Annotated in this window: 46 protein-coding genes, 1 other RNA gene and 1 pseudogene; 21 read left to right on the top strand and 27 right to left on the bottom strand. The window is 37.1% G+C overall.

The genetic code is table 11. The annotated features are described in order from the left end of the window. Positions 1-480 precede the first annotated feature (480 nt). Positions 481-1,389 (top strand): hypothetical protein, encoded by a 909-nt coding sequence (locus ACK2M2_RS07705; protein WP_180005995.1) that lies wholly within the window; start codon positions 481-483, stop codon positions 1,387-1,389. A gap of 57 nt (positions 1,390-1,446) precedes the next feature. Here the strand turns inward: ACK2M2_RS07705 and ACK2M2_RS07700 are convergent, their stop codons facing one another. The 4 genes from ACK2M2_RS07700 to ssrA form a co-directional block, all read right to left on the bottom strand. Then, positions 1,447-4,428 (bottom strand): type III restriction-modification system endonuclease, encoded by a 2,982-nt coding sequence (locus ACK2M2_RS07700; RefSeq protein WP_419347208.1) that lies wholly within the window; start codon positions 4,426-4,428, stop codon positions 1,447-1,449. 2 nt (positions 4,429-4,430) lie between these two features. Further along, complete coding sequence (locus tag ACK2M2_RS07695) at positions 4,431-6,401, bottom strand: site-specific DNA-methyltransferase (RefSeq protein ID WP_419347206.1); 1,971 nt, start codon at positions 6,399-6,401, stop codon at positions 4,431-4,433. 153 nt (positions 6,402-6,554) lie between these two features. After that, positions 6,555-7,757: a tyrosine-type recombinase/integrase gene (locus tag ACK2M2_RS07690; RefSeq protein WP_419347204.1), complete on the bottom strand. Its 1,203-nt coding sequence runs from the start codon at positions 7,755-7,757 to the stop codon at positions 6,555-6,557. 170 nt (positions 7,758-7,927) lie between these two features. Further along, positions 7,928-8,286: a transfer-messenger RNA gene (gene ssrA / locus ACK2M2_RS07685) on the bottom strand. A gap of 129 nt (positions 8,287-8,415) precedes the next feature. Here ssrA and glpK point away from each other — a divergent pair. Then, entirely contained in the window at positions 8,416-9,900 is a 1,485-nt protein-coding gene (gene glpK, locus ACK2M2_RS07680; protein ID WP_419347203.1) for a glycerol kinase GlpK, read from the top strand. Between the two features lie 98 nt (positions 9,901-9,998). Here the strand turns inward: glpK and ACK2M2_RS07675 are convergent, their stop codons facing one another. The 3 genes from ACK2M2_RS07675 to ACK2M2_RS07665 all read right to left on the bottom strand — a co-directional run bounded on the left by ACK2M2_RS07675 (position 9,999) and on the right by ACK2M2_RS07665 (position 13,550). Then, positions 9,999-11,522 carry a DHA2 family efflux MFS transporter permease subunit gene (locus tag ACK2M2_RS07675; RefSeq protein ID WP_419347200.1) on the bottom strand — a complete coding sequence of 508 codons (1,524 nt, stop codon included), beginning with the start codon at positions 11,520-11,522 and terminating at the stop codon, positions 9,999-10,001. Positions 11,523-11,526: 4 nt separating this feature from the next. Continuing rightward, positions 11,527-12,675 carry an HlyD family efflux transporter periplasmic adaptor subunit gene (locus tag ACK2M2_RS07670; RefSeq protein ID WP_419347198.1) on the bottom strand — a complete coding sequence of 383 codons (1,149 nt, stop codon included), beginning with the start codon at positions 12,673-12,675 and terminating at the stop codon, positions 11,527-11,529. A 335-nt stretch (positions 12,676-13,010) separates the two neighbouring features. After that, the gene (locus tag ACK2M2_RS07665; RefSeq protein WP_419347195.1) at positions 13,011-13,550 is read right to left on the bottom strand and encodes a thioesterase family protein; all 540 of its coding nucleotides are present in this window, start codon (positions 13,548-13,550) and stop codon (positions 13,011-13,013) included. A gap of 119 nt (positions 13,551-13,669) precedes the next feature. Between ACK2M2_RS07665 and hemB the strand changes: the two genes are divergently transcribed. Both hemB and thiO read left to right on the top strand, forming a co-directional pair. Next, positions 13,670-14,683 (top strand): porphobilinogen synthase, encoded by a 1,014-nt coding sequence (gene hemB / locus ACK2M2_RS07660; RefSeq protein WP_419347192.1) that lies wholly within the window; start codon positions 13,670-13,672, stop codon positions 14,681-14,683. A gap of 454 nt (positions 14,684-15,137) precedes the next feature. Continuing rightward, entirely contained in the window at positions 15,138-16,238 is a 1,101-nt protein-coding gene (gene thiO / locus ACK2M2_RS07655) for a glycine oxidase ThiO (RefSeq protein ID WP_409511638.1), read from the top strand. Between the two features lie 69 nt (positions 16,239-16,307). On the opposite strand, the gene ACK2M2_RS07650 is transcribed toward thiO, so the two are convergent. Both ACK2M2_RS07650 and ACK2M2_RS07645 read right to left on the bottom strand, forming a co-directional pair. Next, positions 16,308-17,213: a TIGR01777 family oxidoreductase gene (locus ACK2M2_RS07650; protein ID WP_419347189.1), complete on the bottom strand. Its 906-nt coding sequence runs from the start codon at positions 17,211-17,213 to the stop codon at positions 16,308-16,310. 149 nt (positions 17,214-17,362) lie between these two features. Then, complete coding sequence (locus tag ACK2M2_RS07645; protein WP_419347186.1) at positions 17,363-17,812, bottom strand: ABZJ_00895 family protein; 450 nt, start codon at positions 17,810-17,812, stop codon at positions 17,363-17,365. Between the two features lie 406 nt (positions 17,813-18,218). Here ACK2M2_RS07645 and ACK2M2_RS07640 point away from each other — a divergent pair, with 406 nt between their 5' ends. The 4 genes from ACK2M2_RS07640 (at position 18,219) to ACK2M2_RS07625 (ending at position 24,595) form a co-directional block, all read left to right on the top strand. Beyond that, positions 18,219-18,860 carry a hypothetical protein gene (locus ACK2M2_RS07640; protein WP_419347184.1) on the top strand — a complete coding sequence of 214 codons (642 nt, stop codon included), beginning with the start codon at positions 18,219-18,221 and terminating at the stop codon, positions 18,858-18,860. A 356-nt stretch (positions 18,861-19,216) separates the two neighbouring features. Beyond that, on the top strand, positions 19,217-19,612 hold the full coding sequence (locus ACK2M2_RS07635; RefSeq protein WP_419347181.1) for an SMI1/KNR4 family protein: 396 nt from the start codon (positions 19,217-19,219) through the stop codon (positions 19,610-19,612). A 123-nt stretch (positions 19,613-19,735) separates the two neighbouring features. Then, positions 19,736-20,989: an exonuclease SbcCD subunit D C-terminal domain-containing protein gene (locus ACK2M2_RS07630; RefSeq protein ID WP_419347179.1), complete on the top strand. Its 1,254-nt coding sequence runs from the start codon at positions 19,736-19,738 to the stop codon at positions 20,987-20,989. Between the two features lie 9 nt (positions 20,990-20,998). Continuing rightward, positions 20,999-24,595, top strand: a complete 3,597-nt coding sequence (locus ACK2M2_RS07625; protein WP_419347177.1) for an AAA family ATPase — start codon at positions 20,999-21,001, stop codon at positions 24,593-24,595. Between the two features lie 667 nt (positions 24,596-25,262). Here ACK2M2_RS07625 and ACK2M2_RS07620 read toward each other — a convergent pair. The 3 genes from ACK2M2_RS07620 to ACK2M2_RS07610 form a co-directional block, all read right to left on the bottom strand. Then, positions 25,263-26,021 (bottom strand): hypothetical protein, encoded by a 759-nt coding sequence (locus tag ACK2M2_RS07620; RefSeq protein ID WP_419347175.1) that lies wholly within the window; start codon positions 26,019-26,021, stop codon positions 25,263-25,265. A 242-nt stretch (positions 26,022-26,263) separates the two neighbouring features. Next, the gene (locus tag ACK2M2_RS07615; RefSeq protein ID WP_419347173.1) at positions 26,264-27,085 is read right to left on the bottom strand and encodes a thioesterase family protein; all 822 of its coding nucleotides are present in this window, start codon (positions 27,083-27,085) and stop codon (positions 26,264-26,266) included. A gap of 149 nt (positions 27,086-27,234) precedes the next feature. Then, on the bottom strand, positions 27,235-27,924 hold the full coding sequence (locus ACK2M2_RS07610; protein WP_419347170.1) for a YggS family pyridoxal phosphate-dependent enzyme: 690 nt from the start codon (positions 27,922-27,924) through the stop codon (positions 27,235-27,237). A 120-nt stretch (positions 27,925-28,044) separates the two neighbouring features. Between ACK2M2_RS07610 and ACK2M2_RS07605 the strand changes: the two genes are divergently transcribed. Both ACK2M2_RS07605 and ACK2M2_RS07600 read left to right on the top strand, forming a co-directional pair. Beyond that, the gene (locus ACK2M2_RS07605; protein ID WP_409511648.1) at positions 28,045-29,082 is read left to right on the top strand and encodes a type IV pilus twitching motility protein PilT; all 1,038 of its coding nucleotides are present in this window, start codon (positions 28,045-28,047) and stop codon (positions 29,080-29,082) included. Between the two features lie 28 nt (positions 29,083-29,110). Next, on the top strand, positions 29,111-30,229 hold the full coding sequence (locus ACK2M2_RS07600; RefSeq protein WP_409511649.1) for a PilT/PilU family type 4a pilus ATPase: 1,119 nt from the start codon (positions 29,111-29,113) through the stop codon (positions 30,227-30,229). A gap of 84 nt (positions 30,230-30,313) precedes the next feature. Here ACK2M2_RS07600 and fur read toward each other — a convergent pair whose 3' ends face one another. Then, complete coding sequence (gene fur / locus ACK2M2_RS07595; RefSeq protein WP_409511650.1) at positions 30,314-30,751, bottom strand: ferric iron uptake transcriptional regulator; 438 nt, start codon at positions 30,749-30,751, stop codon at positions 30,314-30,316. 112 nt (positions 30,752-30,863) lie between these two features. On the opposite strand from fur, the gene ACK2M2_RS07590 reads away from it, so the two are divergent. After that, on the top strand, positions 30,864-31,262 hold the full coding sequence (locus ACK2M2_RS07590) for an outer membrane protein assembly factor BamE (protein WP_419347167.1): 399 nt from the start codon (positions 30,864-30,866) through the stop codon (positions 31,260-31,262). Between the two features lie 42 nt (positions 31,263-31,304). Here the strand turns inward: ACK2M2_RS07590 and ACK2M2_RS07585 are convergent, their stop codons facing one another. From ACK2M2_RS07585 to ACK2M2_RS07545, 9 genes are all read right to left on the bottom strand, one after another. After that, positions 31,305-31,622 (bottom strand): RnfH family protein, encoded by a 318-nt coding sequence (locus ACK2M2_RS07585; protein ID WP_409511652.1) that lies wholly within the window; start codon positions 31,620-31,622, stop codon positions 31,305-31,307. 26 nt (positions 31,623-31,648) lie between these two features. Continuing rightward, positions 31,649-32,731 (bottom strand): hypothetical protein, encoded by a 1,083-nt coding sequence (locus tag ACK2M2_RS07580; protein WP_419347310.1) that lies wholly within the window; start codon positions 32,729-32,731, stop codon positions 31,649-31,651. 280 nt (positions 32,732-33,011) lie between these two features. Next, complete coding sequence (locus ACK2M2_RS07575; protein WP_409511653.1) at positions 33,012-33,467, bottom strand: bacteriohemerythrin; 456 nt, start codon at positions 33,465-33,467, stop codon at positions 33,012-33,014. A 364-nt stretch (positions 33,468-33,831) separates the two neighbouring features. Then, on the bottom strand, positions 33,832-34,680 hold the full coding sequence (locus tag ACK2M2_RS07570) for a class II glutamine amidotransferase (protein WP_409511654.1): 849 nt from the start codon (positions 34,678-34,680) through the stop codon (positions 33,832-33,834). A 172-nt stretch (positions 34,681-34,852) separates the two neighbouring features. Beyond that, complete coding sequence (gene argB / locus ACK2M2_RS07565) at positions 34,853-35,752, bottom strand: acetylglutamate kinase (protein WP_409511655.1); 900 nt, start codon at positions 35,750-35,752, stop codon at positions 34,853-34,855. 94 nt (positions 35,753-35,846) lie between these two features. Further along, positions 35,847-37,304: a phosphomannomutase/phosphoglucomutase gene (locus ACK2M2_RS07560; RefSeq protein ID WP_409511656.1), complete on the bottom strand. Its 1,458-nt coding sequence runs from the start codon at positions 37,302-37,304 to the stop codon at positions 35,847-35,849. Positions 37,305-37,641: 337 nt separating this feature from the next. Further along, entirely contained in the window at positions 37,642-38,094 is a 453-nt protein-coding gene (gene dut / locus ACK2M2_RS07555) for a dUTP diphosphatase (protein WP_419347164.1), read from the bottom strand. A gap of 91 nt (positions 38,095-38,185) precedes the next feature. Beyond that, positions 38,186-40,225: a UvrD-helicase domain-containing protein gene (locus tag ACK2M2_RS07550; protein WP_409511658.1), complete on the bottom strand. Its 2,040-nt coding sequence runs from the start codon at positions 40,223-40,225 to the stop codon at positions 38,186-38,188. Between the two features lie 284 nt (positions 40,226-40,509). Next, positions 40,510-41,142, bottom strand: a complete 633-nt coding sequence (locus ACK2M2_RS07545; RefSeq protein WP_409511659.1) for an OmpA family protein — start codon at positions 41,140-41,142, stop codon at positions 40,510-40,512. A gap of 242 nt (positions 41,143-41,384) precedes the next feature. On the opposite strand from ACK2M2_RS07545, the gene ACK2M2_RS07540 reads away from it, so the two are divergent. From ACK2M2_RS07540 to minE, 5 genes and pseudogenes are all read left to right on the top strand, one after another. Further along, positions 41,385-42,308 (top strand): acyltransferase, encoded by a 924-nt coding sequence (locus ACK2M2_RS07540; protein WP_409511660.1) that lies wholly within the window; start codon positions 41,385-41,387, stop codon positions 42,306-42,308. Positions 42,309-42,437: 129 nt separating this feature from the next. Beyond that, positions 42,438-43,406, top strand: a pseudogene (locus tag ACK2M2_RS07535) (preprotein translocase subunit SecA); the annotation flags it as partial. Between the two features lie 125 nt (positions 43,407-43,531). Beyond that, a complete protein-coding gene (gene minC / locus ACK2M2_RS07530) occupies positions 43,532-44,254 on the top strand; it encodes a septum site-determining protein MinC (protein ID WP_409511661.1) in 723 nt (240 codons plus the stop codon). Positions 44,255-44,320: 66 nt separating this feature from the next. Further along, positions 44,321-45,133, top strand: a complete 813-nt coding sequence (minD, locus tag ACK2M2_RS07525; RefSeq protein ID WP_409511662.1) for a septum site-determining protein MinD — start codon at positions 44,321-44,323, stop codon at positions 45,131-45,133. A gap of 2 nt (positions 45,134-45,135) precedes the next feature. Beyond that, the gene (gene minE / locus ACK2M2_RS07520) at positions 45,136-45,408 is read left to right on the top strand and encodes a cell division topological specificity factor MinE (protein ID WP_409511663.1); all 273 of its coding nucleotides are present in this window, start codon (positions 45,136-45,138) and stop codon (positions 45,406-45,408) included. Between the two features lie 142 nt (positions 45,409-45,550). Here minE and ACK2M2_RS07515 read toward each other — a convergent pair whose 3' ends face one another. Then, positions 45,551-45,697: a hypothetical protein gene (locus ACK2M2_RS07515; RefSeq protein ID WP_409511664.1), complete on the bottom strand. Its 147-nt coding sequence runs from the start codon at positions 45,695-45,697 to the stop codon at positions 45,551-45,553. Between ACK2M2_RS07515 and ACK2M2_RS07510 the strand changes: the two genes are divergently transcribed. After that, on the top strand, positions 45,696-45,983 hold the full coding sequence (locus ACK2M2_RS07510) for a PA4642 family protein (protein WP_409511665.1): 288 nt from the start codon (positions 45,696-45,698) through the stop codon (positions 45,981-45,983). The genes ACK2M2_RS07515 and ACK2M2_RS07510 overlap by 2 nt on opposite strands. Before the next feature lie 76 nt (positions 45,984-46,059). Here the strand turns inward: ACK2M2_RS07510 and ACK2M2_RS07505 are convergent, their stop codons facing one another. Continuing rightward, positions 46,060-49,212 (bottom strand): DNA translocase FtsK, encoded by a 3,153-nt coding sequence (locus ACK2M2_RS07505; RefSeq protein WP_419347156.1) that lies wholly within the window; start codon positions 49,210-49,212, stop codon positions 46,060-46,062. Positions 49,213-49,487: 275 nt separating this feature from the next. Here ACK2M2_RS07505 and trxB point away from each other — a divergent pair, with 275 nt between their 5' ends. From trxB to ACK2M2_RS07485, 4 genes are all read left to right on the top strand, one after another. Beyond that, a complete protein-coding gene (gene trxB / locus ACK2M2_RS07500; protein ID WP_419347153.1) occupies positions 49,488-50,441 on the top strand; it encodes a thioredoxin-disulfide reductase in 954 nt (317 codons plus the stop codon). Between the two features lie 125 nt (positions 50,442-50,566). Further along, entirely contained in the window at positions 50,567-52,117 is a 1,551-nt protein-coding gene (locus tag ACK2M2_RS07495; protein WP_419347151.1) for a class I SAM-dependent methyltransferase, read from the top strand. Between the two features lie 112 nt (positions 52,118-52,229). Further along, the gene (gene aat / locus ACK2M2_RS07490) at positions 52,230-52,961 is read left to right on the top strand and encodes a leucyl/phenylalanyl-tRNA--protein transferase (protein WP_419347148.1); all 732 of its coding nucleotides are present in this window, start codon (positions 52,230-52,232) and stop codon (positions 52,959-52,961) included. A 24-nt stretch (positions 52,962-52,985) separates the two neighbouring features. Then, a complete protein-coding gene (locus ACK2M2_RS07485) occupies positions 52,986-53,801 on the top strand; it encodes an arginyltransferase (protein WP_419347145.1) in 816 nt (271 codons plus the stop codon). A 42-nt stretch (positions 53,802-53,843) separates the two neighbouring features. Here ACK2M2_RS07485 and rimI read toward each other — a convergent pair whose 3' ends face one another. The 3 genes from rimI to ACK2M2_RS07470 form a co-directional block, all read right to left on the bottom strand. Further along, on the bottom strand, positions 53,844-54,302 hold the full coding sequence (rimI, locus tag ACK2M2_RS07480) for a ribosomal protein S18-alanine N-acetyltransferase (protein WP_409511671.1): 459 nt from the start codon (positions 54,300-54,302) through the stop codon (positions 53,844-53,846). Between the two features lie 110 nt (positions 54,303-54,412). After that, positions 54,413-55,294 carry a metal-dependent hydrolase gene (locus ACK2M2_RS07475; RefSeq protein WP_419347142.1) on the bottom strand — a complete coding sequence of 294 codons (882 nt, stop codon included), beginning with the start codon at positions 55,292-55,294 and terminating at the stop codon, positions 54,413-54,415. A 1,603-nt stretch (positions 55,295-56,897) separates the two neighbouring features. Continuing rightward, the coding region (locus ACK2M2_RS07470; protein ID WP_419347139.1) for an elongation factor Tu at positions 56,898-57,671 on the bottom strand (774 nt) is incomplete at its 5' end.

The raw sequence follows: 57,671 nt of genomic DNA, 5'->3' as shown, positions 1-57,671 counted from the left end.
CATATGAGAATATGTTCGGCAATATGTTAGAAGAAGGTTAGTGGAATGCTTGGTCGCATTCCTATGTTTGGGCTTGGTCGCTCAAACTAGACCATGATTGATAAAGCATAAGTATTCTGAAGTTTGGTCACTGAAGAAATGCTGCTTATGCGGAGTTGCTAAGTGCTTTTTAATTTAGCTAATGTTCACACGGACATGAAAAATATAAGTGTCTTGCTTTTCCATCTTAGGCAAGAAAAAACTAAATCCTAGATTTAGTAATTTGAAGTGGAATATGGCTTAAGTCAGCATGAAAAAATTGAGCAGTCAATAAAGACGTTAAAATTGAACAAGGAAATGTTCTCAAAAACCTTTTAAGGCTACATTCCATTTGGTATGTAGCCTTTCTTTATTCCAAATAATCTTAAAACTGATATTTTTTATCATTTACTTTTCACATAACATTAACTGTAATACTCTTTTAAACTATTTTTTAAATTCATGAAAATCTTATACTTATCTTTACCAATATCTTTAATTTTTCTTAGTGGCTGCCAAACTATAGAAAGCATAACGCCAGAAAAAGTCAGCAAATTTTCAAGCCCTAATGATTTAGTTTTAAAAATGAAATTAAATGGTTCAGATAACAAAGGAAAAGACTATGTTTATGTATGGGATAATAAAGGGGACATAAGTAATCCTAATTCTTTGATTCCTAAAACTTCTTTAAGTCTTTTTTGTCAAAATCAAAATGGTAAATTTGATAGAATTGAATCGAGTCCAATGGATCAAGTACGAGATCCCTATGCACGAAATCTGTTAAAAAAATATAAAGTTGATGAGGCAGTCGGTGGTTTTAGATGCAGTCTGCCAAATAATAAAAGTTGGGGTGTTCTAATTGAGCCAATAAGTGAACGTGCAACAGACTCAAAATCTTATACTTTTAGATATGTTAAGCTCAAAACTGAAATAATGTCATCTTCTGATATAACTTCATTTTACTTTAAACACCAAGTACAAAAGGACATAGAGCAATCTAGACAACGAGCTTTAAATGAAAAGTATCAAGCACAAGAAAAAGCAAAACAACAGACTTATACTAATTTCTTAAATTCAAATAAACCAACTTCCAAAAACATTGGCAGTAAAGTTTGTAAAGACGTTACACTCAATTTCCCTACAAATCTTTATGTTTTAGGTCAACTACAATATGAAAAAGCTAATGGAGTTGCCGTCGGAAGTTTAGAGCAATTCTCGAATGATGGAAAAAATATAAAAATCAGTTTAAGAGGTTGGTTAACTAACACAGGTGGTATACAAGCTTCTCCAAGTGTTCACTTTGATGGCATTCCATTAGAAGCAGGGCGTAATATTTGGGAAAATGCTTATGGTTGGTATTTATGTAAATAAATAAATAAAGCTGCCAAAACAATTTTTGGCAGCTTTATTTTTAGTTACAGCTTTCCCTTACTTATTAGATGTACCCAAAGCTGTACGAATAATTTCAACGACTTTTTCACTTTCAAATTGAGTTTTAAAAACAACGTCTACATCATCTCTGACATTTTGAAATAAAAGTTCCGCATGTTTAATTTTACGCTGCTCTTCTTCAGATAAGGTATAGTTTGCCTTATCTTTCGTTTCAATCAACAAATTCAAAGTTTTCTTTCCACTTTCATACTCAACAATATAGGCAAAGTCTGGAGAATAGGTTCCACCACCTGCTATAGGAATACGAATTGAGTTTTTAGGAATCTTTGTGAATACAGATACTTCAGAAACTTTTTCACAGATATTTTCTTTTTCAAGAGGTGAGTCATAAAAGAGTTCATTGAATAAATAATTATCTGCAATATTTAAAGCCTCAGTCATTCGCCCTAAGTTAGCACTATCTATCTCAGCTAATGGTTCACCTTCTTCATCAGTGAATACAGTAGGGTGGACTGTATTAGATACATCCGTTAAACCTATTTGATAACTTTGGAATGACTGTTTTAATAAATAATCATTAAAGCCACTGCGAATTGAGCGAATAGTACTTTGGCTTAGATATTGGTTGATATCTAAATGTTTATCTGCACTTTGTAACAACTGTAAAAATACTTGATGAAGTGTATTACGGTTCACTTTTAATGAAATGGCTAAATCATGTAAGAATTCACCATAGGTCATGGTTTGAATCGGTAAAACCTCTTCATGAATCGAACGCTCAACCTGCTGTGATGCCAAATTATTTTCAATGATTAAAGTATGCTTTTTGGTGAAACTTCCTGTCTTTTTAAAGCTATCTAAATTCGCCTCAAAATAACCTTTGAGCAAAGCATGGAATTGCTCTTCAGAGTCGATTTTGTATTCCAAAATCACTTTACGGTTAAGAGTTTCCCACATTTCTTTAAGCTCAGCATACTTAGCAAGACGCATAGTTGCTTTCTGCTTTGTATCTCCAGCATTACGTACTTTATTTGCTTTTAGACCTTGAGCAAAAACTAGAGGGAACTCTTGCTTTAACTTCGCCAAACCGCCTTCTTTAAAGTCATTATTACGCTTAATTGCATCAAGACCATCTAGGTGCTCTAGTAAAGCATCTTCATCATTGAACAGATTTGAATATTTATCCAGAATTTGAGCAATTAGTTCATTAGTCAGTTTAGTTTCATCAAACTCAACTAATGATTTGCTGTTGATATCTTCTACTAACTCTTTTACAAAATCTTTTTCTGTAAAATCAACATAGTAATGCAACTGAAAGTTTTCATTTTTAACACGTTGCATAAACTCATTTACTGGCAGACGTAAGCCACGACCAACTTCTTGTAGCTTACTAGTTTTACCACCACTAGAACGCAATTTACAAATCTGGAATACATTCGGATTGTCCCAACCTTCACGTAATGTCCACTTTGAAAAAATGAAACGACGTGGGTTGTCTAGACTCAATAAAGTTTCTTTATCATGCAGAATTTCCTCAATCTCTTTCTCAATTTTCTCATCTTTTTCAGAATTATCTTGAGAGAAATAACCACCGTGAGATTGAGAAATATCTTTCAAAGTATTCTCTAAATATTCTCGGTAGGCTTCATGAGTTTCAGTTGTCAAAAGCTGAGTGACATGCCTTTCAATTTCAGCTTCTACAAATAAAGCTAAACTTCCTTTTTCTCCTTCTTTACCTCGGTAACTTTCAATATTATCAATAAAGAAGAGGCTTAATGGTTTAATCCGAGCAGTTGAGCGAGTCAATAAATCTTTTTCTATTTCAAAATGATTTGTAATGGCTTTACGGATCATTTTTTCCTGCAATGTTTCATTGTAAGAATACGGATCAATCACATCATTTTTTTTAAGTTCTAAACCGTTAGATAACACCACTGTGGTTTTGTTTAGGTTATCAATGGTTAGGCTACCAAAGTTTTGATCAACTTTACTTAAAGATTCATTTTTAAGTAAATGAACTTTTTCAGTAAATTTTCCCTTTTTGACTTGGAAAATTGCTTCTTCTTTCTTTTTGTTGCTTATATCAATATCAATAAGTTTAATAGAAGTATCTTTCGCACCTTCAAACTCTTCAATATATGCTACAACACCTTTAACCAAATCTTGATTAAAGGCATCTACAGCCGTTAACTGATAAATAAGGTTATAGTAATTATTATTGAAAGTTGCTCCATAACGAACAATAAATTGGCCACCTAGCTTTTGAATATTTGCCCAAGTCTTTTGTGCAGTTGGAAAGCGGTGTGGTTCATCAATAATAACCATTGGAGCAATTGATGCAATTGCATCAACAGGTGTATTAAATTGATCAAATACAGCACGGTCATACTTCTTACTAAGCGTATCTGAGTTAACCATCCCTGCATTAATTACAAGTACATGAATAGTATGACCATCATCACGTGCTTGTACAAAATCCAGAATACTTTGAGGCATAAAATCTTTCTTGGATTTCTTACCTGACTGACTTTCGACAACATGACAACGGATAGACTTATTCTGATAATTAGTCGCAAAATGCTCTTGTGATGCTTGTGACTTTAAAAAAGTAGTCGTACCTGCCTTAATAGGTAATGTAGGTACAACAACAATAAATTTAAACAGATTGAGGTGCTTATTAAGCTCAAACATCATTTTGGTATAGGTATAAGTTTTACCTGTACCTGTTTCCATTGAAATATCAAGAACATTACTTTCAGATTTAGCTTGATGACCTACAATTCCATTGTGTTTTTGTACTGCTTCAATGGATTTCCCATAGTCTGTTAATCCCAATTGCTTTTCTTTCGGTGCTAAAGGATTACTCACTAGAGCCATTTGCTGATTAGGCTTTGTAAAAGTCACATTTTCCAAAACTGCTAGAATGCTACTTACAGCATCTTGTTGATGCTGTAAATTACCTTCGAAATGGAATTGTTTAGTCTGCTGTGGTGCAAATAAAGGCAATGTTGCATTCATGATTAGTATCTCACCACCATATCATCAAATGAAATCGATTTTTTGTTATGGTAGCTCTTCAGCGCTTCACTAATTTCACGTTGAGATTTACTATCAAAATGATGACCAAGAATGACTATTTTTGACACTTGGAATTCAGGTTCATCATCAAGTTTTTTAATCAACTCTTTTAAAGCAGTTGTGTTAAAGCCTTGATTAACTAAATACAAAACATGCTCAAAACCATAAGCGATATAATCACCGAGATTGATAGTATTCAGATTTTCAGATAATAAGATGTTATCCAAAACTTTCCATGTCGTTAAAATATCTTGCAATTGAGCATCATCAAAACCAGTCGTAGATGGAGAGGTATTTGATTGAGATAAAGTCAATTGCTTTAACTCTCTGTAATTCGATGATGGTAAAAAATTATCGCAGGTTTTAAAAATTTTAAAGCCATTTTCAACATTTGCATCAGGATGATCTAGAGCTAGTTTTTCACCTGCTTTAATAATCCTATCTTTGGTTATCTCAAAAATTGTTTTATAGCCTGCTTTGTAAGCATCTTTGTTCGGATCGGTTTTTTCATCTAATTGAACTATAATGTATTTAAGATTTCTATCTGCTTCTAAATTATTTAGCGTTAGAACCGCCTCAGCGGTAGTTCCACTTCCGCCAAAGAAATCCAAAACATAAGAATCTTTATTACAACCAATTCTTATTAAATCTCTTATAAAGGGAACAGGTTTAGTTCCTTCAAAAACTTTTTTATTAAGAAGATTTTTTAAATATGTGGTTGCAGTACTTGTACTGTATTCAGGTTTATAGAAAACTGTTTTGGGTTTTTTTGTAGGCAAATCTCCTAATCTAGGTCTTTGCTTTTTATAGATATTTTTTGAATTCCTACCATCTACCAAAATTAGATCATAATAATATTCGGTTATAGTTTTTTTACTCCAACTCCATGAGAGTTCTTCACCATCATCATTTATCGGTAAAAGTTTGAGGTCATCTTCATCTTTAGGAAGATCATTGTCAGTCACATAAAAAACATTAGTTTTTTGATCATAAAAAACAGGGAAAAATCCTTTAGGTCTCTTTTCTCGACTAGCATCTTGACCAGTACGCCTTAATGTATCAGCTCTTTTGAAAAAACCATAATCATCTTCTTGCCACTCGGAATCAATTGAATCATCATCTACAGCGAATTCACCAAATACCATTTTTGTTTTATCAAGTACATATACTAAACAATATTCATGTGTATCTGAGAATCCATAATTATCATGATTGCCTTTTAGATTCATAATTGTCGGAATATTAGCAACAAAATTAGCTTCACCAAAAATTTCATCACATAAAATTTTCAGCTGGGCTTGCTCATTATCATCAATCGAAATAAAAATTACCCCATCTTCTTTTAGTAATTGCTTTGCAATATAAAGGCGAGGGTAAATAAATGTAAGCCATGCACTATGACTGTTAGCATTACTTTGTGTGAAATCTAAAACTCGTTTAGCTTCATCTAAATCAACACCTGCAAGCTCAGCAAATTGTTCAGGTGTGAAGCTACGATCATCTTGGTAAACGAAACCATCTGATCCAGTATTGTATGGTGGGTCGATATAGATCATTTTAATTTTATTGGTATAAGCACCTTTCAGATGCTTTAATACCTCAAGGTTATCACCCTGAATCAGCATGTTATGGCTATTTTTATTTTGCTCTAGCTGATTATGCTTATGATCTTCAGATAGCATCGTTCTTATAGGTTCATTAGCCAACACACGGGCATATGACTTACCTAACCAATTCAGACTATAACTTTCACGACTAACATCAACGGCATTTGCTTGAAGAATGTCTTGTAGTTTTGACAGAATAAATTTTCCCTGACGATCAAAGCATTGAGGGAAATTACTTTTTAAAACTGCTAACTGTTCACTATTGGCTGTGACTATTTCAGTAGATAAGGTTTGCTCAATTTTCATATCAGAAACAAATTAAAAATTCAATGATGATAATTCTATTCACTCAAGTCGATAAAAGATAGTTTTTAGATAACATTACAACTATTGATTTAGTAATTGTTTGGTTTGCTACATTAAATATAAAAAAAGGGGCTAACCTGCCCCCTTGAACCTTCATAAAGCCTTAACTATAAGTCCCTTAGAAACTAAATACTCACTCCAAAACTTCATCATTTCTTTTCTTGTCTCAAGATGAACAGAGTGATCATATGCAGATGAGACCCTATCTTTTTTTACATGAGCAAGTTGCCTTTCAATAGCATCTGATAAATAACCTCGTTCATGTAAGAAAGTAGATGCCAAACCCCTAAAACCATGTCCAGTCATCTTGCCTGAGTATCCCATTCTTTTTATTGCACCCAAAATCGTGTGACTGCTTATCATGCCATCTTTCGCTCTTGCACTGTAAAAGACAAACTTACTTTGAGAATTAATTAATTTTAAGTTATTTAAGATTTGTAACGCTTCCTCTGACAAAGGAACTAAGTGAGGTTTTCGACCTTTCATTCTCTCAGCTGGAATTCTCCATAATTTATTTTCCCAGTCTATTTCTTGCCATTCCATCCCTCTAAGTTCGCCTGTTCTAACAAAGCATAGCATCATCATTTTGATAGCTGAAACAGAAGTATAGTCACCTTGATAACGCTGTATATCAGTAATCAATTGAGGTAATTCAAGAATAGATATTCTTGGCATGTGCTTAACTTTATGATCATCTAAATCTTCGACCAAACCAACAGTCGGATTATTCTTAGTTAACTTTAATTTTCTTCTTGCAAATTTATAAATTTGACCAATTAGTCGAACAACTCTTTTAGCCATTTCAATAGTACCGTTGGCTTGCATTTTTGTTGCGATATCTAAAATTTCATCTGGATTGATATCATCAACTGACTTATCGCCTAAAGTTGGAAACACATGTTTTCTAATTGCCCCTAAATTTCTATTATATGTTGTATAAGCATGACCGCATTTTTTAAACATAAACCACTTGTCAGCAACAACTCTAAATAATTTAGAATTATCTAGCTCTACTTTCTTGTTTTTAGTATTGCTAGTTGATGGATCTTGGTCAGGGTTTTCTTCTAATTGCTTTTTTAAATTAGCTGCGTTGCTTCGAGCAACAATTGCAGTCATTTGAGGATACTTGCCCAAAGTAATATTTTTTTGCTTGCCATTATAACGATAAGAATAAATCCATGTTTTTCTTCCATTGGCAAAAACATGAAGTTGAAGACCATTTCCATCACTCAACTTGAGTGGAGCTTTACCTACTCCTGAGTGCTTGGCATCTTTAATTTGTTGAGCTTTTAACACTTTTATCTATTCCAAAAATTAGCTTGGAAATAGTTTTATACCAACACTTATACCAACACAACGCATGAGACTGTATGAAACCGTAAGACACTATAAGAAACAAAAAAGGCATGAAAATGTTTAATTTTCATGCCTTTAGATGCCATATGAGATCATATGAAGTTGAATTTTGGTGGAGGTGGCGGGAGTTGAACCCGCGTCCGCCAGCACTACGCTCGAGAATACTACATGCTTAGATATCGTCTATTATTTTAACCCTTTGTGACCCGACGAACAGGATACTCAGGCGATCCTCTAAATTTAGTACAAAGCCCCGAGGCGTGGCTTTAATACGGACTTGTGTGCGTGCGCTTCAGTCGGACTCTCTAACCACAAGTATTCGGAGAGGCGGACAAGCTGCCCTTAGGCAGCTAGAGCGTATGATTCGTCGTTTGCGACTAAAAAATGCAAATTTGATTTACGAGAGAAAATGCGCTCTCGGCATGCATCTATGAGTTTCATCACCAGCGTCGAAGCCAGAAACACCCCCAAAGTACGCAGTTATCATAACATATTTAATTAAAAATACGATCATATTTTCAAACAATTACACTTCTTGATACGCTAATGAGTATAAATACGCTAATATTTTCTTTTTTAAGCTAATAACAGAAAAACGATGAGCTATTTACTAGCACTTGATCAAGGAACGACTTCGAGCCGCGCAATCATTTTTAATGAAAATGGAAAAGTACATGCGACAGCTCAAAGAGAAACACACATTAAAACGCCACATTCGGGTTGGGTCGAACAAGATGCACAAGAAATTTGGACGACACAAATTGCGGTTGTGCAACAAGCCATGGCTTCAGCCCGTATTCTCGCTAAAGATATCAAAGCACTCGGACTAACCAATCAACGAGAAACTACAGTCGTTTGGGACAAACGTACAGGTACCCCTCTCGCTCCTGCCATTATTTGGCAAGACCGCCGTGCGGCAGAATGGTGCAACAGCCTATTACAAAACAACAAAATGAATAAAATTCATAAAAAAACTGGGCTACGCATTGACCCCTATTTTAGTGCAGGAAAACTAGTATGGTTATTACAAAATATTGATGGCTTAAGAGAACTCGCACAACAAGGTCATGTCGCTTTTGGTACTATTGACAGTTGGCTAATTTGGAATTTAACTCAAGGGAGTCAGCATGTTATTGAAGTAAGTAATGCCTCTCGTACCATGTTGATGAATCTTGAAACTCAACAGTGGGACACTGAACTACTCGAACTGTTTGATATTCCACGTTCAGTTTTACCTACAATTATTCGTTCAGATGAATATGTCGCCAATACTGCTCCTGGTTTATTGGGTGCAGAAATTCCAATTACGGGTGTCATGGGCGATCAACAATCTGCACTATTTGGTCAATCTTGCTTTGAAGCTGGCACGGCGAAAAACACCTATGGCACAGGATGTTTCATGCTCTTTAACACCGGTAAAAAACTACAGTATAGCCAAAATCAACTACTCACCACACTCGCATGGAACTGCCAAAATAAAACCAGTTATGCTTTAGAAGGCAGTGTTTTTATGGCAGGTGCTATAGTGCAATGGCTAAGAGATGGTTTGGGTATTATTAAAAATAGTACTGAAGTGGAAAAACTTGCCTGCCAAGTCAATAGCACTGATGGTGTCGTACTTGTTCCAGCATTTACAGGATTAGGCGCACCCCATTGGGATACCGATGCGCGCGCTTTACTCTGTGGTATGTCACGAGGAACAAATAAAGCCCACATTGCCCGTGCTGCCTTAGAATCAATTGCTTTTCAGGTTTCCGATGTCCTCACCGCTATGCAATCTGACATTAACCAACCCTTAAAAGAGTTACGTGTCGATGGTGGTGCAAGCCAAAATGATATGCTCATGCAGTTTCAAGCAGACATATTAAATGTTCCTGTTTTACGTCCCAAATTGCTTGAATCTACCGCATGGGGTGCAGCAGCAATGGCTGGCTTAAAAATAGGTGTATTTGATAATCTACAACAGATAGCAGAATCTTGGCAACTTGATCGTTCTTTTGAACCCAATATGAGTACCGATCAGCGGACTTTCCATTTAGAACAATGGAATAGTGCCTTACAACGCGCAAAGTCTTCGCTTTAAGTAAAAGCCTCGACATTTGAGCAGTATAAAAATCATAAAAAAGCCCGATCATTAAATCGGGCTTTTTACATTCTAAATTATGCTAAGAATCATAAATCTTAATGTGCATGCCCTGCACCAACTGAACCTTTCGGCTTTGGACTTAACCAAATAAATAGCCCTGCAAAAATAAATAACATCGCAAAAATCAAAAAAACATGATTGACTGACATTGTCAGTGCTTCTTTATCGACAAGATTAGATATAACACCTAATGCTCGCTCGGAACTAAAGCCATTCTGCATTAAATTTTGCTGTGTCTCTTCAACATGCATACTCGATACTATTTCACTGCGTGCAAGTTTGGCATGATCATCCCAAATCGTAACAGCAATGGATGCCCCTATCGCGCCTGCCATAGTACGAACAAAGTTCATTAAACCCGCTGCAGATGCAAGTTCATCAGGACGAACCGCACCAAGTGCAATATTGGTTAAAGGAATAAAGAAGAATGGTACAGCAAAACCTTGAATAATTTGTGGCAATGCCAGAGTCATAAAGTCGGCATCTGTAATCCAAAATGAACGCATCAAGGTGACTACACCCATTAAAATCAGACCAAAACTCGCCAATGCTCTTGGGTCATATTTCGTCACTAGTTTTGCCACAATGGGTGACATCAACAAGCTACCAAACCCCATTGTTGCTGTCAGATAACCTGCCCAAGAAGCTGTATAACCTAGATTAATTTGCAACCATTGTGGGATCAATACAATACTGCCAAAGAATGCGCCAAAGGCAAAAGCAAGTGATAAGGTCGCAACGGTAAAGCCACGATATTTGAAAATTTGGATATTCACCACAGGATGCTTTTCGGTGATTTCCCAAATCACAAAGACAATAAAACCAATAATGGTAATGCCTGCCAAAATCCAAATGAGACTACTGCTAAACCAATCATGTTCATGTCCAAGATCAAGCATGAGCTGCAATGCGCCAATCCATAAAATCAACAATGCTAAACCCACACTATCAATTTTCAATTTTGCAATTGGTGTTTCTGCCGATTTTAATAAGCGCATTGCTGCAACAGCACAGAAAATCCCGACAGGAATATTGATAAAGAAAATCCAGTGCCAAGACATATTATCACTGATGGTCCCACCCAAAATTGGACCGAGAATTGGACCAACAACGGTGGTCATTGCCCACATGCCCATGGCTTGAGCCTGTTTTTCGGGTGGAAAAATTCGCATCAGCAATGTTTGACTGAGCGGCATAATTGGTCCACCAAATAAACCCTGCCCGATACGACAAATCACAAGCATGGCTAAACTATTTGAAAGCCCACATAAAATTGAAAATAGCGTAAAACCAATCAGGCAAATACAAAAGACTCGAACTGCACCAAAACGCCCTGCCAGCCACCCTGTGAGTGGAACACAAATCGCCTCGGCAACTGCATAAGAGGTAATGACCCATGTGCCTTGCGAACTTGATACTGCTAAGCTGCCAGTAATATGCGGTACCGACACATTGGCAATGGTCATATCGAGTACGACCATAAAGTTTGCCAATGCCAAAACGAAGGCAGCGAAAATTAATCTTCCGCCCTTAAGATCATGAAATACTGGAGTATTCATGATCTTAATTCTTTGTTAAATCAACGGTCGCTTCCATAGAAAGACCAACACGTAAAGGATATTTTTCCAAGTCTTTTGAATCAAGTTGAATACGTACAGGTAAACGTTGAACCACTTTAATCCAATTCCCTGTCGCATTCTGTGCAGGAATTAAGGCAAATGCTGAACCTGTTCCACCTGAAAAACCAATGACCTTACCGTGATATTCAACATCATCACCATATAAATCTGATGTCAATGTAACCGTTTGCCCAACTCGAACTTTTTCCAATTGGCTTTCTTTGAAATTCGCATCAACATAAAGTTGATTGATTGGAACAATACGCATTAAAATTGAACCAGGTGCAACACGTTGTCCCACCTGAATACTACGACGTGCCACCACACCATCAAGTGGTGCACGAATTTCTGTACGCTGTAAATCTAACTGAGCCTGTTCAACTTTTGCCTGTGCAACCAATACGTCAGGTGTTGAAGATTGTGATGCACCTTTAATAAGTGCTTCATTGGCATCCAAATTACTTTGGGCTGCTTTACGTTTCGATTCCGCTTGTGCTAAAGCTGCTTGTGCCACTTTCAAGTTAGCTTGAGCATTGTCTAAAGCACTTTGTGATTTGGTAAACTCTTCTTTAGAAATTGCCCCCGAAGCACTGAGTTTATTTCGACGATCAAACTCTTGTTGTGCTTGTTGCTGTGCCACTTGTGATTGTGCCACCTGCGCTTTGGCACTATTGATGTCATCACCACTAATCATAATTTGAGATGATAACGAACTACTATTTGCAGAACTTTGCGTATATTGACGTTTAGCTTTAGCAAGTTCCGCCTGTGCTTGTGCAAGTGCAATTTGTGCATCTCGAGGATCAACGATAGCCAACACATCACCTTGTTTCACTTGCTGTGTATCGCTGACCTTAACTTCGGCAACTTGCCCACTCACCATTGAAGTAATTTCAGCCGTTTCTGCACCGACATAAGCATTGTCTGTGCTGACTGTCTGTCCAAATACTAAATGATAAATTGAATACACAAGCGCAATAATGATGAGAATCACCGCAAAGATACTGAGTAACTTCTTACGCTTGGTTTTCATTGCTTGGTCAGTTTCTGACGATTCAATTTGTGGATCAGGTGTATTTTGTGCTTCGGTCATCGCATATTCCTAACTGACTTAAACTCGGTCAAAACATCAGCACACTCTAAACCTATAATCTGAAGATAGTCTGAATCACAGTTTATGGTATTGGAAGGTTTGTATTGAAGATGGTCAAGTCAATTTCTTAAAATTTTAGGGTCTAATTTTACTATGAAAAATCACAATATGAGAATAAAAAAATAACTCTATAGTTTAATTTTAATTTTTAAAGCAATACTATTGATTCTATTCTTCTTTTAAATAAAAAATAAGCCACCAGAATGCTTATTCTGATGGTTTGTTTTGACACAATGAGTACAAAGTGTACCAATTAGTACACTTTGTCAATTTAATCAATACGCATAAGATGCAATAGCAGTGGCAATCGCCTTCCCTTCATTATTGCTCATTGTCATACGCATGGTACAACCTTTACGTCCCATACGGAGTGTTTCAGCACGAGCAATAAAATACTCGCCACGACCCGGTGCCAAATAATCTACACGCATATCGACTGTCGCAAGGCGTGAAACTTTTTTAAGTGTATCGGGTAGTTGATCTGCTTCAGCGCGTTTATATAATTCTCCCATTGCGACAATGCCACCAATACTATCAAGTAAAGTTGCAGCAACACCGCCATGTAAAATTTGAAAAGCAACATTTCCAATCAAGTAGGGTTTCATTTCAATGAAACCCTCAATTTCACCATCAACTACACGCATTTGCATGGCGTTATGAGAAAAATAAGGTGAACCATTAAATGCTTGCGTTAACTGATTAAGTACGACATTGATATCAGCTTTAGCACCTAAATGTAAGTTACCTGTCCACTTCTTTTGTGACTCTTGGAGAGTTGAATCACTTTTAAGCGAATCTTGAGGAGAATCATTCATTTTACATCACCGCTTTTCCAAATCGACATCATCAAGAAAAAAGCACACACTTTTTTCCAAAAAAAAATATTAAGAGTCTACAATAAGCCACTAGTTTAATACTGAATAATGAGATTGTTATGACTTATACGTTCAATCGTCCAGCGTTTCCTGCAACTCGTATGCGCCGTATCCGCAAGAATGATCAACTCAGAGCTATGGTTAGCGAAACGCATTTAACAGCAGATCATCTTATTTATCCAGTATTTGTACTTCCGGGTCAAAATCAAAGCCAAGACATTCCAAGCATGCCGAATGTGCAACGTCTTTCAGCCGATCTGTTGCTTAAGAAATCAGAAACCTTACTTGAATTGGGTGTGTCGAAGCTTGCACTTTTTCCTGTAACGCCACAAGAAGACAAAAGTTTATTGGCAGAAGCTGCTTGGCATGAAGATGGTTTAGTACAAAACACTTTACGCCTACTGAAAAAAGAATTGCCTGAGATGGTACTCATCACAGATGGTGCGCTTGATCCTTATACCACGCACGGTCAAGACGGCATTTTGGATGAAACCGGCTTTGTCTTGAATGATGAAACCGTTCAAGCCCTTATCAAACAATCTCTCAGCCATGCCGAAGCAGGTGCAGATGTGATTGCTCCAAGTGACATGATGGATGGTCGTATTGGTGCAATTCGCCAAGCGCTTGAAAGTAATGGTCATATTTATACAAGCATTATGGCGTACTCAGCAAAATATGCATCAAGTTTCTATGGGCCATTCCGCGATGCAGTCGGTTCATCAAGCAACTTAAAAGGTGGCAATAAATACACGTATCAAATGGATATTGGAAACCGTGCAGAAGCATTGCATGAAATTGCACTCGATATTCAAGAAGGTGCAGACATGGTCATTGTGAAACCAGGTATGCCATATTTAGATGTTGTGCGTGAAGTGAAAGATACTTTTGGCGTACCAACATTTGTTTATCAGGTCAGTGGTGAATATGCAATGTTGGCAGCTGCCATTCAAAATGGTTGGTTGTCAGATAGCGTCATTATGGAATCACTCATGTGCTGTCGCCGTGCCGGAGCTGATGGTATTTGGACATATTTCGCGGAAGATGCAGCACGTAAATTAAAAGAGATGAAATAAGTTTTATCTTAAAAAATACATCAACAAAAAAGCTTCATTAATATGAAGCTTTTTTAATCTTAAAATTTACCATATAACAATAGGTTTTTTAATTCCCCCTTTACTCTTGCAGAGCTAACGCCTCAATCCCACAAGAAGAAATCTCCAACTTAAAATTTAAATAATGATAAATACTCAGTTTTAATTTTTGCAAGAACCTTACAGTTTTACATCAATATTTATAACTATATGCAAGCCCTAAAATATCTTGACTCATTCATGGTGGTGACCTTAATATCAATTAAGGAAATCATATTTTGTTTAAAACATTTTTTAATCCAACTAAAAATGGCATGCTTATCTTTTTTACACATAAGTGAAATTGAAAATAATTTTTATGTATATAAAGAAAAATATTCACAATGCTATTTTCAATATGCTCTAATATCTAAACATTTTTAAACAGAAATACAGCATGCACATCGCCATTATCGGTGCAGGGGTCAGCGGATTACTGACCGCACTCGAACTTGTAGAGCAAGGCTGTGAGATAAGTCTATTTGATCAACAACAGACAGGACATGCTGCTTCATGGGCAGGTGGTGGAATTCTCTCCCCGATGTATCCATGGCGATATCCGCGTGAAGTCAATCACTTAGCAAAAGATGGTAAAGCTTTATATCAACACTGGAATGCAAAAATTTCACCCAAAACAGGCATCGATTTTCAAATTAATGAAACTGGTATGTTAATTTTTGATGAAGATAATTTTGAAATTGGATTGAATTATAAAAATTTATACAATGAGCCGATGCAACACTGTGAATATTTAAAACGTGAACAACTTGAACATGTCAATCCGCATATTTCAACAGCATTTCAACATGCAATTCATTTTCCACAGCTTGCCAATGTGCGTAATCCACGATTATTAAAATCACTCACGGCATATTTAAAACAGCACCCTCAAGTCAAGATTTATGAAAACACATGGATTGATGAATTCCACATTCAATACGGGAAAATTCAATCGATTCAAGCACAAAATGGGAAAAAATTCGTTGCCGATCAATTTGTGATTGCAACTGGTGCATGGTCAAATCATTGGTCGAAGCAACTACACGTTCAGATTCCCGTTGAACCAGTACAAGGGCAAATGTTGCTCTTTAAAACGCCTGAAAATTGGCTACCGACCATGTGTATGAATCAGGTCATGTATCTGATTCCTCGTTTAGATGGTCATGTGGTCTGTGGTTCGAGTATGAATCATCTTGGTTTTGAGCATCGACCATCGGTGCAGACTCAACAAAATATTTTTAAAGCCTGTACGCAAATAGTCCCTGAACTTGCCAATTTTCCGATTGTAAAACAATGGGCAGGTTTACGCCCAAGCTCCCCCACAGGTATTCCCTATATTGGACAAATGCCAAATATTGGAAATCTTTGGGCAAATTTCGGACATTATCGAAATGGTTTATGTATGGGACCATCATCGGCACAATTGCTTAGACAACTGATGTTAAAGCAACCGACAAATGTTGATCCTACAGCCTATTCACCATTACAACTGATTTAAAAAGATTTGATACACAAACATTAAGCGATTTAAAAAACTACCCAAATAATCATGTTAGAAATAGCGAAATTATTCACCCATGATATTTTTCAATGCCGATTTATAATCAGAATATTTGAACTTAAATCCTGCTTCCATCAATGCGTTTGGCTTTACATATTGCCCATTGAGCACCAATTGTGACTGCTCGCCCATCATCAAACGCATCACCCATGCAGGTAGGCATAAAAATGGTTTACGTTTTAAAGTTAATGCCGTGATATTTGCAAATTCAGCTTGAGAAATATGGTCAGGCGCAACAACGTTATAAATTTTATCTGTTGATGTGGTTTTAAATAAAAAGTAAATGGCTTGAATGACATCATCTATATGCACCCAAGTGATCGGCTGTTTACCTGATCCAATTTTTCCTATCAAATTTAATTTAATGGGTAATAACATTTTCGGTAAAATACCACCGCCCTGCCCAAACACGATACCTAATCGAATAATACGTGTATCTTGCTCAGCATCTTTCAGTGCTTCTTGTTCCCACTGTTGGCAGAGCTCTGACATAAAAATAGCTTGTGGTTCACTATGCTCATTACAACTTTTAGCCCAAAGTTCAGATGGGTCAATGCCATAAAAACCAATTGCAGAACCTGAAATAATACGTTTCGGTTTCATCTTATTTTTTTGCAAATAGCGATACAATTGCTGTGTCGTTTCAACTCGACTTTGAATCAGCTGTTTTTTTCGTGCATCTGTCCAACGTCCATCACCAATACTTTCACCTGCCAAATTGACTACATAATCAATTTGATGCGTTTGAATCTCATCGAAATGCTGAATCCATTTCATATTTGGATGTTTTGCAACACGATTTGCCTGACGGGTCAAAGCAATGACCTGAAAATCACGATCAAGTAAAAACTTAACAAGGCGTTGTCCAATAAAACCTGAAGCCCCTGTGACCAATACTTTTTCTTGAATCATAAGCCACCTTTCATTCTTTTCATCTGTGATTATTGGGTGGCTATTGCATCTTCAATCAACTTCAATATTGTCAATTATATCAATAGCCATAAAATACTGATGACTGAGTTATAACATGAATAAGCGCTTAAAATAAAATCAACTCAAATTTAATTCGGATACATTTTAGCAGCCATACGCTGTGCTTGTTTTCCATAAAACCACCATGTAATCAAATACAAAGGAATAGCTAAGACCAATAGTAAAATCAATATCAGGCTAATAAAGTTGGCTTGTTGCAAATACAACATAAAATTTTGCCAAACCTCTGGGTCTTTACGTGAAAATAATGCCAAACCGGCAATCACACCTAAAATATTATAAGCCCAAAAAATGAGTGTGAAGCCCAAGGTTAATTTTTTTCGTTCATTTTCACTCGGCGCACGGCGTTCTTTTTTTAAAAATAGATACAGCACAAAAATCATGGAAAACAAATAAGGAATTGCTGTTAAAATTCCTCCAAACCCTGTTGGCAAAAGGGCTGCGAGTACACCAACAATGAGAGTCATAATCAAACATAAAATAAAAAACCACAAAAAATACCGTCTTAAAGAGGTCATAAAACTTATCCAAAAAACAAAATATACAGACAGTATAGAAAATATTTCGATATTTTTTAAATTTTATGTCAACCAATTGAAACTTGTTGTCGTTATATATGCATAAGGTTCATAAAAGTCATTTTTATTTGCACCGGCATCCGCAAATAAGCCTGACAACCTTGACTCCCTGAGCTATAAAATCCATACGATGTGGATACGATTTGGAACAGCAGTCCAAATCCTAGATCACAAAGTATTTTGGCCGACGATTTACTCATCACTCGAATCGTCGGCTTTATTTTGCCTTTTTTTTGAAATTTAATACCCATTTTAAACATATCAAATACAATTCCTCATCACCTTATTGGTAGCAAAATGACATACTTCATCAAAATAGTGAGGTAAAATAAAAATGAAAAATATAATGACTCAATCTATCCATTTGAAAAAATACTTTATTTCTCATAACCACATTCCTCACAAAAAGATCAGCAAAAAAACACATTGTCTTTTTTCTACGTTTTTGCTCGGTTCAGTTTTATCTATTTCCCATAATGCCAATGCTGAAGGTCATAATGCTCAACCCAATTATCCTTATTTCATTACTACACAACCTTTAAATATCAAAAATATCGCTGTACCCATAGGAACAAAACTGACCTACGAAATTACCTATTTCAAAAAAGGACAACAACAAAAATCGCTTTCTGAAGAAAAACTGACAACGATTGATTTTCCTGAAGGTTCAACATTCATTTGGGGTGGTGTACCTATTTATTCTATTAATAAATTTTTTAACTCTGAAATGACGGGATATAGCGTTTATGCAGATTTATCAAAGCTCAATGCTCATAATCAATCACAATTTTCAAAATTATGGGATAGCTGTAATGATAACTTAGGCATTACTGTACAAAATAGCAATGATTGGTCTTTCAATAAAAAGAACATTCTTGATGTCGAAAGTTGTAGCGTGAACTATCAACGCTATTTCAAAGAAAATTCAGAGCAACAAAAATTTTTAGATAAGCTGTATCAAGCATTACAAAATGTACAAGTGAAATAATAAAAAAATAACGTTTAAATGAAGAATTTTCACAATTTATAAATGGCTATTTTGTGAAGTAATTTTAAAAAAAGTTCTAATTAACATGTCTAAACCATAAGGATAAATATTGATAATGAATTTTAATCACTTATCAAAAAATAATTTAAATAATTAAAAAACAAAAACTTAATAACTATTTAGGCTTTAAAATTTGATACAACCATAGTATAAATATTAGCCTTGAGTGGACAAACACCTAAAGAAAATTTTATAATTTCTAATAAATATTCAAAAAGTTACTTTGAGCCATTAGCAACACGTTTTGTCAAATTAACCCCATAAAAAATTTATAACTTAAAAATAGGTATCTCATCATGCCATTCCCAATTGAAGAACAATACATCGTTATCGCCGAACAAGAATTAAACTACAGATTCCCTTCATCCTTTAGAAATAGAATGATGCAAAACAATGGTGGAGAAATTGAAATTCGAGATGATATTTGGCATATCTTTCCTTTTTTTGATCAAGCTGATATCAAGAGAAAAATGCGGACGTATAGCAATATTATCTTTGAAACTCGCCAAATAAGAAAATGGGCAGGCTTTCCTGAGCAAGCCATTGCATTTGCTCAAAATGGAAATGGTGATTACCTTATTTTTCTGCCTAAAAATACGCTTTCGAGTGAACATGCAGAACCTGTGTTTATTTGGTTTCATGGTACAACCGAAATTAAAAAAATTGCTGATGATTTTCAAGTACTTTTATAAGTTTAAAATCAATCATATTACCCATATAAACCGATATAAATTGTCATTGTACTTTAAGCAAAGCCGTGTCAAATAAATAAAACGTGTTAAATTACCTTGAGCATTTCAAATACTTGAGTTCTTATGACTGTACGTTTTTTTCATACTTCTGATTGGCATTTAGGACAATACTTTCATAGTCACTCACGCCAATTTGAACATGAACAGTTTTTAGCTTGGTTACTTATACAAATCAAAGAAAAACAACCACATGCCTTACTCATTGCTGGTGATATTTTTGATGTTATTAATCCTGCTTCAGCGGCACAAAAACAACTCTACCAATTTTTAGCCGATGCACACGACATCGCACCACACATGCAAACACTCATGATTGCTGGTAACCATGATTCAGGCTATCGCATTGAACAGGTCGAACCTTTACTTGAAAAATACAATGCTAAATCTGTGGGTGTAATTCATAAAAATGACGATGGTCAAATCAATTTGGATCATCTCCTTATTCCCATTACCAATGAACAGCAAAAGACTGTGGCTTTGTGCTTGGCTCTTCCCTTTCTACGCTCGTCTGAAATAACAGGCTTAAATGAGCAAACTACAAACAGTCAAAATGCCATTGCTTATGTACATCAACAGCTCATTTCTGAAGCCAAGCAACGTAAAACGGATGATCAAGCGCTGATTCTGATGTCACATGCGCACATGCAAGGCAGTGAAACTTCTGAATCCGAACGCCCAATTATTATTGGCAACGAAGAAGCCTTATCGACAGCATTATTTGATGATGTGATTGATTATGTCGCACTCGGTCATTTACATAAACCACAAAAAGTTGGACAAACGCATATTCGCTATAGCGGTTCGCCCCTACCACTCTCTTTTAGTGAAATTAACTATAAACATCAGATTGTTGAAGTCACCATTGATCCAATTCAAACAGATGAATCTCGTTTTACCTTTGAGCCAATTTACATACCCCGACCAATCAAACTGCATAAAATTGCAGGAGAATTAACAGATGTTCTTGCACAGATTCAAACATTAGCTGAAGGTGAAATTACCGAGATTGATCAGCGTGAATTTGTGGATATTGAATACTTTACCCTTGTGCCACCGCCACCGAATTTACGCCAACACATTGAAGAAATTATTCCCAAAAATCGTTATAGAATTGTACGAATTTTCCGTAAGCGCCTTGTCGCCGACCATCAAAATGACGCTGCAACTTCAGTTCATTTAGAGCCGCCAACACCTAAAAAGTTGTTTCAGCAAATTTGGCAAAAACAAGGCTATTCAAATGATGATGCTGTACTCCAAGACTTTTTAAGTTTGATACAAGAAGCAGAAAAATCACTTGAAGATGAGCATGAAGCATAAGGATTTAACATGAAAATTTTATCAATTCGTATTAAAAACCTAGCATCACTTGCAGGTGTACATTTTATTGATTTTGAGGCTGAACCTTTAGCTTCAGCAGGTTTAATTGCTATTGTTGGAAAAACTGGAGCAGGAAAATCGACTATTTTAGATGCAATGTGTCTTGCACTCTTTAATAGAATTCCGCGCTTGAAAGACAGTGATGGTAAGCTTCAAGATATAGATGGCTCAGAGCTACCAACTAACTCGCCTTTAACCGTACTTAGACGAGGTACAGCACATGGTTTTGCCGAACTGACCTTTGTCGCACAAGATCAAAAAATCTATTTGGCACGTTGGGAGCTAAAACGTTCACGTGAAAAAGCTGACGGAAAACTACAGAGTGTGCAACGCTATTTAAAATGTATTACCGATGGTGTTACCGTTGCAGACAAAACTAAAGCTGTTGACATCAGCATTCAAAAAATCACACAACTCAGTTTTGAACAATTCACACGAGCGGTACTCTTAGCACAATCGGAAGTGACTGCATTTTTAAAAGCACGTGACAATGAACGTGGCGAGTTACTTGAATATCTAACAGATTCTGCAATTTTTGCCAAAATTGGACAATTAGCATTTGAACGAACAAAAGCTGTAGCTTCAAAACGTAAAGAATTGGAAAGCTTCCTCGGCAATATTGACATACTAAGCGATGAACAAGTCACTGAATTAAATCTTCAATTTAACCAAGTTGATACTGACTATAAAAAATTTGAAACTGAAAAAATACAACTTGAGCAACAACGACAATGGTTTGAACGTCAGCAAAAATTGCATATCGACATTGCTACAAAACAACAGGCTGTCGATAAAAATCAAAAAATACAGCAAGATTTAGCCTCAGAACGTACACAATTGGCTCGTTTAGAGGTTTTTTCTGAAATTCGGTCTCAGGTCGATCAACAACAAGAATTAGTCAAAATAGCACAACAACTTGTACCTAAAATCCAAAAGCAACAATTGAATTTTGATACCTTACAAACTCGTTTTGATGCCGAAAAAACTGACTTCACACAAGCTGAAGATGCACAAACTCATGCACATCAATTTGAACATGAACACCGCGAAGCCTTAGATCACATTCGTACTTATATGCAAGAGCGTGAATTTATTGGTAAAACATACAAAAGCATTCAAAATAAAATTTTAGCTTTAACTAATGATGAAAAACCCCTCACGACTGAATCTGAATCACTTCAGCAAAATCACGAAAAGCTTACGGGGCAACTGACTCAAATTCTGCAACAACTCGAAAGTACAAAACAATTTTCAAATCTTGACCAAAGCTTAACAACACATCTACATCAGTTAAAACAATTTATTCCGCAGTATCAAAAAATTGAAGATGAACTTGGACAATTCGTTCAGGCAGAGCAGCAGCTTGCTGAACAAAAAATACAGTTAGCACAGTCAATAGCGCAAGTCGGTACAGTCGATCAAATTGAGCAGAAGATGACGAGCATTCGTCTGCAACGTGATCAATTTTTTCAGCAGCATACGAAATTAGATTCAATTCAGCAAAAACTCACCCATTTTTTTGATCTAAATAATGAAACTGTGCAGTGGCATGACAAACTAGCGACCACAACTGTAGAATGGCAAAGTGTGAAAAATAAAGCGATCGAAGCAGAACAGCTCTTTCAATCTGCAAAAAATGAACGCTTAAAATTACATGCTATTTTGCAACAACAACGTCTATTACATGCTGAAAATGTAGAAAATTTACGTACACAATTACACGATGGTGAACCTTGCTTTGTTTGTGGCAGCACGTCTCATCCATTTAAAATGGATGATTCTGCGGTATCAAAAGCTTTGTTTGAATTACATCAACAACAAGAACATCAAGCTACTGAAAACGAACAGCACCACTTTAATGTATGGCAAAACGTTCAGGAAAAACAAACTCAATTAAATACGAAAGTTGAGCAATTTACGAATATGATTCAGACACTTACTGACAAAAAGATGGCTGTGCAATCTGCTTTAATTCAGCAAACAGAGTCTATTAACATTCAGCTCAATCTCACTCAATCTCAGGCAGAAATAAATACACAACTTCATATTTTTACTAAACAATTTGAGAAGGATTTACAACAGTGTGATGTACAAACGTTGCAACTCAATCAAAGTATTAAACAGCAACAGCAACTTACGCAACAAATTCAAAAGATTGAACATCTACTACAGTCCGCTCAGAACTTACAGATGCAGGTTCAACTCATTATAGATTGTCTAAGTTTAGATGAGCAGCAACAATGGCAACAGCATAGTAGCCAAACAGCGCAACTCATTTTGGCACGTTTAAATACACGTGTTTTACAGCGTGAACAATTACAATCGGTAGAGCAACAGCTTGAACTCAATATTCAACAAGCAAAGACCAATCAATTACAGCTTGAGAATGTACAAAAATTCATTGTTCAAGAACGACACAATGCCGAAATAAAAAAACAGGAAGGAATTGATAATACTGAAAAAGCATCGACCTTAATTTACAAAATATCGGGCGTTCAAGCGGATAAGCCACAAGAGTGGTTGGCGGAATATGATACTCAAAAACGTCAAGTGCAACAAAACTATCAAGTGTTAAAACAAAGTTTTGAATCACTACGTCATCAATTTGAACATGATAAAAATCAGCTTGATCAACTCAAAGTACAAGTCACACAAAACCAAGAGCATTCTGTGAACATCAATATAAATATTGAGCAATGGCTCAATCAGCATAGTAATTTCCAAATGCAGGATTTAAGTGAATTGGCACAAGTCAGCCCTGCACAAGAACAACATATTCGTCAGCAATTACAAACGGCTGAGCATTTATTAACTGAAGCCCTTGGCGCATTTAAAACCATGCAAGAACTGTTGGCTCAACATCTACAACATCAACCTGATATTGATCTGACGCAGTTACAGCAATTGATTGTACAAAATACTGAAAGCCTTAAATCACAGTTGGAAGTTCGAGATAGCTTCAAACTAAAACTTGAGCTACATCAGCAGAATATTGCCAAGCAAAAACAATTTGCGGATCAAATTGCTGAGGTTCAAGTTGAGGAGCATCGATGGAGTAAAATTTCAGGCTTAATGGGTGATGCCAACGGTAAAAAATTCCGTGATTATGCACAACAATACAACCTTGATATTTTGCTCGAACATGCCAATCAGCAACTTACGATGTTGTCACAGCGTTATACTTTAAAACGCCTAGATGACTCACTCAGCCTTGCCATTATTGACCATGATATGGATGGTGAAACACGTTCTGTAGCATCACTTTCTGGTGGAGAGTCGTTCTTGACTGCCCTCGCTTTGTCACTTGCAATTGCCAATATGGCATCGGGTAGCACGAAAATTGAAAGCCTATTTATTGATGAAGGTTTTGGAACACTTGATGCATCGAGTCTGCATATGGTCATGAATGCACTCGATCAATTACAGAATCAAGGACGCAAAGTCGTATTGATTTCACATATTCAAGAAATGCATGAACGCATTCCTGTACAAATTCAGGTACGCCCTTTAGGTGCTGGCGCAAGCACCATTGAAGTCGTCAGCTAACAGTTAGTTTATGTTTAGCTAAATAGGGCTTTCTACAGTAGAGCCCTATTTTATGTCAATTAAATAGGAGTAGAATTATCTAATGATCCGCTTTTAGGCATATTGATTTTGGCCTTTTGACATAACTCACTTGCTAAATTCAATTCACTTTGAACACTGTTTAAAGTGGCATCAAAAGCGACCATTCCACCTTCTAACTAGGCATCAAACTGTTTTCCATACTGCGTATTACTTTCAAGTATAGCGATCAGATTTTCATAATACACATAAACTGGAAATCAAATTTCTACACTTTCATCTAGTTTTCCCCCAAGCATCAACTGCTTCTTGTAATTCATCATTGATAAAATTCTAATTTTTTATAAATTTTTCAAATGTCGCTTGTGGAGCAATTTCAAATTTAAACTGATCAGGACTTATCTTGGTAAAAGCATTTGAAAAAATATTGACTGAATTTAAACTTTAAATAGAACATGCATAATGTCATTAATCTTTTCATTTCTAGATTTTTTTAAAATATTTATAAAATTCATCGAAAAAAATGAATTGAAAATTTAGTTTCCAATTCATTTAAGTGAGTCGAACAATAAACCACTATAACAAAACATGAAGCAGTTAATATTCTGTTTTGAAATTATTAAATCAACACAAAATAGCGCTTCTAAAATTAGTCCCGATCTTTTGGAAAAGCATTCGGTGGTGGTGCATATTTATTGCTTGATTGCGCATCAACTTCAGGTACTTTCAACTCATAGACTACTGTACCAATAATCCCTGTATTTCGAATTGAACCATTATCTGAATTCGCAGCATAGGAGTCTTTCGGTTTACTAAAGGTAAAAGAAGCAACAGCATTTTCACTTTTACGGAAACCTTCAATAGTCAATTCATCATGCGGGTATAAAACATAACCCGAATGACTACGGGATGCCTCACTTCCATCAATGACATCAATCCCATCAACGCTACTGACAATTTCAAAGGTTTTGCCTGTATTATTCTCATAATGCAATTGATAGCTTTGACCTTGCTGACCACGTAAATAATAACGCTGTCCAACACGATATAACGCCAATTTATCACCATGATCATCAACTATAGAGAAACTAATTTTACCCGCAGCAATAGAAATCGATTTTACTTCACGACCTTTATAGGCTTTGTCAGCGTACTGTACCAACGTTTCTGAAAGTGGCGTATTTGACTTACGTTTTAAATCAATTTCGGTCACATGAGAATCAATTTCATCTCCCCAACCTGTACCAAGTTTTTCATCTTTAGCAACACTATTATTGGCAGCCTGATTAGCAGCTTCTGCATTGGTCACTTCTGTTGTCATTTGTGATGAACGTTCTTCTGCCTTTTGTGAACATGCCGAAAGCACAAATCCAAACAATAAAAAGAACAATAAATATAATTTTTTCATAAGCTATTCCTTTGGAATCATTATTTTAGGTATAGAAGTTCTTCAGAATATTTTAGCATTCACATTCTGAGGATTTTAGAGGAACTTAGACTATTATCAATTCTGAGACTAACGCTGACTTATGTATCTTGCTATGAGATATTTTTTATTTTTTTGTAATAATATAACACTGGTTAAAAAACGCTGATTCACCATCAACGTTTTGATAATTCATCTATAAAACGATCAAAATAGCTTGAAAATTAACGCATTAGTCTGAGCGTTAAAATTTGTTCACTGCGTCCAAAAGGCCCCTGCGTGTCATGTAATACCGCACTCGATAAACCAATACCATCTGCACCATATTGCTGAACAACCTCTAAGCCTAGCCATTCACCTTGTGGTACACGGTATAAATGAATCTGTAAGTCTAAATTTGGAAAACCCCAATCTAAAGGACGAGTTTGTCTTGGTACTGTTCCATTTGCCAAATCAACCAAACTCAAAATACGTGCAAAATCAGTCGTTTTCTCATCCTGAATAAGTTCTAACGGACTACGAAACCACACCATCCCTTTGCCTTGTCTATGCCCCGCTGTACGTGCTTCAACGGTACGAATATATCCACCCTCCCACTGATACATTTCGTCAAACTTTGGTAAATTCTCAGGGAAACCTTCGAGTCTATTTTCAATTGGAATGTGTAATTGATCCTCAAGTCCTTGAATAGCAGTCGTATCTTGCTGCTGCATACGCCAACTGCGACAAACCACTAAGGTTTTACCTTTACTCTGCATTTTTGACTCAATCAATTCGATGGTTTTTCCTGCTCGAATCACTTGCGTATGAATAGAAAACTCACCCTGCTCAATCAAGCCAAAAATATCGAGACTAATACGTCCAATCCGCATATTACCCCGAGGCATAAATTGCTCTTGCTCAGCACATAACAACCCCGTTACTGGTGCCATATGCTGTTCATTTGGATTCCATGCTCCTTGTACATACACTGTCGATTGATAATGACTAATGACCGTTCCATCTGCATCGGCCTGTCGCTTCAATAATTGGTAATACGCTGACATACCCTTTTCACTCTTGTTTTCTTCACAATCAATGTATTCTTAACCATTGTTTGTACTGAAAATCGGTGGAAAAGTCTAATAATTGCTTTCAAAATGATCTGTTAAGTTCAGTTTTAAAAACATCATAAATAAATTAACGACAGCTATGATCAAATGATTGGATAATCTCGTTTACCAAATAATGCTGTCCCAACTCGAACAATACTCGCTCCTGCTGCAATTGCATCTTGCATATCCGCTGACATGCCCATGCTGAGCGTATCCCAATCTTCAACTTGAGTATGTTGATCTCGTACTTTTTCAAACAATGCTTGAGTATCTTTGAATGCATGAAAATTTTCAGGTGCAGGAATAACCATCAAACCACGTAAGCGAATATTTGGAAGTTGACTGATATTTGCAACTAAGTCTGCAACTTCATAAGGCTGACAACCGTCTTTAGAATCTTGTGCATCAATATTCACTTGAATACAAACATTCAACTTAGGTAAGTTTTCATCACGCTGTGCAGATAATCGCTCGGCAATGATCAAACGATCTACGCCATGTACCCAAGCAAAATTTTCTGCTAAAGGTTTAGTTTTATTACGTTGAACATGACCAATAAAGTGCCATTCAATATCAAGGTCTTTTAAAGTATCAATTTTATCTAAGGCTTCTTGCAAGTAATTTTCACCAAATGCACGTTGCCCTGTGGCATACATCTGCTGTAAAACATGAGTTGCTTGGGTTTTCGACACCGCCAAAAGTTGAACACTTTTAGGATCACGATTGGATTGTTCGCAGGCAGTTCGAATTTGCGCGAGTACCTGATTACGGGCTTGGTTCAAATCATTCATTGACGGATATCTCATTTCAGCAATTTTTTCAGCTTAGAATTAATTAAATGTTGGTTAAGCTGAGCGATACCTTATATTATGCAATAAAACAAATAAGCAAAAACCTTCTTTGGGGAAATTATGGATATTACTGAATTATTGGCTTTCTCAGTTAAAAACGGTGCATCAGACTTACATCTTTCAGCGGGTATGCCACCCATGATTCGTGTTGATGGTGAAGTACGCCGTATTAACCTTCCTGCCCTTGAACATAAAGATGTCCATCGTCTCATTTACGATATCATGAATGATAAACAACGACGTGACTTTGAAGAACTCCTTGAAACGGACTTTTCATTTGAAATCCCGGGCGTAGCTCGTTTTCGTGTCAACGCATTCAACCAAAACCGTGGTGCCGGCGGTGTATTCCGTACCATTCCATCAAAAGTTTTAACCATGGAAGATTTGGGTCTAGGTCAAATCTTTAAAGATATCTGCGATTATCCACGTGGGATTGTTTTGGTCACAGGCCCTACAGGTTCGGGTAAATCAACCACGCTTGCAGCCATGATTGACTATATTAATGACAATCGCTATGACCATATTTTGACGGTCGAAGATCCTATCGAATTTGTACATCAATCTAAAAAATGTCTAATCAACCAACGTGAAGTCCATCGTGATACACATGGCTTTAACGAAGCACTACGTTCAGCACTGCGTGAAGACCCTGATATTATCTTGGTCGGTGAGATGCGTGACCTTGAAACCATTCGTCTTGCATTGACGGCGGCAGAAACGGGTCACCTTGTATTTGGTACGCTACATACGACCTCTGCGGCAAAAACCATTGACCGTGTAATTGACGTATTCCCTGCTGAAGAAAAAGATATGATTCGCGCTATGTTATCTGAATCATTACAAGCTGTTATTTCACAGACGCTATTGAAAAAAACGGGTGGCGGTCGTGTAGCTGCACATGAGATTATGATTGGTGTTCCTGCCATTCGTAACTTAATTCGTGAAAATAAAGTTGCACAAATGTATTCTGCGATTCAGACTGGTGCAAACTATGGTATGACTACACTAGATCAAAGTTTAAAAACATTGGTTTCAAAAGGTGTAATCAGCCCTCAAGCAGCACGTACCGCCGCAAAACAACCAGAATCATTCTTATAATAATTTAGCGTTCTTGGGGGAGTAAAAGATGGACTTTAATGACTTACTGAACATGATGATTGAACATCAGGCATCGGACTTATTTGTCACTGCCGAAGTTGAACCATCAATGAAAATAAACGGGCAAATTATGCCTGTTGCCAAAACAAAACTATCAGGTGAAGTAGTTGGTCAGTTGGTGAACTCAATTATGAGTGACAAACAACGTAAAGAATTTGCCGATACGCGTGAATGCAACTTTGCAATCATGAATAAGGATAAAACTGCACGTTTTCGTGTCAGTGCATTTCAGCAACGTGATGAACCAGGAATGATTCTGCGTCGAATTGAAACCGTCATTCCAACACCTGAGCAATTAAAATTACCACCAATTTTGAAAGATTTGGCAATGACCAAGCGTGGCATCATTATTTTTGTTGGTGCGACGGGTACAGGTAAATCAACGTCTTTGGCTTCACTGATTGGTTATCGCAATCAGAATTCTAAAGGTCATATCATTACCATTGAAGACCCGATTGAGTTTGTGCATCAACATGCGGGCTGTATCATCACACAACGTGAAGTTGGAATTGATACCGACTCATTTGAAATTGCGCTGAAAAATACACTACGACAAGCACCTGACGTGATCTTGATTGGGGAGATTCGTTCTCGTGAAACAATGGACTATGCCATTGCCTTTGCAGAAACAGGTCACCTTGTATTTGCAACCCTACATGCGAACAACGCCAACCAAGCCATCGACCGTATTATTCACTTCTTCGAATCAGATCGTCATAGCCAACTGTTCATGGACTTGTCACTGAACTTAAAAGCAATGGTTGCACAGCAGTTAATTCCAACGCCTGATGGCAATTCACGTCGTGCGGCAATTGAAATTCTCATCAACTCTCCATTAATTTCAGATTTAATCCGTAAAGGTGAAGTCCATGAAATTAAAGATTTGATGAAGCGTTCTCGTGAACTCGGCATGCAGACCTTTGACCAAGCACTATTTGATTTGTATAAATCTGGTCAAATTACCTATAAGGATGCATTGAAACATGCAGACTCGCCAAACGACTTGCGTCTGCAAATTAAATTGGATGAAGAAGGTGGTTCTCAATTGTTAAATTCAGGCAGTAAATTGACTTTTGATGGTCAATAATACAAAAAGCACTTGTAAGTATTGAAGTCACAAAAAGGCGCTAAATTAATTTAGCGCCTTTTAATTTGTTGTATTTATGTGATTTTATTTTTTACGATAAGCTTCCTGACATTCAGCAGAATCGCAATAACCATACAAATTCAAAGAGTGACCTGTTAGGGTAAAACCAAATTTATCTGCAACATCATGCTGTTCTTGCTCAATCGTATCATTTGTAAATTCAACGACTTTACTGCAATTTAGGCATACAAGATGGTCATGGTGATCGTCCTGCATGATTTCAAAAACAGAATGATTGTTTTCAAAATGATGGCGTTGAATAATCCCCGCCGCTTCAAATTGCGTTAACACACGATATACTGTTGCAAGACCAACGTCTTCCCCTTGCTCCAGCAATGTTTTATAAATGTCTTCCGCGCTCAAGTGATGTTGTTTTGAATTTTCCAATAATTCCAAAATCTTGATTCGTGGTAAAGTAACTTTCAGTCCAGCTTTGCGTAAGTCCTGATTTGAAATAGCCATATAAAAAGGTCTCTCAACAAATTTTAAGTTGGAATATGAAACAGAGTTGAGATGCAGTATGATCTATCCGTGGATCAAATGCATCATAATTAATTTGGGATAGTGTAGCAAAATGCAAAAAATCATGCTGACGTTATTCGTCGCTTCATTGCTTGGTGGGTGTTCTGTTCTTGGAGTATATAAAGTTGATATTCCACAAGGTACACCATTAACTCAGGCACAAGCTTCAAAAGTTCAAGTAGGCATGACTTACCAGCAGGTTCGTTTTTTACTGGGCAGTCCAACAATAACAGATCCTATGAATCCTTTACGCTGGGACTATATCTACAACTATATTCCGGGAACCTATGCTAAAAAAGCTAAAATTCCAGCAGCACATGGTCAACATTTAAAAATATTCTTCAATGAAACGGGTATCGTGAATAAGATTGAAGGTTTAGAAACAATTCCTGAATCTCAACCAGGCTTACCGTCATCGAAAGAAGCCATTTTAAATGCGCCCCCACTATAGCCACTTTAAAATAAAAGAAAACCCCTCTTTGAGGGGTTTTCTTTATTGATATAATTGTTTAAAGCGATTGCCTCGACAATAGCGACTGACTGGGTTAGCTGCAGCCCGTTTACGACGAATATCTTTAGGGTTGATGGTCAATGCACGATAAATCTCAACCCGATCCCCTGCTTGTAGTACTTGAGTCTGATCAACAACTTTGACCCCAAAAATGCCACAATTCAATACTTCAGGTAAAGTTGTCTTGTCTTTCAGCTGGCTTTTTGCAATTGCATCAGCCACTGTCATACCAGATACGAATGGTACTTCAATATGAAACTGCTGCTCTACGCTTGCGTACGCCACCCAAACCTTTTGCATCTGTCTAACCTGTATTTGCTCAGTCATTAGATCAATTGCCCAATATAAGCCACGAGTGCCATCACAATCGACAATGGCAACACAATACGCACCGCAATACGCCAAATGTTATAAAACACTTCATTGCTAAAATTCATAGCTTTACGTAAATGGCTAATCTTCATAATCCAACCGACAAAAATGGAATAGATTAAGCAAATCACTAAACCCCAAATCATCAACAATGGATTAAAGATATTGACCAATTGTGGAATGCCCCAAATGAGCAATGCCACTAAAAGCACAATAAATTGGATCGGCAATGCAATACGACGTTGTATAAATTGCTCTTTGGCAAGGCTGAGCAACAATGCTGCACTAAATACTGCCGCAGCAAGCGCGCTATAAGCAGGAATGGCGGAGGATACAGCGAAGAAGCCAAATGCAACAACTGCGAGTAGTTGAGCAAACCATACAGGTAAAACTGAACCTGTCGCGCGATCAGCAACTTGTACTTGAGCAAGTTGACTCTGTGCATAAATACCCAAACCTAAACCACTTGCAACCAAAGCTAAAATTGTTGCCTTGCCCCATTCACCAAATTCAACTGGCGTGACATGCCAAGGCTGTAAATTTGTCCCCATGACATTGGCAATGACAAAAGATGCAATGACACTGACTGCGGTCAAAAGCACTAGGATTTGACGATTTAAAAATGACAAACCACATGCAATCACTGCGCCAATCAAAAATACAATATGTGTACTCATGTTAAATTGCGCACTTTGTACAACTGTTTGTGCAATATTAAATAAAATACCACCTGCCAAAAATGGGATAAATACGGCGGATAACCAACCGACGATACGCCATTTTTGTGATGCATCTGCTTCTCGTGTCAACGCAGACAATGCATTTAACACAGATGTTTTTGAGCGCTTCGCCAAAGCAATTTCTAAGTAGACCAAAGGAAGTGCAAGAATAAGCATGGTGCCAATCCATAAAATCCAAAAGTCAATTTGTCGATCAATCTGAAATCCAAGTGCTGGTGCAAGCCCTAGAATAATGATAAATGACAAACAAAATGCCATCAGCGGCGGTAACCATCGTGCCATAAAATTGTCCCGTATGACGTATTTAAAAAGTCCACCGCTATTTTGCCTTTGTCGACCATGAAAATCAAAGATTAGAAAGAAAAAAGCAAATCATCTCATCAAGATGATTTGCTACGCTGAATGTTTATTAATATTTGATTATTTTTATCTCTACGACCCTTTCATCAATTAGTCTGAATCAAATAGGTATCGAGCTTGAAATCATCCTTTATATTGTACTACATGCTATTTTTAATACTTTTAGATTTGAACAGCTTAAAATAATTCTAAGCTGTTTTAAGTCCATACATCTATTTTACGAAAAAAAGCGAGAGAACCAATTCTTACCCTTTTTCTTTTCATTTTCTTTAATAATGCCCATCATATTAATTTTTACAGCACCCACATAATCTGCATCATCATGCTGAATATGATTAATGAGCCATTTAGAAAGTACTTCGTGTAACTCTTTTTCAATAGACTTGCCATTGTCAAAATTTTCACGGTAACTTTCTATTTTCTTAATAAATAAATCGTGTACACGTTTATGTGGAACACGGTATTTGTAACCAGCTTCTTCTTGTAAACTTTCTTCGAATGTAAAATGTGACTGTGTATAATCAATAATATTATTTAAAATATCTTTTATTCGCTGACGATCTGTATTAACACCGATTTCATCAATTTCATTAATGTAATCTAAAATTCGTCTGTGCTGATCGTCAATCACATCAATACCAGTATTATATTCTGGGATCCATTTCATCTTCATACGACCGCCTTAAAAATACTAAATAAGTAAACCTTTTATCCATCATAGACAGTTAATTTATAAATAAAAATGAACCAATTTACTCGGATTTAATAAAATGCTCCATTTTAAAGCACAAGCTAATGTATTTTATGATATTTAAATTTTAATTCAGAGTAAAAGACTCAGATATTATTTAGCCAATATTATATTCCAAGCAATTTACTCTATTTTATTTCAAGAAGAATAAACTATATAAATAACATTAATATTACACTGCAAATTATTTCTTAATTTAAAGTTTATATTAAAAATAAAATTAAGTCTTTTAGTTAAAATATAAAACAACTTTAAAAAATCATTTACTATATAGAAATGATGATTTTTAATATTGATCCGCTTTCGTTATTCGTTTCAATTCAGGATTTTTTTCTTCACGAATTAAACGATCAATGGTTGTCAAGGCTGTTTTAATAGGTCGACCTCCCTGAAATAAAATCATTTCACCTGGACGATAAGCTTGCCATTCTTCATTTTTTGTCAGTGGCTCAGTCGTGATTACAGCTACTCGATCGTCAGAAGTCGTCACATCACTAAAATCAACCTCAACTTCTAAGTCAATTAAACGTGCAGATTGAAATGGATACTCTCGCACAATCCAATGCAGTTTAGTGGTTGCATAACTAAACAGTGCCTGTCCATTCGATAAGCAATAATTAAACGTGCCAAACTCTGCAATTTGTGGAGCAAGTTGCTCAAGTAATGTAAAAATATCTTCTAAACTAGGTGTTTCATAACCAAATTTTTCAACAAGCTGGTCTAGTAAATAACAAAATGCCAACTCACTGTCAGTGTTACCTACGGGGGTGAAACGCCCTGTTAATGGCGGTTCAAAACCTTTTAAATCGCCATTATGTGCAAAAATCCACTGACGTCCCCAAAGCTCGCGCACAAAAGGGTGCGAATTTTCTAGGGTAATTTTACCTTGGGTTGCTTTACGGATATGTGCAATCACATTACGTGATTTTATCGGATAATTACGTACAAGATCTGCAATAGGTGATTCAACTGCCGATTGATTATCGACAAATAAACGACAGGCTTTATCTTCAAAAAATGCGATACCAAAACCATCCGAATGGTCAGAAGTAATTCCCGCACGTTGTGAAAATCCACGGAAAGAAAAAGTAATATCTGTGGGTCTTGCACAGTTCATTCCAAGCAGTTGGCACATAGTCATTCATACAGCTTTATCGTTATGTGAATATTGTGCATGAGTCCTGTTCTGCTTGCAAATACCTGAACACATATCATGCGATTTTAATAGATAAATACATCAAATCACTGAGAGTAAGCCATAAAAAAGCTCATCGTGAGATGAGCTTTAAAATTTGATCAAGGATGACTTATTTTTTACTACGATTGGTAATTAGTGTTCCCACACCGTGATCAGTAAAAATTTCAAGTAATGTTGCATGCGGTACACGACCATCAACAATATGTGCACTCACAACACCACCTTTGACTGCATCAAGTGCACAACCAACTTTAGGAATCATACCGCCATAAATCACGCCTGTTTCAATCAGACGATCAACTTCTTGCGTACTCAAGCCTGTAAGTAAATTTTTATTTTCATCAAGCACACCTGAAATATTGGTGAGTAAAATGAGCTTTTCAGCGCCTAAAGCTTCTGCCACTTTACCCGCAACCAAATCTGCATTGATGTTATAAGTATTACCTGCATCATCTACACCTAATGGTGCAATTACAGGAATGAAATCACTTTGGGTAAACATTTCAAGGACATCGGTTTTTACGCCAACAACTTCGCCCACTAAGCCCAAATCAATTTGCTTCACCGAACCATCTTCTTGGATTTTTTCCATCAGTAACTTTTGGGCACGCAATAAGTTACCATCTTTACCTGTTAAACCAATGGCACGTCCACCATGCTGATTGATCAGATTAACAATTGATTTATTAACACTACCACCCAAGACCATTTCCACAACTTCCATCGTTGCAGGATCAGTCACACGCATACCGTCAATACGATCTGATTCTCGACCGAGTTGCTTGAGGAATGAATCCACTTGTGGACCACCACCATGTACTACAATCGGGTTTAAACCGACTGTTTTCAGCAAAACGATATCTCGGGCAAATGAGCTTTCCAATTCAGGATCGGTCATGGCATTACCACCATATTTGACCACTAGCGTTTTTCCTGCAAAACGCTGAATGTAAGGCAACGCTTCTGTCAGAATCTGAGCTTTATCAATTCCGGTCTGCTGATGGGGCATGCGCCTCTCCTATTGCACCTGTTGAAGTACATATTTTGAAAAAGGATTAAAAGTCTTTTCGGGATATTTATCTTTTACAGCACATTAAACCGAGCTAATGTGCAAGCAAGATATCCTGAGCGATCATAGGATAACGATCACTTAACATAGACGCAAATGTCTGACGAATATTATTGAGGTGAGTCGGATGATCTGCATCAAAACGTACAGTAAAAAACTCACCTGTATTGGATGCCCGAATAATGCCAAAGCCATTTTTAAAATCGAGGCGTATACCATCAATTTTACTCAACTCAGCATCACAACTATTCCCACGGCGTTCAATTTCCTGTAAGACCGCTTGTGGATTGGTATTGTGAGTGCTGATATAAGTATCTTCAGTATAAAACCGTTCAGGAAATGCTGACATTAACTGTGATAGAGATTGCCTTGGTTTCTCACTCAAATACTCCATAACACGTAGTGCGGCATATAAACCATCGTCATAACCGAAACCACGACCATCATTAAATACATAGTGACCTGCATATTCACCGCCAAATACAGCACGACCTTTGGACTTTCGTAAATATTGGCGTAGAAAACTACTTCCAGTTCGAAGCATGTGCGGCTTTCCACCCATCTTTTTAATGATTTGCCCCACCATTGTAGAACATTTTACATCAAAGACAATTTCCTGCCCAGGATGTGACTGTAAACACATTTGTGCAAATAACGATAATAAACGATCAGCAGAGATTATTTTGCCTGTTTCATCCATCAGTACAACACGATCACCATCACCATCGAGTGCGATACCCAAATCAGCTTGGTGCATCATGATCTGTTGTTTCATTTTACCCAGATGTGCCGATTGTGACGGATCAGGTGCATGATCAGGAAAATGACCATTCGCTTGACAACGCAGTGTAATCACCTCACAACCGATTTTTTTTAAAACCAACGCTGCACATGCACCAGCTGAACCATTTAAGCCATCAAGTACAACTTTAAATGGACGTTTTAGCTGAATATCTTCAAGCATAGCTTTTTGATAACTTTGGCAAAGCTCAAGATTGATCACATGATTATACTGACTTTGTTTGACATCAAATATAAGCTCTGTTTGTACCTTGAAAGGATCTTTTTGATTCTTTATAAATTGATTAGCATCTTGTGCAACTTGCTGAATTTTATCAGGACATGGTGGTTCAAACTGAACAATCCATTTAATACCATTGTCAGATATAGGATTGTGGCTTGCGGTCACCATAATACCATTGCCCTGGGTTTCACGCGCTGCAAAATACATTTGTGGTGTAGAACAACAATCTAATGTTTTAACTTTAAAATTCTGTGTACGAAAAACATCTTCGATAATTTTCGCAAAATATGGGCTCGACAAACGTGCATCATAACCAATGACGATTTCAGATTGTCCTTGAGTTTTATATTGTTGCACCAATGCATGTGCAATGGCATATATAACTTCGCCATCCATTTGTTCCACTTTTCCACGAATATCGTATGCACGGAAAATATGAAATGGAAAGATCTTATTTGACCGTTTCATAAGCATTCTTTGTACTACTTTTACAACGCCGATTGTAAGTTTTAAATGATTGTACATTTAAATCAAGCATTCACTTTCACTTCTTCTTAAGCCATTATTTAATATATTTCTATATTTTTCTTGTATAGCGAGAAAATAGTCAATGAGTATGAAGTTTTCATAAGCTGATTAAACTAATCTAATATATACAATTACAAGCTATTTATTAAATATATCTTTTGTTACATCACCCATAAAAACATAATATAAATTAGAAAAAAGACCTGAAATTCAGGTCTTTATCATGACTATAAAAAAACAATATTTTATCAAATGATAAAGCTATCTTATTACAAAATTATTGCTGTCCTGTATGACCAAAACCACCTGCACCACGCTCAGTCGCTTCAAATTCATTTACAATATCAAACTGCGCTTGAATCACAGGAACAAGAACATATTGAGCAAGGCGCTCACCTGGTTCTAAAGTAAATGTTGTTTGACTACGATTCCATACCGAAACCATGAGTTCACCTTGATAATCTGAATCGATTAAACCAACCAAGTTACCCAAGACAATACCATGCTTATGACCTAAACCCGAGCGTGGCAAAATCAAACCAGCAAAGGCAGGATCTTCAATATAAATTGCCATACCTGTTTTTACTAAAACCGTTTGTCCTGGCTCAATTTGAATTGCTTCTTCTACACATGCACGTAAGTCTAAACCTGCTGAACCCGTGGTTGCATAAGTCGGTAAAGCCCATTCTTGACCTAAGCGTGTATCGAGTACTTTTACTTGAACTTTCATTTCGTAATCCTATTTAAAAATGGTCAATCTTCTCTTTACCATTCCTTAACAGAAGGCAAAGCACATATAAATAAAAACTATTTTTTCGACACTATTTCTTTAATAATGCTTTTAAATTCTGCAAATATTGTTGTGCTTGCAGTTTTGGATCGATATTTTCAGCCAATTTTTTCTTGCGACCGAGCCAATCTAAATCATCTTGAGGCAACTCATCGAGGAAGCGACTTGGGGTCATTTGTTTCATTTGACCGCCATTTTTACGTTGTTCTGCCAAAGTTAAAGTTAAACCTTGTTGCGCACGGGTAATGCCCACATACATCAAACGACGTTCTTCCTCAATGGTTTCTGCCGCAATCGAGTTTTTATGTGGCAATAATTCTTCTTCAAGCCCCATGATGTACACGAATGGAAATTCCAAACCTTTCGACGCATGCAAAGTCAGTAAATTGACTTTATCTGTATCTTCTTCTTCCTGTTGCTGTTCGAGCATATCGAGCAACACCAATTTGCGAATCACACTTTCAATATTCTTTTCATCGACATCTTCAGCACGGTTAATCAAACTTTGAATACTGCTATAGAGCATTTCGATATTATCGAGTTTGGTTTTTTCCTGTGCAGGTGTCGCTGCCGTTTCCTTAAGATAGTCGATATAACCTGCTTCGAGCATCATTTGGCGGATTTTCGGCACTGGCTCATCATCATCCAACAATTCACGCGTGAAATTATTGATGAATTCAGCAAACTCCGCCAATTGTGTCGTTGCCTTTTTGGGCATCACCATAGTTAGACGCTGATCACTAGCAGCAGTTAAAAGTGATAAATGATTTTCTTGCGCGAATAAACCCAGTTTTTCTAAAGTCACAGGGCCAATGGCACGTTTTGGTGTATTAATAATACGTAGAAATGCACTGTCATCTTCAGGGTTGATAATGACTCGTAAATAACTCATCACATCCTTAATTTCAGCACGACCAAAGAATGACTGACCACCCGATAATTTATAGGGAATCTGCATTTGACGCAGTTGAGTTTCAAGCACGCGGGCTTGAAAATTTCCACGATATAGTACTGCGTAATCTTTCCAACTTTTACCATTCATCAGCTTATGTGTGAGTAAATCTTTGACCACACGTTCTGCTTCATCATCATCATTACGGCAAGTAATAACTCGGATCACTTCGCCATGCCCTTTATCACTCCACAATTTTTTCTCAAAAATATGCGGATTATGATCAATCACATGGTTCGCTGCTTTTAAAATTCGACTCGTAGAACGGTAATTTTGCTCAAGCTTAATCACTTTTAAGTTATGAAAATCTTCTTGTAGCAATGCCATATTTTCAGGTTTTGCACCACGCCATGCATAGATGGATTGGTCATCATCACCAACTGCTGTGAATTGCCCCATCACCCCAACAAGCAGTTTGACAAGCGTATATTGTGCTGTATTGGTGTCTTGATACTCATCGACCAATAAATAACGAATACGATTCTGCCAACGCTCACGAACTTCAGCATTGTCCTGTAATAGTCGTGTTGGCATAACAATCAGATCATCAAAATCCACGGCGTTATAGGCACGTAAATTTCGCTCATAAAGCTGATACAAATGTGCAAATTGCACATCTTCCTGCGTTTCACATGTTGTATGTGCTTGTTCAGGCAAAATCAGATCATTTTTCCAATCTGAAATCATCTTCATCGCTTTGGCAATCAGTTCTTTACTTTCTGCACCTGATAAATTATCACGATGCATCAAATCCATCAGAATGCGCTTACAGTCATCAGCATCGAGAATAGAAAAATTATTTTTGAGCGGTGTATTTTTTAATTCTAAACGGAGTAAATTTAGTCCAAAGGTATGGAATGTCGAAACGGACAAACCTTTACCCTCTTCTTTACCCAAAAGTTTACTGACACGCTCTTTCATTTCACGTGCAGCTTTATTGGTAAAGGTCATGGCTGTAATACGATACGCAGGAATACCACACTGCTGTACCAAATACGCAACCTTACGCGTAATCACTGAGGTCTTACCTGAACCCGCACCAGCAAGTACTAACAAGGGTCCTTGAGTGTATTTCATTGCTTCAAGTTGCTTGTCATTCAGTTGACTTGCTTTTGACATGGTTCATCCTCTAAAAACTTCGGGGTCAATTATAGACACCTCAATGCATGCTTGCCTAATGCTTAATACAAATTTTCATCTGACATTTTTTCCCATTTTATGTTGACTTTTAAAATGTCAAATACTTGTTTATTTCAAATGTTGTGTCTTTGTGCATTTTCATTCCTTGAGTCTTTTTAATGCACAAAAAAAAATCGAACCACAAAAGTGATTCGATTTTAAGATTTAATCAATTTCAACAGTTATAGAAGATTCTCTATATTTGTTAAGCCTGATCTATCTTCTTATTTTACTGCATATACAGTAATTTCTACACGACGGTTTTGTTCACGACCTGCAGCAGTTGAATTATCAGCTACTGGAGAAGTTGAACCGTAACCACGTGCAGTAATACGTGATGAAGCAATACCTTGTGAAGATAAATAGTTCTTCACAGAGTTCGCACGATTTTGAGACAATGGGTTATTGATTGCATCAGAACCTGTGTTATCTGTGTGACCGTGTACAACAATTGCAAGTTGGTTTGCAGTACCATCTTCACGTAGAACGCGAGCAACATCATTCAGTGCCGCTTGGAACTGTGGTTGAATCATAGCTGAATTGCTTGCAAATGTTACAGAAGGCATCACCATATTGATTGAGCCATCTGGATTACGGTTTACGTCAACACCAGTACCTGCGAGTTCTTGTTTAAGACGCTTTTCTTTCTTATCAAGAAGCAAACCTGCACCACCGCCAACAACTGCGCCAATTGCAGCAGCTTGACCCATTTTATCTTTGTCTGCATTTGAATATGCAAGACCAGCACCAAGCAATGCACCAAGACCAGTACCGATTGCTGCTTTGTCATATTCCATATTTTGACAGCCAGAAAGTGCCAACGCCCCTACTACAGCTGAAATTACAAGTGCACGCATGACATGCCTCCAGAGATTGTGATTTTTGTATGAAAGAATAATGGTATAAAAAACAAAGTTAGACCATTGCCTTTTTGTTAAAAATTCAATGAATTTTTACAATTTGTAATAAATTTAAAAAGGAAAAGCGTTCCTTCGCCATATTTTACACATAGTTCGTTATAGATACTTTTTTATTTATGAAGCAACGGCTATATTTAAAGCATATTTTTGGGTGAAACGTTTTAATTCGGGACATTTCCATGGCATTACAGAAACAACAACAATCCTTATTGAAAAAAATAACCAAAGGCTTGACTGTAACTTCAGTCATTACAGGCAGTACTTTTTTTCATGGTCCACCAGTGCTTACACTTGGCTTAACCAAACTTTTTAAACAGTCTAAAAAAGTTGATGAAACCAATATCCAAATTACAAATAGTTGGATTGGTGTCAACAATTGGCTGATTGATCATGTCTTGCCTGAAACAAAGTGGGACATCAGCATAGATCCTGAACTTGATTTAAATATGCAAGGTCGCTATTTGATGTCATGTAATCATCAAAGCTGGGTCGATACGACCGTCACTCAATACTTTGGTTTAACTCGTATGCCATTGACGCGTTTTTTCACCAAATGGGAACTTATTTTCATTCCCTTTGTTGGACAAGCTTTTAAAATACTTGGCTTTCCGATGATGAAACGCCATAGTAAAGAACAAATTGCTCAAAATCCTGCCTTGAAATATCAGGATATGGATGAAGCACGCAAGGCATGTGAACATTTACTCAGCCAACCCTTTACCCTACTTAATTATTTAGAAGGCACACGTTTTACCGCTGAAAAAAAAGCGAAACAACAATCTCCCTTCCAAAATCTACTCAAACCTAAAGCTGGCGGTTTAGCTTTAGCATTGAATATTTTAGGTCAGCAAATAGATGCCTTTGTAGATATGACGATTGTCTATCCTGATGGTGTGCCTGGTTATGGTGAGTTTTGGCTCGGTGAAGTCCCTCGCATTGTTGTAAATATGCGAAAAATTAATATTCCCGATTGGGTCATTGGCGGTGATTACGAAGATGATGCAGAATACCGTGAGAAATTTCAGCAATGGGTCGATGATTTATGGCGGGAAAAAGATCAATTGATTACTCAAATCAAACAGCGATATCACTCAACCTCTTAGACCTTCCCTCTGAGTGAACCACCTTAAGTACCGGATGTTTCAATGAATAATACAGAACAGGCACCTCACAACTACCATTCAATGTTACCTAAAAATAAAAAGACATTAGGTTGGTGGATTGCCTTTGGCTATGACATTTTCATGATGTTTATTATTGTCTTCAACCTGTTCTGCTTGGCTGCCAATGCCTTTTTAATGAGTAGCTATGGAAATTGGTTTTTCAATGAAATTCATTTACCTCAAGTTCTTCAATATTACAAAACTGAATTACATCCTTGGGTCATTATTACGGAAAGTTGGTTTATCATTTTTTTATGTGTAGAACTAGGCGTTCGTTGGTTTATTGCAATCATCAATAAACATCATGCCCGTTGGTTCTTCTTTCCATTTATTCATTGGTATGAAATTTTAGCCATCATCCCAATGTTACGCTTTTTACGTTTAATTCGAGTTGTCGTGATTGGTTACCGTGTCCATGAGTTAGGCTATAAAGTCATTCCCGATGGCCTAAAAAAGCGAATTCTTTTTTACTATAGTGTCATTATGGAAGAACTCTCAGATCGTGTTGTGATTACTGTGATTGATGGCATTAAACAGGAATTAGATACCAGTTCAACCCACAAACAAATTATTCATGATTTGGTTGACCATCACCGAGAAATGTTTAGTGTGGTTTTAGCAGAAATTTTACAAGAATCTCTTGCTGTTGAACTTAAAGTCTATCAACAACAGATTGGTGATGGTGTTGGGCAAATTGTACGACAAGCTATTGAGGACACACCTCAACTTACCCAACTTTTACGCTTGATTCCAATTGCAGGTGGAATGATCGAAAATCAAATTCAGAATATTGGTCAACAACTTGGTGAAAATATTACTCAAGGCCTCATTGAGCCCTTTACATCTGGCTCCGTATTGCAACCCAATACCACTTATCAGTTAATTTCTGAAAAAGTAAGCAATTTAAATATTGAAAATCAGAAGCTTGAAGAATTAGTTGAATCTGTGGTCAATGAAAGTTTAGAATCTCTGCGGAAGCAGGTAAAAATTAAACAATGGCAACTTGTATTAGAAAAAAATGATCAAGTTAAAGAATAATCAATCCCTTGCAATTATTTGTATCTTGGGTGGAGAATTCCATCAATTTGTTCTAGGATTTGCGCTATTTTACAATTTGAACTTCAGATTAAAACTTTGGGTCACAAGCCTTTTAAGGAATAACTATGGCTGATTTACGGATTACAGGCAAAATGCTTCATAGTAATCGATTAACTTTCGAAACCAATGATCATGATGCCATCCGCCAGCAACTCAACAAAATGATGGGCGAAGCCTCTTACCAAGGGGCGTTAGTTGTACTTGATACAACTGTTGAACAGGAGCTAATTGCACTTATTCAGCTTGTTGTAAGTCTGGAGCTACAACCAATTGGTGTTGTTGATGGTTTACTGAGTGATCAAGCACGTGCAATTCAGTTTCCAATTGTTCCTGCTGATCGCCCATTGCAACGCATTAAACCGACAAAAGAACAAGTGGTCGAAACACCTGTCATTACAACAGAAACAATTCAGCCTCAAACAGTCGCTGAACCAGTAAAAAAAGTGATTAGCCATACAACTTCGTACCATGATGAGATTTTACGTACAGGTCAATGCCTTGTCCAAGATCATGGTGATATTATTTTAAATGCAGGCATCAACAGTGGTTCTGAAGTCATTGCATCAGGAAATATACATATCTATGGAAGTGTTCGTGGTAGAGTCATTGCGGGTGCAGGCGGTAACACGGCTGCAAGAATATTTTGTCATTCGCTAGAAGCTGAATTGGTTTCCATTGCTGGGACATATTGTGTTGCAGATGACATTCCCCAGCACGTAATCAAGCAATCAGTTCATATTTATTTGAATGATCAGCAGGAACTTGAGTTCCAGCCTTTGCAATTTTAATGTTATAAATTATACACCATAAAAAGCCCCATTTAAGGGGCAATGACCATAACAGGAGTGGATTCGGTGGCCAAAATTGTTGTTGTTACATCAGGCAAAGGTGGCGTGGGTAAAACCACAACAAGCGCATCTTTTGCAACAGGTTTGGCCCTTCGTGGTCATAAGACTGTCGTTATTGATTTTGATGTAGGTTTACGTAATCTCGATTTGATCATGGGCTGTGAACGCCGTGTCGTTTATGACTTCGTTAATGTTTTAAATAACGAAGCACGCCTACAACAAGCGTTGATTCGTGATAAAGACATTGAAAATCTTTATATTTTACCCGCATCACAAACACGTGATAAAGACGCTTTAACAGATGAAGGCGTTGCACGTGTTATGGATGAACTTTCACAAGAGTTTGATTACATTATTTGTGACTCGCCTGCTGGTATTGAACGTGGTGCAATTTTAGCTATGTATCATGCTGATGAAGCGATCATTGTAACCAATCCTGAAATTTCATCTGTCCGTGACTCAGACCGTATTATTGGTATGCTTGATAGCAAAACCAAAAAAGTCGAAAATAATGAAGGTCGTATCCGTAAGCATCTATGTATCACACGCTTCAACCCTGAACGTGCAGATAAACAAGAAATGTTGACGATTGATGATATTTCTAAAGACATTTTACGTGTACCTACTTTAGGTGTTATTCCAGAATGCCCAAGCGTTCTACAAGCATCAAACGAAGGTAAACCTGTGATTCTGTTTACAGAGTCAGAGGCAGGTCAAGCGTATGATGATCTTGTCGCACGTTTCTTAGGTGAAGATCGCCCTTACCGTCACATTACCGTGAAACCAAAAGGCTGGTTAGCACGACTATTTGGAGCGTAAAGATGGCAGGATTCTGGAGTAAACTTTTCAGCAATGATGATAAACCGACGAGTGCACAAACTGCGAAAGACCGTCTAAAAGTGATTGTTGCTTCTGAAAATGGTTTAGGTAAACGTTTGAGCCAAGATAAAATTGACCAAATGAAGAAAGAGATCATGCAGGTGGTCAATCGTTATGTTCGTGGTGTAGATGAGCAACATATTCAAATGTCTGTTCGTTCTGAAGCGAACATTGAAATGCTTGAGATGAATATCAATTTACCTGAAGAACGTTAATTTCATTATTGATTAGTCAACTGAATTGAATCAGGGCAAAATATGAAGTAGGTTTTGGAAAATAATTTTCAGCCATTCAATATTTTGCTCTTTTTCATGACATTCTTTGCAGGTTCACATTCATTTCACAAGTAATGAATGGTCATGATTCTGTTGTCAGATTACTTATTGCATGATTTTCATCTAAGCTTTGCATTTTTGATGATAAAGTAAAAAGCAAAAGCCCTGTATGATGCAAAAAATTTGAATCTTTAATTTTAAAAAATTTATTTTGAGGAGATGCTGCCATGGCACTTTCACAGCCAGCAACGTTCAATGAAGAATGGTCAGACGAGCGTGTTTTTGCCTACTTAGAGCAACTGCCTCCTGCCGATGTCAATGCAGACTTTCATGTTTTAGCACATGCATTTAAACATATGCGCCCTGCTGACTATGAGCGTCTTTTGACTCAGTTTAAAGCCAATGGTCGTGATATCAACGCAACCAATCCTGAAGGTCAACGCATTCATGATGTGATTGCACAGTATCCTCGTCATAAAAATGAGTTTTTAGAAGTCTTAGCTAAATTTGCTTAAATCTATAAATGACCCAATAAAAAACCTGCTTGTTAGCAGGTTTTTTATGTTTTAAAAATGACTTATGGGAAACACGTTAAACCAAAATATCTCGCTTACCATTGGCACCTTGCCCACTCACAATGCCATTTTCTTCCATCTGATCCACAATACGTGCAGCACGGTTATAGCCCAAACTAAACTTACGCTGTAACGATGACACTGAAACTTTTCTAGTCTCTAAAACAAAAGAAACACACTGATCGTACAAAGCATCACGACTTGGATCACTATCACCATCTTCAAAGCCACGATTTGTTGGCTCTTCATCAAATGGCGTTAAGATTTCATCGACATAATTTGGCTCACCACGTTCACGCCACGCATCACAAATACGATTTACTTCATCGTCTGAAATAAATGCACCATGTACACGTTCAGGCTCAATTTTACCTGGCCCAAGGAAGAGCATATCACCATGACCAAGTAAATCTTCTGCACCACCTGCATCCAAAATGGTACGTGAGTCAATCTTACTATTTACACGTAATGCCACACGGGTTGGAATGTTGGCTTTGATCAGACCTGTAATCACATCCACTGATGGGCGCTGTGTCGCAAGTAATAAATGAATGCCTGCAGCACGAGATTTCTGTGCCAAACGCGTAATCATTTCTTCCGCTTTTTTACCCACTTGCATGATCATATCTGCAAATTCATCTGCCACAATGACAATAGACGGTAATGGCATCAAACGAGGCGCACGCTCCCCAACAACAGAATCACTGGCTTTCCATGTTGGATCAATCAGCTCTTCGCCATTGGCAATGGCCTCTTCAACTTTACGGTTATAATCAGAAAGTTTACGAATTTTTAAGAATGACATTAATTTATAACGTCGTTCCATTTCATTGACACACCAATTCAATGCATTGACCGCATCTTTCATATCCGTCACAACAGGCGTTAACAAGTGTGGAATATCGTTATAGTTAGCAAGTTCTAGTTGCTTCGGGTCAATTAAAATCAAACGTAATTCATTTGGCGTATATTTCAGCAACATCGATAAAATCATTGAATTTACAGCAACAGATTTACCTGAACCCGTTGTCCCCGCAACAAGCATATGTGGTGCTTTACCCATATCTGTAATGACGGGATTACCCGAAATATCTTTACCCATTGCTGTGGACAATATACTAGATGAATCTGAAAATGCTGCCGTTTCCACCAATTCAATTAGACGCACCATTTCACGGGTACTGTTTGGCACCTCAATACCAATATACGGCTTGCCTGGAATGACTTCCACCACACGAACTGAAGCCATAGACATTGAACGAGCAAGATCACGCGAAATATTGGTCACTTTCGAAGCTTTTACACCTGGCGCCAAATCTAGTTCAAAACGAGTCACGACAGGTCCTGGCTGCGCTTCAATCACTTTTGCTTTCACGTTAAATTCTTGAAGTTTAATCTCCAATAATTCTGAAAGTCGTGCCAATTGTTCTTCAGTAAAATTGACTTTTTTATTTGGATCAACTTTATCAAGTAACTCAAAACCAGGTAAGGGAGATAAATCACGACGTTTTTGTGCTACTTGCATTGAACGTGACATTGGACGTCCATGTGCATCGGTCAATGGTGCATCTAAATCAAATTCATCTTCCTCATCCAATGCGGTATCTAAATCTGAAACATTGCCTGTTGTACCCTTCCATGCATCTCTAAAGGCATCTTTATCTGAAGCAACTCGTTGTTTTTCTTCATCTGACAAATTTGATGCTGGTATTAAAGTTTCATTCCCCCCCTGAAAATTGGTTTGAATTTCTGCTTTAACCAATGGCGATGATTGCGCATAGCTGCTTGTAGTACGAATTGATTGCTGTGGTGGCTCAACTGGTGATGTTACAGACAAAACCGATGGATCTGAAAAATGAGTAGGTTCATCTGCAAGTGAAGCTAAGTCATCTAACTCAGATGCCAATTGATCCTGCGAATTCACTTTTTTAACAGTACTGTCTGTTACAGCTGAATGAAACTCAAAAGCAGCTTCAGCTGGTTGCTCTAGCGAATGCGCTATTGAATTGTTTATTTGTTGGTTATTTTGTGAATATGGCTGATGAATATCTGTTGCCGTCTTACCATCTGGAACAACTGAGAGTAATTCATCAAAGACTTCATCATTATCCCAATCAATATTCGATGTTGGTTTTTGTGCGTGTTGACTGTGTAATTGTTCACTTAATGATGGATGTGCCGAATTATAAACTGTAGCGGGCTTATCTTCTGCTTCACGTAATAAAGCATCAATTTCTTGCTTAGTGTCTTTTTCAGTATTTAATGCTCTCCACACTTCACCTGTTGGTACAACATGCGGACGATCATTTCTAACTTGCTGTGCACGTGCGAGTGCAACTTCTATATCATCTTTAGGCTCTACTTGGAAAGCATTTTGATCATATTCATGATCCAACATATCATCAAATAACTGTTCTCCTACACGTTCATGACGTGCATCTCGAACTTGTTGCTCAACCGTATCTACCTCAATAAATTCAGGTTCGGTCTGAACTGTAGGCATCACTGTTTTTTTCTGTTCTTGGACATTCGCAGGACTAGGGTCCTTTGCTTTTGTCGATGAGGTTGTCAAATCATAAGCTGACTCTTCTTCAGGCACATTTTTATAAAATAAATCTTGTAAATATGCTGGCGTTGCTTTGAGTGTCACCCATGTTTTATTCCACTGAATACCAAATGCAAGCGTTGCTAGAACTGTCAATAAAACCAATAAAAACAGTACTGCACCATAAATAGTAATGAGCTGAGAAAGGCTTTCACCCAACTCATAACCAATAATACCGCCTGAGGCATTATCAAGCGTATCTGCTGGCACATTCCACAACAAATAAATTAACGTGGATAATGTCAATAATATAAAGAACTGTGCTGCATAGCGAAATGGACGACTTAGAAAACTATGTGGCCACCAAAGTTGAATAGCTTCAAGAAAGAAATATACAGGTATCAGCAGGCTTGCCCATCCAAGGAAGCCAAACAGCATATCTGCAATCCATGCACCTGTTACACCACTGGTATTTGATACCTGTTGTGTATCACTAGAAATATGCATCCATCCTGGATCAAATGGTGTATAGGTGACTGTTGCTAAAAACAGAAAAATACCAAATGAAATCAAGAATATCGTAATTATAAAGCGCTGTGCATAAACACTCGACACCGCAGTCATATGCTGTCCTGTAACCCATTGTTGATTAATATTCTTTTGTTGATGGTCAGTGCCATCTTCAACTCAGAAATGTATGCAATATTATGCACATGTTCTTTCAAAAAAGATGCATACAAACTGAAGTATGTTGTTATCTTTATTGTATATAAGCACTATATAGCTCAATTCGATTTAGATGATCAATATTATCGACATCAAAGACACAACACTTCGACTCAGTTTCACGTATAATTTTCTCAAAATGTGTATTTCTGAAATAAAAAAGGATTCTGTACATGAGCGCTCGTCACTCACGTTTAATTATTTTAGGTTCTGGCCCTGCAGGTTATAGCGCTGCAGTTTATGCTGCTCGTGCCAACTTAAAACCGACACTCATTGCAGGTATGCAATTGGGTGGTCAGCTCACGACAACCACTGAAGTGGACAACTGGCCTGGTGATCCTGAAGGTTTAACGGGCCCAGCACTGATGGAACGTATGCAAGCACATGCAGAACGTTTTGGTACAGAAATTTTATATGACCACATCAATGAAGTTGAACTGAATGTGCGTCCTTTTGTACTCAAAGGCGATATGGGCGATTACACTTGTGACGCCTTAATTATTGCCACAGGTGCAACAGCACAGTATTTAGGACTTGAATCTGAACAAGCCTATATGGGTCAAGGCGTAAGTGCTTGTGCAACGTGTGATGGTTTCTTCTATAAGAACCAAAAAGTGATGGTTGTTGGTGGTGGTAATACTGCGGTTGAAGAAGCCTTGTATTTATCAAACATTGCTGAACACGTAACTTTAGTTCACCGCCGTGACAAATTGCGTTCTGAAAAAATCCTTCAAGATCATTTATTTGAAAAAGAGAAAGAAGGCAAAATCAGCATTATTTGGAATCATGAAGTTGAAGAGGTTTTAGGTGAAGCGACTTCTGGTGTTACTGGTGTTCGTTTAAAATCAACTCAAGATGAAGCAACTCAAACTGTTGATGTATCAGGTTTATTTGTTGCGATTGGTCATAAACCAAATACAACTATGTTTGAAGGTCAGCTTGAACTACGGAATGGCTATATTCAAGTTCAAAGTGGTACTGCAGGTAATGCAACTGCCGCATCTATTCCAGGTGTATTCGCCGCAGGTGATGTTGCAGATGACGTTTATCGCCAAGCGATTACCTCGGCGGGTTCAGGCTGTATGGCTGCGCTTGATGCAGACCGTTTCCTTGATGGTATTGAGTGATTTTATGTAAATTAGGTCACATTATTTGATTTTTTTACATTAAAAATAACCGTCTACATGGCGGTTATTTTATTTTTGATTTATAACAGTTGTGCTCTCATCATAATTTTTACACAGGGATCATAATGACAACAAATTGGACCGACGGCTATCAAACTGAAGTAAATTACACCTATGGTTATTACCGTGATTTAAGCCCAAACTATCAAAAATTTTGCTTATTATTAAATGGTGTCGATTGCCCAACCAGTACAGCAACACAAGCACATTGCGAGCTTGGTTTTGGTCAAGGCGTCAGTTTAAATATCCATGCTGCGGCATCTTTTGGACATTTCTTTGGTACCGATTTTAACCCTGCCCATGCAGGTCATGCCAATCAGGTCGCTGAATATAGCCAAGCACCACATCATTTTTATGATGATAGCTTTGAAGAATTACTCAATAAAGACTTACCACAATTTGACTCAATCAGCCTACATGGTATTTGGAGTTGGATCAGCCATGAAAATCAAGGCATTATTCTCAAGTTTATTCGTAAATTCTTAAAGCCAAATGGTATTGTTTATATTAGCTATAATTGCGTTACGGGTTGGGCTGCAAATATGCCGATCCGTGAGCTTTTCCACAGCCATTTTAAATTTAACAGCACAAGTACCAATCCGATTCAGAAAGTGAAGGATTCCCTCGCATTTTCTGAAGCATTATTGGAACAAGAACCGAATTTTGCTAAACGTAATCCGAATGCATTGAACAAAGTCAAAGAATTACAAAAACAAAATCCAAATTACTTAATTCATGAATATCTGAACCAAGATTGGCAATGCTTTTCTTTCCAACAAGTTGTACGGATTATGGAGGAAGCCAAACTTTCTTATGCAGGTTCAACCGATTTAAATACGCATTTAGACAATATCAACTTTTCAGCAGAGCATCAAAATTTCCTGAATCAGATTGATCACCCTGTTTTCAAAGAGCAATGCCGAGATTATTTTGCAAATACACAATTCCGCAAAGATTTGTTTATTCGTGGCAAAAATAATTTAACGGCGCTTCAAACACAAGAACAACTTAGAAATACTGCTTTTGTATTACTGACATCTCCTGAAAGCTTACCCACAACTATTAATGGTTACTTAGGTGAATTCAATCTGATTCAAGATATTTATCAACCACTTTCTGAACACTTCAAAAAGTTAGATTATCAACCTATTCTTTTATCAGACTTAGAAAAAGCACTACCTCAACATAATTATGCACAGGTGCTCAATGCAGTCGTCATTTTATGCCATCTTGGACATATGCAACCTTGCCAATCTGAACCGAGCACTGAATTAGTTCAATATACACAACAGCTCAATAGTCACATTCTGCATCAAGCAAGTTTTCATGCAAACTATCAGGTACTGGCAAGCCCTATAACAGGTATAGGTATTCCAACTGATCATTTTTCACAACTGTTCTATCGTGCTCATTTTGTCGATGGCTTAAAGAGTACAAAACAACTTGCCCACTATGTACAAGATGTCATCACTCAACTTGGCTGGTTAGTTCTCGATGAAAAGGGGCAAAGTGTTTCTGAATCAAAACAAAGTATTGAAATTATTCAGAAAAAAGCCGAGTTATTCATCAATAGTGATAAGTTAAAAATTGCTCGTCAGTTACAGCTTTTTGCTTAAGTCAATCAACATATTGATATTGCTTCAACACTAAAGAACATTGACTCAGACTTGGACTTTCTACAAACGGATCAGCTACTATAAAGCCTGATCCGTTTTTCAAGGCTGAACCGTGACCATACTCCCTCCTTCTATGTTTACTTTCCCCGATCCTATTGAAGCTGATCCTGATGAAGAAGGATTGATTTGTATTGGCGCCGATCTTGAACCCTCAACACTGTATGAAGCCTACACACATGGTTTATTTCCATGGTTTTCAGAAGGTGAACCGACTTGTTGGTGGAGTCCTGAACCACGCTGCATTATTCGCTCCGAAGACTATCATCCAAGTAAGTCACTTATTCGTAACATGAAAAAATTAGATTATCGCATAACGATAAATCATGCTTTTGAAGATGTGATTCGTTCATGCTCACTACCTCGCACCTACGCCGATGAAACATGGATTTCAGAAGATATTATCCAAGGTTATTGTGCTCTGTTTAAAGCGGGTTATGCCTATAGCGTCGAAGTTTGGGATCAAGACAAAATAGTTGGTGGTTTATATGGCGTCACCATTGGCAAAGGTTGTTTTGGTGAATCGATGTTTAGTACCCAAACTGATGTATCAAAAATGGCTTTTTATGTATTAATGCTCATTGGACAAGAAAATCAATTGCCATGGATTGATTGCCAATTGGTCAATGATCACCTGTTAAGCCTCGGTGCGAGTACAATTTCTCGTCAAAACTACTTAAAATCGTTACAAGATGTTGTAAAACAACCTGCTATAGATTGGAAAAGATATCAAGACCGTGTATTTTCAAGTAAAACAATAGCGTTAAATGCGCGTATGACGGATTGATAATATAAAAGAGGGACAAACACTATGAATTCTTATCATCCAAAGTCCCTACTCAATGACTTGCAGTATTACATTACGCCACCACACGATTGCAGTTATTTAGAACAAAAATCTGCTCGCATGGTCTTTCTAGACCCTGCACAACGTATTGATGTGGTTACCTTATCTGAACTATCTCGCACCGGTTTTAGACGTAGTGGCGATTTTGTTTATCGACCTGAATGCCATCTTTGCCGCCAGTGTTTATCTTCACGTGTTCCTGTTGCAGATTTCAAACGTAATAGCGCACAAAAAAAGGCATGGAAAAAAAACCAAGATCTCACCCTTAAAATCACATCAACCCAAAATGCAAACATTACCCATTATCAACTGTATGAACGTTACATTCGGGAACGCCATGCCGATGGTGATATGTTCCCACCAAGTTATGATCAGTTTGAAAAATTTCTGATTCAAAGCTGTGCTGAAAGTTTCTTTATTGAATTATGGAAAGATGATCGCCTCGTATGTGTATCGACCTGTGATATGTTAGATGATGGCTTATCTGCGGTGTATACTTTCTTTGATCCAGATGAAAGTCACCGTTCGCTTGGTGTATTTGCAGTATTAAAACAAATTGAATATATTCAAAGCCTAGAGCAACCCTATGTTTATTTGGGCTATTGGGTGCCACATTCTCGTAAAATGAACTATAAATCACAGTATGCACCCATTGAATTATTACTCGATGGACAATGGCGTCGCATCAATCGTCATTTAGATGCCGAAGAAATTAAACAATTGGGCGATATGCTCATGACGACTCTACCCTCGGAATGGAATGAACCTATGATTAAATAATCATAGGTTCATATTTTAATTCTGCTCGTTTTTAATAATGGATTAACCAAAAAGTTTTGAAAAATCATCACTACATGCTCGTACCATAATCACAGCATGCTCACGCCCACCCTTTTCAAGCGGATAATAATTTTTACGTAAATCAATCTGATGAAAATCAGCTTTTTCATACAATGCAATCGCAGCCAGATTCGATTCACGAACTTCAAGAAAAATTTGTATCGGATCATTTTTAAGCATCGCGATAGACTGATCAAGCAATTGATAACCCAAACCTTTTCCTTGCTGTGAAGGATGGATTGCCATCAGTAACAAATTGGCTTCATCAAGTACGGGTTGCAAAATACAAAAACCCACCACCGCCCCCTGCACTTCAATCACCGTACTTTGATAAGAAGCAATCGATTCCTCAAACTGTTTTTGCGTCCATGGATGGCTTTGAACCAGTTTTTCAATCTGTGTCACTGCAACCAAATCAGTGTTTTGCATCAAACGAATCATCTTCGTTCATCTTTAAAATATAAGTTCTGTAATTATAGGAAAATCCCAATCTTTATTGAACCTTATTCTGTGATTAATCTAATCAATTAAATGCCTAGCGTCTAAAATAATTAAATACCTAACTTTGCTTTCCAATGTTCAAGTAAACTTACTGTATCTAAATCATTAGGATGGAAACTCGGTCTAAAGTACGCCAACATTTCTTTGGTCATACCCGCAATAATTCCTTTTGAAGGACTGTAAGCATATTTATAAATCATACCTAATTCTTTTAAATTTAATTTCCCGTCATCTTTAAGCAGACGTATCACAAAAGAAGATTGTGCAATAAAAATCAAGGTCATAGCAAAAATCAGTGCCGAGCTACGCAAAGCGTATGCTTTTACCCCCTTACCAAAAACACCTTCATATACATCAAATGCAACAGCTTTATGCTCATTTTCTTCGACCGCGTGCCAATACCACATAAAAGACATGGTTGGATCGGTCATCAGTTTTTGAATATGTTCATTAATCAGTAATTGAGAGGCAATCGTTGCCGTAAAATGCTCAAGTGCAGTTGTTGCCGTTAAATCAACCATTTCTTGTGTCATACCAAATGGTTTCACTACTTTTGCAAAAACTTTTCGTGCACCTTGAATCAGTCGTCCAGTTTCACGTTCATATTTATCAACAGCATGTCCAAATTTTTTTGCAGAGGCATTAAAATTGACATGCTCTTGTGTATGCATTGCTTCTTGTCCAATAAATGCACTTATTTCTTTCTGTAATACTGCATTATCTTTAATTGCAGGATGATAGCGCACCGCACGAACAGAATCGATGAACAGTTTTTCACCGTCAGGAAAGAGTGCTGACAATGCCGTCATAAAGTGGGTGATACCTGCAGAATTTTTTGCCCAATATTCAGGCACATCATTGAAATCAAAATTCATACGGCGGACAGGAAATGATGCCCCTGCACGGTTAGAAATCGTTACTTTTGCATTCATTGCATTTACTCCTATTGGATACAGTCTGTATCACAATTTTTTATGTTTGTTTTTCTATTTCTTATATTACTTTTTTTTAGATAGACGATAATTGCTACGCGGGACATCAGAATGTCACTTTAGGACAGTTTTACTAGTAGATTGTCCTACAATTTATATTCAATACACGAGGTAGCCTTAAAAACTTTATTTCCAATAATTCATAAAAAATGGAGCTAAATGCTCTATTTTCCCTTCTTTATTTATATTACATGTGCATTTTTAGCTGAACTGCTTGGTATTACCGACCAAATCAAGACAATTCATAGATTGCTTAAATATTTCTATATTTGTTTTTAAAATGATGACTCAAAAACTATTCTTTCGATTCCCCTTGGCGTGGCAAAGTATGATCACCACATTGCACATATTTCGTCTGTAAGCCTGAAATAACACTTTGACTAGTATTTTCACTTGCCAATGCAACAGGTTTCACAGTAGTCAGATGACTTCCTATTCCAAGGTATATACTTCTGGGTAAAATGGCTCATATTTTCCGAATCTCCCAATTGTTTTTCCACACTTGAAAGTTAATACGAACACATTTGTTTTGGAAAATAACATGCGACTTTATATAAGCTCCGTTTTAGGAAAATATTACGTTTACGGAACATTTATAAACCAAGGATTCAGGCAAAATACGCATGCATGCATCCAAAATTGTATCTTGGTTTGGAATACTAAAAACATAGCTCATTGAGCGCTGTAGCATGGTAATGTGCGTTGTTCACTTTGCATTGATGGCATCCAAAGTTACAACTGTTTCACCGCTAACGACCACGATAACACGCTTATTTTATAGCCTAAATTTTCAGGCAAAACTGTGGATGAATGATCTGCTCTTTTAAGTCTTCACTGCCTTTAAATGTCGGCGAATGACCTTGATCGTGGTTATAATATCCAGTGCCGAAATAAAATAATTACAGGTAAACTTGTACGTTTCACCATTTTATTCTTCAAAAAAAATCAACTAGCTAACGATTAATTTTCGTTGAAAAATTGGCTAAAATAATTTTTATGCTATCAATCCAATTATATCAATCACTATCTACCAACGCTTTTTTGAAGCACCTATTTTAGTCAATCAAGAACGTACCACAACACTGCTTCTTCACCATCGTGCTTTTCAACATGCCAACCTCATAGCTCTAATCCCGCCTTACGTGAAGTTACTCAAGATTTTCTTTCTCGATATTTCTGTAATCTAAATGAAAAATTTAATGTAAGTGTATGTAAAGCCTTCTTTCGATCAAATTACAGATGAACTCGTAAAGAGTTAGCTTTACAATAATTATGGGAAACTCAAATCCTAATGAGTCAATTGGCAGGAATTTTAGGCTTTCCGAACAGTCTATATTCACAAGGGCTATTAATAGTTGGTTTAATACTTCACCAAAACATGTCCGTTTAAATAAGAGATTAATTGATAAGCAGAATTTGAGCTAAGTTAAAGTTATTCTATTTAAGTTATTTTTTCATATCAAAAAACTAAATCAATTTACTCTCTATTTAAAAATGTAGCAAAAAAATGCTCCCAAAGGGAGCATTTTTTACACAGCAGTGATTATGCAGTTACTTTCGCAACAACACCAGCACCAACTGTACGACCACCTTCACGGATCGCAAAACGTAGACCTGGGTCCATTGCGATTGGGTGAATTAGTTCTACTGACATTTCTACGTTGTCACCAGGCATAACCATTTCAACGCCGTCTTGAAGAGCGATAGCGCCAGTTACGTCAGTTGTACGGAAGTAGAACTGTGGACGGTAACCGTTAAGGAATGGAGTATGACGACCACCTTCTTCTTTAGAAAGTACATATACTTCTGCATCGAATTTAGTGTGTGGCTTGATTGTACCTGGTTTAGCAAGTACTTGACCACGTTGAACGTCTTCACGTTTAGTACCACGAAGAAGAACACCACAGTTCTCGCCCGCACGACCTTCGTCAAGAAGTTTACGGAACATTTCTACGCCAGTTACAGTTGTTTTAACTGTATCTTTAATACCAATGATTTCTACTTCTTCACCAACTTTAACGATACCAGACTCAACACGGCCAGTTACTACTGTACCACGACCTGAGATAGAGAATACGTCCTCGATTGGCATAAGGAATGCTTTATCGATTGCACGCTCTGGTTCTGGGATATAAGTGTCAAGCGCTTCAACAAGAGCAAGAACAGCTGGAACACCGTAAGGGCCTTCATCGCCATTCAATGCAAGAAGAGCTGAACCACGGATTACAGGAGTGTCATCACCAGGGAAGTTATAAGTAGAAAGAAGTTCACGAACTTCCATTTCTACTAATTCGATTAACTCTTCGTCATCTACGAT

This window comes from Acinetobacter sp. TY1, assembly GCF_048551395.1.
GTDB lineage: Bacteria > Pseudomonadota > Gammaproteobacteria > Pseudomonadales > Moraxellaceae > Acinetobacter.
This window is presented reverse-complemented; position numbering and strand designations above follow the sequence as displayed.

Coding starts and splice junctions, on each gene's coding strand:
- ACK2M2_RS07705 (WP_180005995.1), top strand. CDS start 481: ATGAAAATCTTATACTTATCTTTACCAATATCTTTAATTTTTCTTAGT.
- ACK2M2_RS07700 (WP_419347208.1), bottom strand. CDS start 4,428: ATGAATGCAACATTGCCTTTATTTGCACCACAGCAGACTAAACAATTC.
- ACK2M2_RS07695 (WP_419347206.1), bottom strand. CDS start 6,401: ATGAAAATTGAGCAAACCTTATCTACTGAAATAGTCACAGCCAATAGT.
- glpK (WP_419347203.1), top strand. CDS start 8,416: ATGAGCTATTTACTAGCACTTGATCAAGGAACGACTTCGAGCCGCGCA.
- ACK2M2_RS07675 (WP_419347200.1), bottom strand. CDS start 11,522: ATGAATACTCCAGTATTTCATGATCTTAAGGGCGGAAGATTAATTTTC.
- ACK2M2_RS07670 (WP_419347198.1), bottom strand. CDS start 12,675: ATGACCGAAGCACAAAATACACCTGATCCACAAATTGAATCGTCAGAA.
- ACK2M2_RS07665 (WP_419347195.1), bottom strand. CDS start 13,550: ATGAATGATTCTCCTCAAGATTCGCTTAAAAGTGATTCAACTCTCCAA.
- hemB (WP_419347192.1), top strand. CDS start 13,670: ATGACTTATACGTTCAATCGTCCAGCGTTTCCTGCAACTCGTATGCGC.
- thiO (WP_409511638.1), top strand. CDS start 15,138: ATGCACATCGCCATTATCGGTGCAGGGGTCAGCGGATTACTGACCGCA.
- ACK2M2_RS07650 (WP_419347189.1), bottom strand. CDS start 17,213: ATGATTCAAGAAAAAGTATTGGTCACAGGGGCTTCAGGTTTTATTGGA.
- ACK2M2_RS07645 (WP_419347186.1), bottom strand. CDS start 17,812: ATGACCTCTTTAAGACGGTATTTTTTGTGGTTTTTTATTTTATGTTTG.
- ACK2M2_RS07640 (WP_419347184.1), top strand. CDS start 18,219: ATGACTCAATCTATCCATTTGAAAAAATACTTTATTTCTCATAACCAC.
- ACK2M2_RS07635 (WP_419347181.1), top strand. CDS start 19,217: ATGCCATTCCCAATTGAAGAACAATACATCGTTATCGCCGAACAAGAA.
- ACK2M2_RS07630 (WP_419347179.1), top strand. CDS start 19,736: ATGACTGTACGTTTTTTTCATACTTCTGATTGGCATTTAGGACAATAC.
- ACK2M2_RS07625 (WP_419347177.1), top strand. CDS start 20,999: ATGAAAATTTTATCAATTCGTATTAAAAACCTAGCATCACTTGCAGGT.
- ACK2M2_RS07620 (WP_419347175.1), bottom strand. CDS start 26,021: ATGAAAAAATTATATTTATTGTTCTTTTTATTGTTTGGATTTGTGCTT.
- ACK2M2_RS07615 (WP_419347173.1), bottom strand. CDS start 27,085: ATGTCAGCGTATTACCAATTATTGAAGCGACAGGCCGATGCAGATGGA.
- ACK2M2_RS07610 (WP_419347170.1), bottom strand. CDS start 27,924: ATGAATGATTTGAACCAAGCCCGTAATCAGGTACTCGCGCAAATTCGA.
- ACK2M2_RS07605 (WP_409511648.1), top strand. CDS start 28,045: ATGGATATTACTGAATTATTGGCTTTCTCAGTTAAAAACGGTGCATCA.
- ACK2M2_RS07600 (WP_409511649.1), top strand. CDS start 29,111: ATGGACTTTAATGACTTACTGAACATGATGATTGAACATCAGGCATCG.
- fur (WP_409511650.1), bottom strand. CDS start 30,751: ATGGCTATTTCAAATCAGGACTTACGCAAAGCTGGACTGAAAGTTACT.
- ACK2M2_RS07590 (WP_419347167.1), top strand. CDS start 30,864: ATGCAAAAAATCATGCTGACGTTATTCGTCGCTTCATTGCTTGGTGGG.
- ACK2M2_RS07585 (WP_409511652.1), bottom strand. CDS start 31,622: ATGCAAAAGGTTTGGGTGGCGTACGCAAGCGTAGAGCAGCAGTTTCAT.
- ACK2M2_RS07575 (WP_409511653.1), bottom strand. CDS start 33,467: ATGAAGATGAAATGGATCCCAGAATATAATACTGGTATTGATGTGATT.
- ACK2M2_RS07570 (WP_409511654.1), bottom strand. CDS start 34,680: ATGTGCCAACTGCTTGGAATGAACTGTGCAAGACCCACAGATATTACT.
- argB (WP_409511655.1), bottom strand. CDS start 35,752: ATGCCCCATCAGCAGACCGGAATTGATAAAGCTCAGATTCTGACAGAA.
- ACK2M2_RS07560 (WP_409511656.1), bottom strand. CDS start 37,304: ATGAAACGGTCAAATAAGATCTTTCCATTTCATATTTTCCGTGCATAC.
- dut (WP_419347164.1), bottom strand. CDS start 38,094: ATGAAAGTTCAAGTAAAAGTACTCGATACACGCTTAGGTCAAGAATGG.
- ACK2M2_RS07550 (WP_409511658.1), bottom strand. CDS start 40,225: ATGTCAAAAGCAAGTCAACTGAATGACAAGCAACTTGAAGCAATGAAA.
- ACK2M2_RS07545 (WP_409511659.1), bottom strand. CDS start 41,142: ATGCGTGCACTTGTAATTTCAGCTGTAGTAGGGGCGTTGGCACTTTCT.
- ACK2M2_RS07540 (WP_409511660.1), top strand. CDS start 41,385: ATGGCATTACAGAAACAACAACAATCCTTATTGAAAAAAATAACCAAA.
- minC (WP_409511661.1), top strand. CDS start 43,532: ATGGCTGATTTACGGATTACAGGCAAAATGCTTCATAGTAATCGATTA.
- minE (WP_409511663.1), top strand. CDS start 45,136: ATGGCAGGATTCTGGAGTAAACTTTTCAGCAATGATGATAAACCGACG.
- ACK2M2_RS07510 (WP_409511665.1), top strand. CDS start 45,696: ATGGCACTTTCACAGCCAGCAACGTTCAATGAAGAATGGTCAGACGAG.
- ACK2M2_RS07515 (WP_409511664.1), bottom strand. CDS start 45,697: ATGGCAGCATCTCCTCAAAATAAATTTTTTAAAATTAAAGATTCAAAT.
- ACK2M2_RS07505 (WP_419347156.1), bottom strand. CDS start 49,212: ATGACTGCGGTGTCGAGTGTTTATGCACAGCGCTTTATAATTACGATA.
- trxB (WP_419347153.1), top strand. CDS start 49,488: ATGAGCGCTCGTCACTCACGTTTAATTATTTTAGGTTCTGGCCCTGCA.
- ACK2M2_RS07495 (WP_419347151.1), top strand. CDS start 50,567: ATGACAACAAATTGGACCGACGGCTATCAAACTGAAGTAAATTACACC.
- ACK2M2_RS07485 (WP_419347145.1), top strand. CDS start 52,986: ATGAATTCTTATCATCCAAAGTCCCTACTCAATGACTTGCAGTATTAC.
- rimI (WP_409511671.1), bottom strand. CDS start 54,302: ATGATTCGTTTGATGCAAAACACTGATTTGGTTGCAGTGACACAGATT.
- ACK2M2_RS07475 (WP_419347142.1), bottom strand. CDS start 55,294: ATGAATGCAAAAGTAACGATTTCTAACCGTGCAGGGGCATCATTTCCT.